The following is a 55,854-nucleotide window of genomic DNA, read 5'->3' as shown; positions in this document are numbered from 1 at the left end:
GACTGAAGCGGTTATACATTTCCGCAGAGATAATCCCCACCAGGATACCCACGAACTGGTTGTTGATTTTGCCAAACGCAGCAGGAACCTGATCGACCGGAATTTTCTGAATCATCGACACTGCCGCAGGCGAACACAGCGTGGTGACCACCAGGAAGCCGACAAAGCCAGTCAGTGCAGCCGCACCGTCTTTATCTTTCGACATGCCATAAGCCACACCGATGGCGAACAGCACGGACATATTTTCAATAATTGCCGATCCGGACTTGATCAGCAATGCCGCCAGAGCATTGCCAGCACCCCAAGCATCCGGGTCGAGCCAGTAGCCCACCCCCATCAGGATGGCGGCAGCAGGTAGCGTTGCTACCGGCACCATTAGCGCCCTGCCTACTTTTTGTAAATAACTAAGCATATTATCCTTTCCCCCTATGAGACCCGTTAAGGCGCCAGTAACCGTTTTGTATTATTATCACGGTTAGTTGGTTTCTGAATGACAGACAAAACCACGTGATGGAGTGTAAAAAAAAATTAATTCGCTTCGCAAATTAAAACCGCTGTTTATGTGACTTTTATCACCAAAATCTCTCCTTCCTTACACCTTTGTATGGCATCTCCCGCAAACTTATTTTATGATCCGAAAAATCAACACGGATTTATCCCTCGCGGATAACAGCCCAGACCGTTACGCTTATAAGCAGCAACATGGGCATCGTGAACCCCTTTCAAACTCTGCTTACAGTGAGGTGATACATGAGACTGATTCCTCTGGCTACTCCGACCCAGGTCGGCAAATGGGCCGCCCGCCACATCGTTAACCGCATCAATGCGTTCAAACCAACCGCCGAGCGTCCATTTGTGCTGGGTCTGCCAACCGGTGGCACGCCGCTGGAAGCCTACAAGCATTTAATCGATATGCATAAAGCAGGCCAGGTCAGTTTTAAACACGTGGTCACCTTTAACATGGATGAGTATGTTGGCCTGCCGAAAGAACATCCGGAAAGTTACCACAGTTTCATGTACCGTAACTTTTTTGATCATGTTGATATTCAAAGCGAAAATATCAATCTTCTTAATGGTAATGCCCCGGATATTGACGCAGAATGCCGTCAATATGAAGAGAAAATCCGCTCATACGGCAAGATTAACCTGTTTATGGGCGGCGTGGGTAACGATGGTCACATCGCTTTTAACGAACCGGCCTCTTCTCTGGCATCCCGTACCCGTATTAAAACCTTGACTCACGATACCCGCGTGGCTAACTCTCGCTTCTTCGACGGCGATGTTGATCAGGTGCCTAAGTACGCGCTGACCGTGGGTGTGGGAACGCTGCTGGATGCAGAAGAAGTGATGATTCTGGTGACCGGCCATGTGAAAGCTCAGGCACTGCAGGCTGCTGTGGAAGGGAACGTCAACCATATGTGGACCATCAGCTGTCTGCAGCTGCATGCCAAATCCGTGGTGGTCTGTGACGAACCAGCGACCATGGAACTGAAAGTGAAAACCGTAAAGTATTTCCGCGAAATGGAAGCGGAAAATATGAAAAATCTGTAAGTTATCAGCACATGGTTAACCGCCACGAGGCGGATAATGCCGGGAGAATATTATGTACGCTTTAACGAATGGCCGTATCTTTACCGGTCACGAAATCCTTGATAATCATGCTGTTGTAATTGCTGATGGCCTGATTGAGCGCGTTTGTGCACTGGATGAACTTTCTGCCGGCGTGGCAACGCGCGATGTCAATGGCGCACTGATTGCTCCCGGTTTTATCGACCTGCAGCTTAACGGCTGCGGTGGTGTGCAGTTCAACGACGACTTAGCAGCAATCAGCGTTGAAACCCTGAATATCATGCAGAAAGCCAATGAGAAATCTGGCTGTACCAGCTTTCTGCCAACGCTGATCACCAGTACCGATGAGATGATGAAACGCGCGGTTGAAGTGATGCGCGCTTATCTGGCGCAGAACGCCAACAAGGCGCTCGGTCTGCATCTGGAAGGTCCGTGGTTAAGCCCGCGTAAACCGGGCACCCACAATCCGGCGCTGATCCGTACCCCTACTAAAGAGTTAGTCGACTTCCTGTGTGAAAATGCCGATGTTATCGGCCAAATCACTCTGGCACCGGAACAGGTCGACAGCGATGTTATCCGCCGTCTGAGCAAGGCTGGGATCGTCATCTCCGCCGGGCACTCGCATGCCACCCATGATGAAGCCCGTCGCGGTATTTCAGCTGGTGTCAGCTTTGCCACTCATTTATATAACGCGATGCCAACCATTACCGGGCGTGAACCGGGTCTGATCGGCGCGCTGTTTGACTCACCAGACGTCTGGTGCGGCATCATTGCCGATGGTTTACATGTCCACTACGCTAATATCCGTAATGCCAAACGCATCAAGGGCGACAAGCTTATCCTGGTTACCGATGCCACCGCGCCAGCGGGTGCGACCATTGATCGGTTCATTTTCGCAGGAAAAACAATATACTATCGTGATGGACTCTGCGTTGATGAGAACGGCACTCTCAGCGGTTCGGCCCTGACTATGATCGAAGCTGTGGCGAACAGCGTCGAACATGCAGGCATCGCGCTGGATGAGACGCTGCGCATGGCAACGCTGTACCCAGCCCGCGCGATGGGTATTGAGGACAAATTAGGTTCGGTGGAAGTTGGAAAAGTTGCAAACCTGACCGTTTTCACCCGTGACTATAAAATAATCAAGACCATCGTTAATGGTAACGAGGTCTAAAGCGAGTAGAGACTGAATGACCACTGGCGGCCAGGCACAAATTGGAAATGTTGATTTAGTTAAGCAACTTAACAGCGCAGCCGTTTACCGGCTGATCGACCAGCAGGGTCCGATTTCGCGTATTCAGATTGCCGAACACAGCCAGCTTGCACCCGCCAGCGTCACCAAGATTACCCGCCAGCTGATTGAACGCGGGCTGATCAAAGAAGTGGATCAGCAGGCCTCCACCGGTGGCCGCCGCGCTATCTCAATCGTCACCGAAACTCGCGGTTTCAATACTATCGGTGTCCGCCTCGGCCGCAGCGATGCCACCCTCACCCTGTTCGATCTCAGCGGCAAGTCTCTGGCGCAGGAAGATTATTCGCTGCCGGAGCAGACGCAGGAAACGCTGGAAAACGCCCTCTTCAGTGCCATTGAAAAATTTTGTGAACAGCATCAGCGTAAACTGCGTGAGTTGATTGCCATTTCCGTGATCCTGCCAGGTCTGGTGGATCCGAATAATGGGGTGATCCGCTATATGCCTCACATCCATGTTCATCACTGGCCGCTGGTCGCCAATCTTCAGCAACGTTTCAATGTCACCAGTTTTGTAGGTCATGATATCCGCAGTCTGGCGCTGGCAGAGCACTACTTTGGTGCATCCCGCGACTGTGCAGACTCTATTCTGGTGCGAGTGCACCGTGGCACCGGGGCCGGAATTATTGCCAACGGCCATATCTTCCTCGGCAGCAATGGCAACGTGGGCGAGATCGGCCATATCCAGGTTGACCCGTTGGGTGAGCGCTGCCACTGTGGTAATTTCGGTTGCCTGGAGACTATTGCGGCAAATACGGCGATTGAAAATCGCGTGCGCCATTTGCTGACGCAGGGCTACCCCAGCTCGCTGACCATGGATGATTGCCAGATGCCGCAGATTTGCAAAGCCGCGAACCGTGGTGATGCGCTGGCGGCAGAAGTGATTGAACATGTTGGCCGTCATCTGGGTAAAGCTATCGCCATTGCCATCAACCTGTTTAATCCTCAGAAAGTGGTGATCGCCGGAGAAATTATTGAAGCGGATAAAGTCCTGCTGCCAGCGATTGAAGGCTGTATCAACACTCAGGTCCTGAAGGCCTTCCGCAAAAATCTGCCGGTAGTGCGTTCAGAAATCGATCATCGTTCCGCCATTGGCGCTTTCGCGCTGGCGAAACGGGCCATGCTTAACGGCATTCTGTTACAACATTTACTGGAAGGTTAATGAGCGCCCTGACCCTGAAAGACAGTGAAAAAGTCACCCTGAAAAACGTCATTTGCGACATTGACGGTGTGCTGATGCATGACAACACCGCTGTACCAGGGGCTAATGAATTCCTGCAGCGTATTCTCGAAAAAGGGATGCCGCTGGTCGTGCTGACCAACTACCCTTCGCAGACCGCACTCGATCTCTCCAACCGTTTTGCCTCTGCGGGTATCGACCTGCCGGACAGCGTCTTTTATACCTCAGCCATGGCAACGGCTGATTTCCTGCGCCGTCAGGAAGGTAAGAAGGCCTATGTGATAGGCGAAGGTGCGCTAATCCACGAGCTGTATAAAGCCGGATTCACCATCACTGATATCAATCCGGATTTCGTTATTGTCGGTGAAACCCGCTCCTTTAACTGGGACATGATGCATAAGGCCGCCTACTTTGTTGCCAACGGCGCACGCTTTATTGCCACCAATCCGGATACCCATGCCCGCGGCTTTGTGCCCGCCTGTGGCGCGCTTTGCGCCGGGATTGAGAAAATCTCCGGCCGTCAGCCTTTCTACGTGGGAAAACCCAGCCCGTGGATTATCCGTGCGGCCCTGAATAAAATGCAGGCGCACTCAGAGGAAACAGTGATCGTGGGCGATAACCTGCGTACTGATATCCTGGCAGGCTTCCAGGCCGGTCTGGAGACGATTCTGGTGCTGTCCGGCGTCTCAACGCTGAGCGATGTCGATGCGATGCCTTTCCGCCCAAGCTGGGTTTTCCCCTCGGTTGCCGATATCGATATTTTCTGACAATCAGCCCGGCCAGCGCGCCGGGCTTTGCTGCTCACCCGCCTGATGCTTTTTTATCCACTTTAACGAAAAAATTAAGGTTTATGCAATTTAAGCCGCCATTCATTGCATATCCGTTAATATTTCAGCTTGGTCAACAGACTATTTTTCAGAGAAAAGCTAAATTGCTTGCATCACCATAGCGAGATATTGCATTTTCTTATGCATCGGGCGAAACGTTCGCCATTCACATTCACGTAATTACCATCATCACCGTCTGGGATGTCGTTAGGGAGTTAGCTATGTGTTCTATTTTTGGCGTGTTGGATCTCAAAAGCGATCCAGTTGAACTGCGTAAGAAAGCTCTGGAGCTTTCCCGTCTTATGCGTCACCGTGGCCCGGACTGGTCCGGCGTCTACGCCGATGACCACGCGATTCTGGCTCACGAACGTCTGTCAATTGTCGACGTCAATAACGGCGCACAGCCGCTGTATAACGCCGCCCATACGCATGTTCTGGCAGTGAACGGTGAAATCTACAACCATCGGGCGCTTCGTGCCGAGCTGGGTGACCGCTACGAATTCCAGACCGAATCCGACTGTGAAGTGATTCTGGCGCTGTATCAGGAAAAAGGCGTCGACTTCCTCGACGATCTGCAGGGCATGTTTGCCTTTATCCTGTATGACTCAGTGAAAAACACTTACCTGATCGGCCGTGACCATATCGGCATCATCCCGCTGTACATGGGCAATGACGAGCACGGCAACCTGTTTGTGGCTTCAGAAATGAAGGCGCTGGTGCCGGTGTGTAAAACCCTGAAAGAGTTCCCGCCGGGAAGCTACATGTCCAGCACCGACGGTGAGATCCGCCGTTACTGGCAGCGCGACTGGTTCAGCTATGAAGCGGTTGAGTACAACAAAACCGACGCTGGGGCATTAAAAGACGCGCTGGAAGAGTCCGTGAAAAGCCATCTGATGTCAGACGTGCCTTACGGCGTACTGCTCTCCGGCGGTCTGGACTCCTCTATTATTTCGGCAGTGACCAAGAAGTTTGCCGCCAAACGGGTGGAAGATCAGGATAAGAGCGAGGCCTGGTGGCCTCAACTGCACTCCTTCGCCGTCGGGCTGGCAGGCTCGCCGGATTTGAAAGCAGCAAAATCCGTTGCTGACCATCTGGGAACAGTGCATCACGAGATCCACTTCACCGTGCAGGAAGGCCTGGATGCGATCCGCGATGTAATCTATCACATTGAAACATATGACGTGACTACCATTCGCGCTTCCACGCCGATGTATCTGATGTCACGTAAGATCAAAGCGATGGGCATCAAAATGGTGCTGTCTGGCGAAGGTGCTGACGAAGTGTTCGGTGGCTACCTGTACTTCCATAAGGCACCCAACGCCAAAGAGTTCCACGAGGAGAACGTTCGTAAGCTGTTGGCCCTGCACATGTTCGACTGTGCGCGTGCCAACAAAGCGATGTCTGCCTGGGGTGTGGAAGCTCGCGTCCCGTTCCTGGACAAAAAGTTCCTCGACGTGGCGATGCGCATCAACCCGGAAGACAAAATGTGTGGCGCGAATGGCAAAATGGAAAAACACATCCTGCGTGAGTGCTTCTCCTCTTACCTTCCGGAAAGTGTCGCATGGCGTCAGAAAGAGCAGTTCTCTGACGGCGTGGGCTACAGCTGGATCGATACGCTTAAAGAAACCGCAGCGAAGCAGATCAGTGACCAGCAGTTGCAGACCGCGCATTTCCGCTTCCCGTACAACACGCCATCCTCCAAAGAAGGCTACCTGTACCGCGAGATCTTTGAAGAGCTGTTCCCGTTGGCCAGCGCGGCAGAATGCGTACCTGGCGGCCCTTCCGTTGCCTGTTCCTCTGCTAAGGCGATTGAATGGGACGAAGCGTTCAAAACCATGGACGATCCATCAGGACGCGCCGTGGGTGTCCATCAGTCAGCCTATAAATAACCTGAGGCTAATCTGAGACAAACGGGCCTTCAGCGGCCCGTTTTTTTTAAAGTAATATGCGGTTTATGTTCAATATTTGTTGATTTAATCGCCAGGCTGGTTACAAGCCAGTCAAACGAAACAGTTCAGCCAAAAAACGGGAAAAAACTTGTTGACGCTTTTAGGTCAACTCCGCATAATGCGCCCCGCAACGCCGATGAAGGTAACGCGAAAAAAGATGGCTACGTAGCTCAGCTGGTTAGAGCACAGCACTCATAATGCTGGGGTCACAGGTTCGATTCCCGTCGTAGCCACCATCTTTTTTGCGGGAGTGGCGAAATTGGTAGACGCACCAGATTTAGGTTCTGGCGCCGCAAGGTGTGCGAGTTCAAGTCTCGCCTCCCGCACCATTTCCATAAACGGTTTTGCACGGATGGGGTATCGCCAAGCGGTAAGGCACCGGTTTTTGATACCGGCATTCCCTGGTTCGAATCCAGGTACCCCAGCCAATTTTTCTTCTCAGGAAGAAATGTAGTACAGTAAGACGCAGTAAAATTAGGCTACTTAGCTCAGCTGGTTAGAGCACAGCACTCATAATGCTGGGGTCACAGGTTCGATTCCCGTAGTAGCCACCAATTTTATTGGGGTGTCGCCAAGCGGTAAGGCACTGGTTTCTGATACCAGCATTCCGGGGTTCGAATCCCTGCACCCCAGCCAATAAGTAAAAAAGCCCGCTAACGCGGGCTTTTTTACGTCTCAATTCTGGCAATATCCCGCGTACCACATCAATGATACAGCCCGGACAAATTCGCCTTCACAGTGCCGGGTGGAAGTTACTCCCTCCGGCCATACAGAAGTCTTTTAAAGTCCCAGCGCGTAGCGCAGAGCCTGCCGTTTCAATACACCCGATCGCTCTGCAACCATCAGCCCAAGATTGCGCACAATGCGTAATGGGGCTGCTGGCGTGCTGAATGCGAAGTAGAACAGATCCATTCCGCTCTGCATCAGTAAATTGTCCTTCCGGCGTTTACGCTGGTAGCGCAGTAGCACGCTTTCTGAGGCCCAGTCCTCAGCGCGATTGCGCGAAGCGGTTAGCGTATCAATTAAAGCATCCACGTCACGGTATCCCAGATTAACCCCCTGCCCCGCCAGCGGATTGATGGTGTGCGCGGCATCCCCGACCAAAGCCAGCCCCGGAAGCACATAGCGGGTAGCATGGCGACGAACCAGCGGGAAAGAGCCAGCCGCAACCGGCGCTACTTTTCCTAATCGCGCCGGGAAGTGCGTTTTAATCTCCTGTTCCAGCTGGGTCATCGACATCGCCTGCAGTTGGCGAATGCGGGCCGGGCTGTCGTACCACACCAGCGAAGCCCAGCGATCAAACAGTGGCAGGAAAGCGCGGGGGCCTTCTGGCGTAAACTGCTGCCAGGTACAATCCCCGGCATCCTGTTCGCAACAAACGCTGATCAACATACAGGACTGGGCATAATTCCAGCCGTGGATGCCAATGCCTGACAGCTGGCGTACCTGAGAGTTGGCACCATCGGCTCCGACAACTAACCGCGTCCCGATCGTCTCGCCGTTTTCCAGCGTCAGCTGCCAGCCACCGTTGCATTGCTGCAGATCTTTCAGTCGTACGGGGGAAATCAGCTTCACCTCCTGCTGCTGCAAGCGCTGCCACAGAGCCAGCTGCAGCACACTGTTTTCCACCATATAGCCCAGCTCGGGTAGCCCCAGCGACTGCGCATCGAAGCCCACCTGCGCGGTCTGCCACTCCCAGGTCACCAGTTTGCGGTAAGGCGTGCAGCGCATCGCCTGCACCCGCGGCCAGACTTCCAACTGCTTCAGCAACTCCACCGAGGCGGCACCAATGGCTGAAATCCTCACGTCGGGCGCGCTTTCTGCATCAAAATTTGCCGGTTCCTGCTGTTCAAGCACCACCACGCTAAACCCCTGTCCGGCCAGACCACTGGCCAGCGCTGCGCCCACCATTCCGCCGCCTACCACGGCAACATCCCAAATCTGCGTTGTCTCTGTCATCATTTTCAATCCCATAGACATCCATGCCCCTTACGCCTACACCTGCAAGGGCTTATTCTGTTACCCTAGTGTACCGGATTTTCGCGAGCATGATTAATGGCAACCAGATGACTAAAAAACTGCATATTAAAACCTGGGGCTGTCAGATGAACGAGTACGATTCATCCAAAATGGCCGACCTGTTAAACAGCACCCATGGCTATACCCTTACTGATGTGGCGGAAGAAGCTGACGTTCTGCTGCTCAATACCTGCTCGATCCGCGAGAAAGCGCAGGAAAAGGTTTTCCATCAGCTCGGCCGCTGGAAGCTGATTAAACGCGCCAGACCAGATGTGATTATCGGTGTGGGCGGCTGTGTGGCCTCGCAGGAAGGCGAGCTTATCCGCCAGCGCGCTCAGTGCGTCGATATCGTCTTTGGTCCTCAGACGCTGCATCGTCTGCCAGAGATGATAAACACCGTGCGCGGCTCGAAAAGCCCGGTGGTGGACGTCAGCTTCCCGGAAATTGAGAAATTTGATCGTCTGCCAGAGCCGAAAGCAGATGGCCCGTCGGCTTTCGTTTCGATCATGGAAGGCTGTAACAAATACTGTACCTTCTGCGTGGTGCCTTACACCCGTGGCGAGGAAGTGAGCCGTCCGTGCGACGATATTCTGTTTGAAATTGCCCAGCTGGCAGCGCAGGGCGTGCGTGAAGTGAATCTGCTGGGGCAGAACGTCAATGCTTACCGTGGCGAAGACTTTGAAGGTGAAATCTGCTCCTTTGCCGACCTGCTGCGCCTGGTGGCAGCCATTGACGGCATTGATCGTATCCGCTTCACCACCAGCCATCCGATTGAGTTCACCGAAGACATTATTGATGTCTATCGCGACACGCCGGAGCTGGTCAGCTTCCTGCATCTGCCGATACAGAGCGGTGCCGACCGGATTCTGACGCTGATGAAGCGTACCCACACCGCGCTGGAATACAAAGCGATCATCCGTAAGCTGATTGCTGCCCGTCCGGACATCCAGATCAGCTCAGACTTTATTGTTGGCTTCCCTGGCGAAACACAGCAGGACTTTGAGCAGACGATGAAGCTGATTGGCGAAGTGAATTTCGATACCAGCTTCAGCTTTATCTACTCCCCCCGTCCGGGAACGCCAGCGGCCGACCTGCCGGATGACGTGACGGACGAAGAGAAGAAACAGCGCCTGTATATCCTCCAGGATCGCATCAACCAGCAGGCGATGGCATGGAGCCGCCGTATGCTGGGTACCGTACAGCGTATTCTGGTGGAGGGCACTTCACGGAAAAATGTGATGGAGCTGTCTGGCCGTACCGAAAATAACCGTGTGGTTAACTTCGAAGGCACGCCTGAGATGATTGGAAAATTTGTCGATGTGGAAATCGTTGACGTCTACACCAACTCCCTGCGCGGCATCCTCGTTCGTACTGAAGATCAGATGGGCCTGCGCAGTCAGGAAACCCCTGCCTCGGTTATTGCGCGCACACGCAAAGAAAACGAGCTGGGCGTGGGCACTTTCCAGCCCTGAACCCCGACCTTTTGCGGCGAGCCTCGCAGGTTCGCCGCTGCAAATCATCCGCTTGCCCTTGCTTTGTCCGTACCGCGCCCAAATATCCGTTTCAGCGCTTGCGGATTGGCGCGCTGACATAAATAATTCCTTTATGGCTCCGCGCGTTACTGGCGACGTAAGCCGATGATAAGCCATCCTCAACCTGGCCCTGAGCGACCCAAAGGATTAGTTTGAATATTGAAACACGCGAAATCACGTTAGACCCTGCTGACAACCACCGTCTGCTGAGCCTTTGCGGCCCGTTTGACGACAATATCAAGCAGCTGGAACGCCGGTTAGGCATTGAAATCAACCGCCGCGATAACGCCTTCAAACTGGTGGGCAAAGCGCTGGTGGTGGATGCTGCCGCCCGCATCCTGCGCGACCTGTATGTGGATACCGCGCCAGTGCGTGGTCATATTCCGGATATCGATCCGGAGCAGATTCATCTGGCAATCAAAGAGAGCCGCGTGCTGGAGCAATCGGCGGACAGCGTGCCGGAATACGGCAAAGCCGTGAACATCAAAACCAAGCGCGGCGTGATCAAACCACGCACGCCCAATCAGGCGCAGTATGTCGCTAACATCCTCGACCACGACATCACTTTCGGTATCGGGCCTGCGGGGACAGGTAAAACCTACCTCGCCGTAGCAGCGGCGGTGGATGCCCTGGAGCGTCAGGAAGTCCGGCGTATTCTGCTGACCCGGCCTGCAGTCGAGGCCGGTGAAAAGCTGGGCTTCCTGCCGGGCGATCTCAGCCAGAAAGTGGACCCGTATCTGCGTCCGCTCTACGATGCCCTGTTTGAAATGCTGGGCTTTGAGCGGGTTGAAAAACTGATTGAACGTAACGTGATCGAAGTGGCCCCGCTCGCCTATATGCGCGGCCGTACGCTGAACGATGCGTTTATTATTCTGGATGAAAGCCAGAACACCACCATTGAACAGATGAAGATGTTCCTGACCCGTATTGGCTTTAACTCCAAAGCGGTGATCACCGGGGACGTCACGCAGATTGACCTGCCGCGCAACCTGAAATCGGGGCTGCGCCACGCGATCGAAGTGCTGTCTGAAGTGGATGAGATCAGCTTTAACTTCTTCCACAGTGAAGACGTGGTGCGTCACCCGGTGGTGGCCCGCGTAGTTATCGCCTATGAAGCCTGGGAAGCCGCCGACCAAAAACGTCGCGATGCTCAGGCAGAAGAACGGAAACGTGAAGCACTGGCGATACAGCTGGCGGCCTCACAGGAGCCTAAATGAGTACCGTGATTTTAGATTTACAGCTGGCGTGCGAACAGCCGGAAGGGCTGCCGACAGAATCTGATTTTCGTTGCTGGCTGGAAGCGGTGCTGCCGCAGTTTCAGGAAGAGAGTGAAGTGACAATTCGCGTGGTGGATGAGGCGGAAAGCCGCGAGCTGAACCACACTTATCGCGGTAAAGATAAACCCACCAACGTGCTCTCTTTCCCGTTCGAAGCCCCGCCGGGCATCGAGCTGCCGCTGCTTGGCGACCTGATCATCTGCCGCCAGGTGGTGGAGCAGGAAGCCGGGGAACAGGAGAAGCCGCTGCTGGCTCACTGGGCCCATATGGTGGTACATGGCAGCCTGCATTTGCTGGGTTATGACCACATTGAAGATGACGAAGCCGAAGAGATGGAGTCAATTGAGACCGAGATAATGCTTGCTCTTGGTTATGACGATCCGTACATTTCGGAGAAAGAATTACCGTAGTCAATATCGTCCCCTTCTGCCTGAGGGCAGAAGGGGCCCCCCCCTCACACAACATGAGTGACAAAACCAAAACGCCATGAGCGATGACCATTCACAGAACAATGACAGTCCCAGTAGTAAAAAGGGATTTTTTACCCTTATCCTCAACCAGCTGTTTCACGGTGAGCCTAAAAACCGCGACGACCTGCTGGAGCTAATCCGCGATTCCGAGCAGAAAGACCTGATCGATCCGGATACCCGCGACATGCTCGAAGGCGTGATGGATATTGCCGAACAGCGCGTGCGTGACATCATGATCCCCCGCTCGCAGATGATTACCCTGAAGCGGAACCAGACGCTGGAAGAGTGCCTGGAGACCATCATTGAGTCCGCCCACTCCCGCTTCCCGGTGATCAGCGAAGATAAGGACCATGTTGAAGGCATTCTGATGGCGAAAGACCTGCTGCCGTTTATGAGCAGCCAGTCCACTCCGTTCAGTATTGAAAAAGTGCTGCGCCCTGCCGTGGTGGTGCCGGAAAGCAAGCGCGTCGACCGGATGCTGAAAGAGTTCCGCTCGCAGCGCTACCATATGGCGATTGTGATCGATGAGTTCGGCGGCGTCTCCGGCCTGGTGACCATTGAAGATATTCTTGAACTGATCGTCGGTGAAATCGAAGACGAGTACGATGACGAAGAAGATCGCGATGTCCGTCAGTTGAGCCGTCACACCTATACCATCCGCGCGCTGACTCCGATTGAAGACTTTAATGAAGTGTTTGAAACCAGCTTCAGTGATGAAGAGGTGGACACCATTGGCGGTCTGGTGATGCAGGCATTTGGTCATCTGCCAGCACGCGGCGAAAGCATTGAAATCGACGGTTACCAGTTTAAGGTCGCAATGGCCGACAGCCGTCGTATCATTCAGGTTCATGTCAGGATCCCGGAAAACTCGCCGCAACCGATTTTGGAAGAATAATTCTCAATGGCTATTGCCTCAGTGTACCAGCGTCAGCGGGTTCGCCTGCTTTTAGCGCTGCTGACGGGTGCCTCTGGCACCCTTGCGTTCTCTCCGTATGACTTCTGGCCGGCCGCGCTGATTTCGCTGGCCGGTCTGCTGGCTTTAACCCTCGACCGCTCCACCCGTCAGGCAACGGCCATCGGCTTTGTCTGGGGCTTTGGCCTGTTCGGCAGCGGGATAAACTGGGTCTATGTCAGCATCGCCACCTTTGGCGGCATGCCCGGCCCGGTTAACGTCTTCCTGGTGGTGCTGCTGGCGGCATATCTGTCGCTGTTCACCATGCTGTTTGCTGCCCTGCTCAACCGGATGTTCCCGAAAAAATCCCTGCTGCGCCTGACGGTAGCCGCGCCGGTACTGTGGCAAATAACCGAGTTTCTGCGCGGCTGGATCCTGACCGGCTTCCCGTGGCTACAGTTTGGCTACAGCCAGATTGATGGTCCGCTGAAAGGGCTGGGACCGCTGACCGGTGTGGAAGGGATAACCTTTGTCCTGATGATTGTCGCCGGGCTGGCAGTCTTTGCGGCGGTGCATCGCAACTGGATGGCTGCTATTGCCGCGCTGGCTCTGCTGCTGCTGCCATGGCCGCTGCGTCAGATCAGCTGGTATCAGGCGATGCCGGAACGTGAAGTTGACGTTGCGCTGGTGCAGGGCAACATTCCACAGTTGCTGAAGTGGGACCCCAACCAGCTGATTAGCACGCTGCGGACTTATACCTCACTCAGCCGCCCCTATGTTGGCAAAGCCCCGCTGATTATCTGGCCGGAGTCCGCAATCCCGGACCTCGAAAGCAATCAGCAGCCGTTCCTTAAGTCGATGGATGAAGAACTGCGCGCCAACGGCAGCAGCCTGATCACCGGGATTGTCGACTCCCGGCTGGAGAATAACCGCTATCACGATTACAACTCGATCATCGTGCTGGGCGGCGACAGGCCATACGATTACAACAGCACCAACCGCTACCAGAAAAACCATCTGGTGCCGTTCGGCGAGTTTGTGCCGCTGGAAACCCTGCTTCGTCCGTTAGCGCCGTTCTTCGATCTGCCAATGTCCTCGTTCAGCCGCGGTGCCTACATCCAGCCGCAGTTGAAAGTGGCCGGATACAATCTGACTGCCGCGATCTGCTATGAGATCGTGCTGGGGCAGCAGGTCAGGGATAATTTCCGCCCAGATACCGACTTCCTGCTGACCATCTCTAATGACGCCTGGTTCGGTCACTCTATCGGCCCGTGGCAGCACTTCCAGATGGCGCGAATGCGTGCTCTTGAACTGGGCCGTCCGCTGCTGCGCGATACAAACAACGGTGTGACTGCCGTGGTGAACGCTGATGGCAATGCAGAAGAGATGATCCCGCAGTTCAAAGCCGACGTACTGGCAACCAAAATCACCCCGACTCAGGGACTGACGCCGTATGCCCGTTTTGGCAACTGGACGGTATGGATAATCACGCTGCTGTTTGGTCTGGCAGCGGTCATCACCGGCTGGCGTAATCGCCGCTAATCCTTTCCTGAAAGCGCTGAACTCTGTTCGGCGTTTTTTTTGGAACCTCCCACCTCCCCGCACCACTAAGCACATCCTGCTGAGAAATGTTTTAACAAAAACATTTTGGCACGATGATTGCAAAATATTACGGCGAGAACCGCTGAACAGTTTGCAGTTAGCCATACAGAACCGGCGTACGCACCATCAGGGCTCATGAAATGCCCCAGGGCGGAGCATTGCTCAAAACATTGCCTCGATTTGGTGCGGCATACTTCGCAAAAAAGAAACTTTTTTGTTTCATTGCATTAACATTCAGCTATGTTAGGGCTTTTCAGGTGCGGTTACGCCCTGGGATTAAAAAGAAAAGCAGCAGGAAATAAACATAACATCACAATCGGCGCACTTTTAAGGCGTCACACTTTGAAGGAGTTGGAGATGAAATTACGGAAACTGGGGCTGTGCCTGGCACTGGCTGGCCTTGCATCCGGACTCGCCCATGCAGAAGATGCACCGCAAACGTCCACGCTGGATAAAATTGCTAAAAACGGCGTCATCGTCGTTGGTCACCGCGAATCTTCTGTTCCTTTCTCTTACTACGATAATCAGCAAAAAGTTGTTGGCTATTCTCAGGATTATTCCAACGCCATTGTGGCGGCAATTAAAGCCAAGCTGAATAAGCCGGATCTGCAGGTAAAAATGCTGCCGATCACCTCGCAGAACCGTATTCCGCTGCTGCAAAACGGCACCTACGATTTTGAGTGTGGCTCCACCACCAATAACGCCGAGCGCCAGCAGCAGGCTGCGTTCTCCGATACTATCTTTGTGATCGGCACCCGTTTACTGGTTAAAAAAGGTAGCCCGATCAAAGACTTCCCGGACCTGAAAGGGAAAACCGTGGTGGTCACCTCCGGTACCACTTCTGAAATTCTGCTTAACAAGCTGAATGACGAGAAGAAAATGGGTATGCGCATCATCAGCGCCAAAGATCACGGGGACTCTTTCCGCACGCTGGAAAGCGGCCGTGCCGTGGCCTTTATGATGGATGATGCCCTGCTGGCTGGTGAACGTGCAAAAGCCAAAAAACCGGATAACTGGGTCATCGTCGGTACGCCACAGTCGAAAGAAGCCTATGGCTGTATGCTACGCAAAGGTGACACTACCTTTAAACAGCTGATGGATGACACCATCGCCAAAGAGCAGACCTCGGGCGAAGCAGGCAAATGGTTTGATAAGTGGTTCAGCCAGCCTATTCCACCAAAAAACCTCAACATGAATTTCGCCCTGTCTGACGATATGAAAGCCACTTTCAAAACGCCAAACGACAAGGCACTGAACTAATAACGAAAATAAGGGCGGCAAGCCGCTGCCCTATGATTGTTGAAAACAGGCTCGGACAGACAACAGCCTGAAACTGCCGCCGCAAAGTGGCAGGCATTCAGGCAAAGGTGCGAAGTGGTCGTTCCCCATGACGCACAGCAAGAAGCCTCTCATCAATCTTCAGGGTAGCTTCGCTACCCTTTTTTTCTACTGGAGTTATTTATGTCAATCGATTGGAACTGGGGAATATTCCTGCAACAGGCCCCTTTCGGTAATACCACCTATCTGGGATGGCTGTGGGCCGGCTTTAAAGTCACCATTGCCGTGTCGATCTGCGCCTGGATTATCGCTTTCTTTGTCGGTTCGCTGTTTGGTATCCTGCGCACCGTGCCCAACCGCCTGCTCTCTGCCATCGGCACCTGTTACGTCGAACTGTTCCGTAACGTACCGCTGATCGTGCAGTTCTTTATCTGGTACCTGGTGGTGCCGGAGCTGCTGCCGGAATCCATCGGCACCTGGTTTAAATCCGAGCTGGATCCGAATATTCAGTTCTTTACCTGCTCGGTGATCTGTCTGGGGCTGTTTACCGCTGCCCGCGTCTGTGAGCAGGTGCGGGCTGCGATCCAGTCGCTGCCACGCGGGCAGAAAAACGCCGGGCTGGCGATGGGCCTGACGCTGCCGCAGACTTACCGTTACGTTTTGCTGCCCAATGCCTATCGGGTGATTGTGCCACCGATGACCTCGGAAATGCTTAACCTGGTGAAAAACTCCGCTATCGCCTCCACTATCGGGCTGGTCGATATGGCGGCGCAGGCGGGCAAGCTGCTGGACTACTCCGCACACGCCTATGAATCATTTACCGCTATTACCGTTGCCTATATTGGCATCAACGTGGTGGTGATGCTGCTGATGAGCCTGGTGGAACGTAAAGTTCGCCTGCCCGGCGGCATGGGAGGCAAATAATGTACGATTTTGACTGGAGCACTATTGTTCCAAACCTGCCTTACCTGTTGAACGGTATGGTGATCACGCTGAAAATCACCATTACGGCGGTGGTCTTCGGGATTATCTGGGGCACGCTGCTGGCGGTGATGCGCCTGTCCAGCTTCAAGCCGATCAGTTGGTTCGCCAAGCTGTACGTCAACCTGTTCCGCTCCGTGCCGCTGGTGATGGTGCTTTTGTGGTTCTATCTGGTGGTGCCGAGCTTCCTGCAGCAGGTGCTTGGCCTGTCGCCTAAAACCGATATCCGTCTGATCTCCGCGATGGTGGCGTTCTCGCTGTTTGAAGCCGCCTACTATTCGGAAATTATTCGCGCCGGGATCCTGAGTATTGCCCGTGGTCAGGGGAATGCCGCGCTGGCGCTGGGAATGACACACTGGCAATCCATGCAGCTGATTATCCTGCCGCAGGCGTTCCGCGCCATGGTGCCACTGCTGCTCACCCAGGGCATCGTTCTGTTTCAGGATACCTCACTGGTTTACGTACTCAGTCTTGCCGACTTCTTCCGTACCGCCGACACCATCGGCATTAACAACGGAACCGAGATTGAAATGGTACTGTTCGCCGGTGCCGTCTATTTCGTTATCAGCCTTAGCGCTTCACTGTTGGTCAGCTATTTAAAGAAAAAAAGGACAGTTTAAATGATTACCCTGAAAAACGTTTCGAAGTGGTATGGTCACTTTCAGGTACTGACCGACTGCTCTACTGAAGTTAAAAAAGGCGAAGTAGTGGTAGTTTGCGGCCCGTCAGGCTCCGGCAAATCGACCCTGATTAAAACGGTGAACGGTCTGGAGCCGATCCAGCAGGGCATCATTGAGGTCAACGGCACAGGCGTAAATGACAAACGTACTAACCTCGCCCAGTTGCGCTCCAAAGTCGGCATGGTGTTCCAGCATTTTGAACTGTTCCCTCATCTGACCATCGCCGAGAACCTGACAATTGCTCAGGTAAAAGTGCTCAAACGCAACAAAGAAGAAGCGCGGCAGAAAGGGCTGAAGCTGCTGGAGCGTGTCGGCCTCTCTGCCCACGCCGACAAGCATCCTGGCCAGCTTTCCGGCGGCCAGCAGCAGCGCGTGGCCATCGCCCGTGCGCTGTGCATGGACCCTATCGCCATGCTGTTTGATGAACCCACTTCGGCACTGGATCCGGAAATGATCAACGAAGTGCTGGATGTCATGGTCGAACTGGCAAATGAAGGCATGACCATGATGGTGGTGACCCACGAAATGGGCTTCGCCCGCAAGGTGGCGAACCGGGTGATCTTTATGGATGAAGGCAAGATTGTGGAAGATTCGCCGAAAGATGACTTCTTCAATAATCCTCAGTCAGATCGCGCGAAAGACTTCCTCGCCAAAATCCTGCATTAATTTTCTGTCAGCCCGAATTAAGCCTTACATGGCAATTCGGGCAATTGACTTAAAGATCTGAAGCAACAAGAATACAGGCTGGGAATAAAGCGTCTCGCGCCATGGACGGTGCTTTTTGCGTCTTTATGAGCAGCCAGTGTTCCCCGCGCCTGCGCTGTTTTACCCTGATTTACCCTCAACCTATGGTTCAAACGGCTGCCGCTGGAACTGATCGTTACCGCATTCCGGGCAGCGCGTCAGCGTCTCAGGCGTGTAGATTGCCCGGGTAAACTGGCATTTTTCACACACCAGATTACCCAGCCCCACCACTTCTCCACTCTGATAAACCCCGTGATGGTTCAGATCCTGAAACACTTCGCGCCACTCCAGCTGGCTCTTATCGGTAATATCCGCCAGTTCCTTCCATACGCTTTCGCGGATAATACGCATAAACACGCTGTCACTCTTCTCATCCTGAGTTTCCGTATAGCTGCGGGCAAACTCCTCCAGATCCCGCCGGACCGCCCTGGTCACATCATCAATCTGACTGCGGGTCAGCTCGCCCCGATTATTCATTCGCTGCCGGGCACTCTCCACCAGAGCATCAATATCATGATCGCCCTTATTAATCCTCTCGGTCAGGGAGGAAAGCAGTTCGCGGTAATACTGAGCAACCTTGTTCATTTTTTCTCCTTCATCTGCCAGCTGTTTACGCTATTAATTCTAGCGGCATTACCAATATTACGCGGAGATGACTGCGAAATTTGCCTGCCGTCTTCCAGCTTGCAGAGAAATGCCCCTTGTCTGGCCGGATACTGTTGTTGCGCCGGGGCCGAATCAGCTATGCTATGCGGATCTGAACGAACTCATAAAGTTTACAAAGGACCACTGGCTGCCATGCAAGAGCAATACCGCCCGGAAGAGATAGAATCCCATGTACAAAAACACTGGGATGAGAAGCAAACGTTCAAAGTGACCGAAGAGGAAGGTAAAGAGAAGTATTACTGCCTCTCCATGCTACCCTATCCTTCTGGCCGCCTACATATGGGCCACGTTCGTAACTACACCATCGGTGATGTAATCTCCCGCTACCAGCGTATGCTGGGCAAAAACGTGCTGCAGCCCATTGGCTGGGATGCGTTTGGCCTGCCAGCAGAAGGCGCTGCGGTGAAAAACAACACGGCTCCCGCACCGTGGACCTACGACAACATCGACTACATGAAGAACCAGCTCAAATTGCTGGGCTTTGGCTATGACTGGAGCCGTGAACTGGCGACCTGCCAGCCGGAATACTATCGCTGGGAACAGTGGTTCTTCACCAAACTGTATGAAAAAGGTCTGGTCTATAAAAAGACTTCTGCTGTTAACTGGTGCCCACACGACCTGACCGTTCTGGCAAATGAGCAGGTGATCGACGGCTGCTGCTGGCGCTGCGATACCAAAGTTGAGCGCAAAGAGATCCCACAGTGGTTCGTGAAAATTACCGATTATGCGGATGAGTTGCTAAACGACCTGGACAAGCTGGAAAGCTGGCCGGAGCAGGTGAAAACCATGCAGCGCAACTGGATCGGCCGCTCTGAAGGTGTGGAAATCACCTTTGACGTTGCCGACAGCAGTGAAAAACTCAGCGTTTACACCACCCGCCCGGACACCTTTATGGGCGTGAGCTACCTGGGCGTCGCTGCCGGTCACCCTCTGGCAGCACAGGCTGCTGCGAGCAATCCGGCACTGGCCGACTTTATCAATGAGTGCCGTAACACCAAAGTTGCCGAAGCTGAAATGGCGACGATGGAGAAAAAAGGCATGGCAACCGGCCTGTTCGCCATCCACCCACTGAGCGGTGAAAAACTGCCGGTGTGGGTCGCTAACTTTGTGCTGATGGAATACGGCACCGGTGCCGTGATGGCTGTACCTGGCCATGACCAGCGTGACTGGGAATTTGCCACCAAATACGATCTGCTGGTGAAACCAGTGATCCTCAATGCCGATGGCAGCGAGCCGGACCTGAGCGCTTCAGCGATGACCGAAAAAGGCACGCTGTTCAACTCTGGCGAGTATAACGGCCTGTCATATGAAGAAGGCTTTAACGCCATCGCCGATCAACTGGCCGCGAAAGGTGTCGGTGAGCGTAAGGTTAACTACCGCCTGCGCGACTGGGGTGTCTCCCGCCAACGCTACTGGGGCGCACCAATCCCAATGGTGACCCTGTTCGATGGCACCGTAATGCCAACACCAGAAGACCAACTACCGGTGATCCTGCCGGAAGATGTGGTGATGGACGGTATCACCAGCCCGATCAAAGCCGATCCTGAGTGGGCAAAAACCACCGTTAACGGCCAGCCTGCGCTGCGCGAAACCGATACCTTTGACACCTTTATGGAGTCCTCCTGGTACTACGCACGCTACACCTGCCCGGACTACGACAAAGGCATGCTGGACCCGGCTGCGGCCAACTACTGGCTGCCTGTCGATCAGTATGTTGGCGGTATCGAACACGCCATCATGCACCTGCTGTACTTCCGCTTCTACCACAAACTGCTGCGTGATGCTGGCCTGGTGAACTCTGACGAGCCAGCCAAACGCCTGCTGTGCCAGGGTATGGTCCTGGCTGATGCGTTCTACTATCTGGGCACCAGCGGTGAACGTAACTGGGTTTCTCCGGTTGATGTAACCGTTGAGCGCGACGAGAAAGGCCGCATAACCAAAGCCACCGACGAAGCGGGCCACGAGCTGGTCTACGCGGGCATGAGCAAAATGTCGAAGTCGAAAAACAACGGCATCGACCCGCAGGTCATGGTTGAGCGTTACGGCGCGGATACCGTCCGTCTGTTTATGATGTTCGCTTCCCCGGCTGAAATGACGCTGGAGTGGCAGGAATCCGGTGTGGAAGGCGCAAACCGCTTCCTGAAGCGCGTCTGGAAACTGGTTTACGAGCACACTGAAAAAGGCGCCACCGCGCCCCTGGATGTCGCTTCACTGAACGAAGACCAGAAAGCGCTGCGTCGCGACCTGCACAAAACCATCGCCAAAGTGGCCGATGACATTGGCCGCCGACAGACTTTCAACACCGCCATTGCGGCAATCATGGAGCTGATGAACAAGCTGGCCCGTGCGCCACAGGAAAGTGAGCAGGATCGTGCGCTGATGCAGGAAGCGCTGCTGGCCGTGGTTCGCATGCTATACCCGTTCACCCCGCACGCCAGCTTCACACTGTGGCAGGCGCTGGGCGGCATTGGCGACGCGGATAACGCGCCGTGGCCAGTGGCTGACGAAGACGCGATGGTGGAAGATTCTGTGCTGGTCGTCGTGCAGGTTAATGGTAAAGTACGTGGCAAAATTACCGTTCCGGCAGACAGCACGCAGGAGCAGGTTCAGGCTCGTGCCGCGCAGGAGCATCTGGTCGCCAAATATCTTGCTGGCGTCACCATTCGTAAAGTGATTTACGTACCGGGCAAGCTGCTTAACCTGGTCGTGGGTTGATGTCAGGAGGAATCGTGCGACATCCGATAATGTCAGTGTTGCTGGGCCTGGCGGTGTTGATCACCGCGGGCTGCGGCTTTCACCTGCGCGGGACCACTTCGGTCCCGCCGGAAATGAAAACCCTGATTGTTGATACAGGGGATCCGTATGGACCAATGGCTCGTGCGGTGCGTGAAGAACTGCGTCTGAACAACGTGACGGTGCTGGAAAAACCGGGCCTACGTAAAGATGTGCCTTCTCTGCGTCTGGGTGCGGAAACTCAGAGCCAGGATACGGCGACGATTTTCCAGGACGGTAAAACGGCGGAGTACTCGCTGATGATGACCGTCAGCGCACAGATACTGGTACCTAATAAAGGCATCTACCCGATCAGCGCCACCGTTTATCGTTCTTTCTTCGATAACCCGCTGGCCGCGCTGGCAAAAGACTCCGAGCAGAGCATTATCGTCAGTGAAATGCGTACCCAGGCTGCCCAGCAGCTGGTGCGTAAGCTGCTGACCGTGCATATTGCGGAGAACGATGCATCAGTGAATACGCTGGGGTCCACACCTTCGGCTGTTGACCAGACCACACCGCGTTCCGCCCTGCCTGACAACTCCTACGCCAGATGATCAGGATCTATCCTGAGCAACTCAGCGCGCAGCTCCATGAGGGGCTGCGCACTTGTTATATCCTTACCGGAAACGAACCTTTGCTGCTGCAGGAGTCGCAGGATGCCGTGCGCGCTGCAGCCCAGCAGCAGGGGTTTACTGAACATTTCAGCATCGTGCTCGACACGCATACCGACTGGGACGCCATCTTTTCTACCTGTCAGGCACTCAGCCTGTTTGCCAGCCGCCAGACGCTGATGCTGACGCTGCCGGAAAACGGCCCCAATGCCGCTATGGCTGAACAGTTGGTGATGCTTTCCACCCTGCTGCATGCCGATATCCTGCTGCTGCTGCGGGCAAGCAAGCTGACCAAAGCGCAGGAAAACAGCGCCTGGTTTAAAGCGCTGAGCGCCCATGCCGTGGTGGTTCCCTGCCAGACGCCGGAACAGGCCCAGCTACCGCGCTGGGTTGCCGCCCGTGCGAAAAACATGAAGCTGTCGCTGGACGATGCGGCGATCCAGCTGCTTTGCTACTGCTATGAAGGAAATCTGCTGGCGCTGTCCCAGGCTCTGGAGCGCCTGTCGCTGCTCTGGCCGGACGGCAAACTGACGCTGCCGAGGGTTCAACAGGCAGTGAACGATGCCGCGCACTTCACACCTTTCCACTGGGTGGATGCGTTGCTGGCCGGGAAAAGTAAGCGGGCGCAACATATTCTGCGCCAGATGCAGGCCGAAGACAGCGAGCCGGTGATCCTGCTGCGCACGGTGCAGCGTGAGCTGATGATGCTGTTAACTTTGCAGCGCCAGATGAGCAACACGCCGCTGCGGACTCTATTCGACCAGCATCGCGTATGGCAGAACCGCCGGCCATTGTTCAGTGAAGCCCTGCAGCGTTTGTCTGCCAGGCAGCTGGCCCAGGCGATCCACCTGCTGATGCGCATCGAACTGACGCTGAAACAGGATTATGGCCAGAGCGTCTGGTCAGAACTGGAAACGTTGTCGCTGCTGCTGTGCAGCAAATCATTTCCTGAGCACTTCTGCGATGTCTGAGCACAAAAGTCTCCAGGCGCTGTTTGGCGGCACTTTTGATCCCATCCATTATGGTCATCTGCAACCTGCCGAAGCGCTGGCGAAGCTGGCCGGGCTGCAGAAAATCACCCTGATGCCCAATAATGTGCCCCCACACCGTCCACAGCCTGAAGCCTCAGCGGCTCAGCGGATTAAGATGGTTGAGCTGGCAATAGCGGGTAACCCGTTGTTCAATATCGACCTGCGGGAAATGAAGCGCGACACGCCTTCGTACACTTTTGAGACGCTGGAAGCACTGCGTGCGGAACGCGGCAAACAACAGCCGCTGGCGTTTATCATCGGGCAGGATTCCTTGCTAACCTTACATAAATGGCACCGCTGGCAGGAACTGCTGACGCTGTGTCATCTGCTGGTGTGCAAACGTCCGGGTTATGACAGCAAACTGGAAACCCCGGAGCTGCAGCGCTGGCTGGAGGAGCATCAGGCTGACACTGCGGAAATCCTGCACCGGCAAGCAGCTGGCGGGATCTTTATGGCCGACACGCCGCTGGTTTCCATCTCCGCCACCGAAATTCGTGAACGTCGCCATCGCGGTGACGCCTGCGAAGACCTCCTGCCTGCTGCCGTTCTGGCCTATATCGACGATCAGGGTTTATATCGAAACGCCGATCCACGTGGTATACTGCGCCGCTAAATTTTCCGGGCCTTCCCGGAGAAACCGTATTTTAGGTTATCGCCCGCCACGGATGACGATAATCCATCCGACTTAAACCCAAGGGGGAACCTTTTGCAAGGTCAAGCACTCCAAGACTTCGTCATTGATAAAATCGACGATCTGAAAGGCCAGGATATTGTTTCTGTTAACGTTCAGGGCAAATCCAGCATCACCGACTGCATGATTATCTGCACCGGTACCTCAACGCGCCACGTGGCATCTATCGCCGATCACGTGGTGCAGGAATCCCGCGCGGCGGGAATGAAACCGCTGGGCGTCGATGGCAAAGCCACGGCGGACTGGGTGGTGGTCGATCTCGGTGACGTGATTGTGCATGTGATGCAGGAAGAGAGCCGTCAGCTCTACGAACTCGAAAAACTCTGGAGTTAATGCGTGAAGTTGCAGCTGGTCGCCGTCGGCACCAAAATGCCAGATTGGGTGCAAACCGGATTTCTGGAATACCTGCGTCGTTTCCCTAAAGATATGCCGTTTGAGCTGACCGAAGTCCCGGCAGGCAAGCGTGGGAAAAATGCCGACATCAAACGCATCCTGGAAAAAGAGGGTGAACTGATGCTGGCTGCAGTGGGCAAAGGCAACCGCATTGTGACCCTGGATATTCCGGGGCAGCCGTGGGAAACTCCACAGCTGGCCACGCAGCTTGAACGCTGGAAACAGGATGGCCGCGATGTCAGCCTGCTGATCGGTGGGCCGGAAGGCCTTTCACCAGCCTGTAAAGCAGCGGCAGAGCAAAGCTGGTCACTCTCGGCGCTGACCCTGCCCCATCCGCTGGTTCGCGTGCTGGTCGCCGAGAGTTTGTATCGGGCATGGAGCATTACGGCGAACCATCCCTATCATCGCGAATAACCAAGATTAACCGGACACACTAAAGCAGCGGATGAAATTACAACGCAACTCCTTTCGTGACTATACCGCCGAGCAGACGCTGTTTGTTCGCCGGGCACTGATCGCTTTTATTGGCATCGTCCTGCTTTCCGGTATCCTGGTGGTGAACCTGTATCACCTGCAAATCATCCGTTATAACGACTACAGCACCCGCTCCAACGAAAACCGCATCAAACTGGTGCCGGTGGCCCCCAGCCGCGGCATTATTTTCGACCGCAATGGCGTCCCTCTGGCGCTGAACCGCACCATTTACCAGATTGAGCTGGTGCCGGAGAAGGTCGAGAATCTGGAAAAAACCCTGCTGGCACTGCGCCCGATCGTCGACCTGACCGACGAAGATTTGGTGGCCTTTGAAAAAGAGCGCAAGCGCTCACGCCGCTTCACCTCAATTCCGGTGAAGACCGGCCTGAATGATGTGCAGGTCGCCCGCTTTGCCGTCAATCAGTACGCTTTCCCGGGTGTGGAAGTAAAAGGCTATCAGCGCCGCTACTATCCCTATAATTCCGCACTGACCCACGTGCTGGGTTATGTCTCCAAAATTAACGATCGAGACGTTGACCGGCTGGATAAAGAGGGCAAATGGCCGAATTATGCCGCCACACACGATATCGGCAAGCTGGGGATCGAGCGCTATTACGAAGATATGCTGCACGGCAAAACCGGTTATGAAGAGGTTGAGGTGAACAACCGTGGCCGGGTAATCCGCCAGTTGCACGAGCAGACACCGCAGGCCGGTCAGGACATCTATCTCACCATCGATCTGAAACTGCAGCAGTATATTGAAACACTTCTGGCAGGCAGTCGTGCCGCCGTGGTGGTGACAGACCCGCGCAACGGCGATATCCTGGCGATGGTCTCGATGCCGAGCTATGACCCGAACCTGTTTGTCGACGGGATCAGCAGCAAAGACTACAACATGCTGCTTAACGATCCGAACCGTCCGCTGATTAACCGGGCCACTCAGGGCGCCTATCCCCCTGCCTCGACCGTGAAGCCTTACATTGCAGTTTCAGCTCTCTCTGCAGGCGTAATCAATCGTAACACCAGCCTGTTCGATCCGGGTTGGTGGCAGCTGCCCGGTTCGGAAAAACGCTTCCGCGACTGGAAACACTGGGGCCATGGGCGGCTGAACGTGACCAAATCACTGGAAGAGTCAGCGGATACCTTTTTCTATCAGGTCGCTTATGACATGGGCATCGATCGCCTGTCAGAATGGATGAACAAATTTGGTTACGGGCATCTGACCGGGATCGACCTGGTGGAAGAAACGCCGGGCAACATGCCAACCCGCGACTGGAAAATGAAGCGCTTTAAAAAGCCGTGGTACCAGGGCGATACCATCCCGGTGGGGATTGGTCAGGGCTACTGGACGGCAACGCCGGTACAGATGAACAAGGCAATGATGATCCTGATTAACGACGGGGTGATCAAAACGCCGCACCTGATGTCTTCGAGCGTGGTCGATAACGTTAAGGTGCCCTATCGCCAGCCCGAGACGCCGCCCGTGGCGGATATCCATAACGGTAACTGGGAAATTGCCAAAGACGGCATGTACGGTGTGGCTAACCGGCCAAACGGTACGGCGCGTAAAAGCTTTGCCGATGCACCTTACAAAATTGCGGCCAAATCCGGGACGGCTCAGGTATTTGGCCTGAAGGCTAACGAGACTTATAACGCACATAAAGTGTCAGAACTGCTGCGAGACCATAAGCTGATGACTGCTTTTGCTCCTTACGACAATCCCCGCGTGGCGGTGACCATGATCCTGGAGAACGGCGGTGCTGGTCCGGCGGTGGGTACCATCATGCGTCAAATCCTCGACCATATTATGCTCGGGGATAACAATACCAACCTGCCGGATGCGTCACCGCTGCCGTCCGGCTATGAAGGTGAATAACCATGAATGACAGTCATCAGAAACGCACTATCTGGACACGCATTCACGTTGATCCAACCTTCTTTATCCTGATCGCCGCCCTGCTGGTGTACAGCGCTCTTGTTATCTGGAGCGCCAGCGGTCAGGATCCGGGCATGATGGAGCGTAAGCTCGGACAGATTGCGATGGGCGTGGTGATAATGCTGGTGATGGCGCAGATCCCGCCCAGGGTGTACGAGGGCTGGGCACCCTATCTTTATATTCTCTGCGTGATATTGCTGATCGCCGTGGATGCCTTCGGCCATATCAGTAAAGGTGCACAGCGCTGGCTGGATCTGGGCGTGGTGCGTTTTCAGCCTTCGGAGATCGCCAAGATTGCCGTGCCGCTGATGGTCGCCCGCTTTATTAACCGCGACGTCTGCCCGCCAACGCTGAAAAATACCGCCATCGCGCTGGTGCTGATCTTTATGCCGACGCTGCTGGTGGCGGCACAGCCTGACCTGGGCACCGCGATCCTGATTGCCTCTTCCGGGCTGTTTGTTCTGTTCCTGTCGGGCATGAGCTGGAAGCTGATCCTCGTGGCGGTGCTGATGGTAGCGGCCTTTGTTCCGGTACTGTGGTTCTTCCTGATGCATGACTATCAGCGCGACCGCGTGATGATGCTGCTCGACCCGGAGAGTGACCCGCTGGGGGCCGGTTATCACATTATTCAGTCGAAAATCGCCATCGGTTCTGGCGGCCTGCGTGGCAAAGGGTGGCTGCACGGTACCCAGTCGCAGCTGGAGTTCCTGCCCGAGCGCCATACCGACTTTATCTTTGCGGTTCTGGCAGAAGAATTAGGATTAGTCGGCGTGCTGATCCTGCTGGTACTCTACGTGCTGGTGATTATGCGTGGTCTGGTGATGGCCGCCCGTGCGCAGACAACCTTTGGCCGCGTGATGGCCGGAGGGCTGATGCTGATCTTCTTTGTCTATGTTTTTGTTAACATTGGGATGGTGAGCGGCATTCTGCCTGTGGTCGGGGTTCCGCTGCCGCTGGTCAGTTACGGCGGTTCCGCTCTGATTGTTCTGATGGCCGGATTTGGCATAATCATGTCGATCCACACCCACCGAAAACTGTTGTCGAAAAGCGTTTAAGAGGCTTGAACATGCGTAAGGACTGGCTCTGGATTGGCCTGGCTGCAACTCTGCTGGCGGCCTGTAGTACCACTGAACAGCAGGCTCCTGCCCCACAACAGCCGGTCTATAACGGCCCGGTAGTGGAGATTGGCGGCGTGGACCCCATCTATGAACCGTTGAATCCCAATGCCAATCAGGACTACACGATGAACGGTAAAAAATACCGCATCGTGAAAGATCCTTCCAACTTCAGTGAAACCGGTCTGGCGACCTGGTACGGCGATGAAGCCAGCGGCAACCGCACGGCCAGCGGTGAGCAGTTCGATCCGGAAGGCCTGACGGCAGCTCATCCGACACTTCCCATTCCCAGCTATGTTCGCGTCACTAACCTGGCCAATGGCCGTCAGCTGGTGGTTCGCGTTAACGATCGCGGTCCTTACACGCCGGGGCGGATTATCGACCTGTCGAAAGCAGCGGGCGACCGCCTGAACATCTCCAACAATACTCGCGTAAAAGTGGACTTTATCAGCGTCGCACCAGATGGCACGCTGTCAGGCCCGGGCACTATTGGTACCCGCGTTGCCAAACAAAGCTATGCGCTGCCAGCCCGCCCGGATATTGGCGGCGGTATGGTGGTGATGGGCGCAGGTGCCGGGGCAGGATCCATGCCTCAACAGAGCCAGCCCATACAGCCTGTTCAACCAGTTGCCGGCCAGCAACAGCAACCGGAATCCCGCCCGGTGGACACCAGCAGCCTGAACAGTGACGACAACATGGGGGCACCGGTCCGAAGCAGTGGCTTTTTAGGAGCGCCTCAGCCGCTGCGTAACGGCGTGCTGGAAGGCAGCGAGCCTGTTGCGGCTCCAGCTTCTGCTCCTGATGCGGTGGCCGCTCCTGCGGCCGTTGCCGCGCCAGCCGCTGCAGCTTCAGCTCCCCGTGCGGCAGCTGGAACAACTTACGTCGTTCAGGTTGGCGCCGTCAGCGATCCAGCCCGCGCTCACCAGCTGATGACATCGCTGAGCAAAAAATTCGGCGTGCCCGGTGCCGTAGACAATCACGGCAACGTTTATCGTATTCAGTTGGGCCGCTTCAGCTCGCGTCAGCAGGCCAGTTCCCTGCAGCAGCGGCTGTCTGCTGAAGCCGGTCAATCCTCATTTATCACCGTCGCACCTGACAAAATGTAATGCTGCTCCGGCAGATCGTCTGCGGGTAACAGAGTGAAAACCTGTTAACCCGCACAGATAAAGACGGATGCCGGGCAGGACTGCTTTTGCTATAGTGAGTCACTTTTTTTAACTTAGCCACGGATGTTGTAGTCCTGAACATGAACAATCTGACCTCTACCCAACGACTCAAACGCCTGACGGCAGGTTCGCTGATTGCCCTCAGCCTCGCCTCTTTCGCCCACGCTGACGATGTGAACATTAAAACAATGATCCCCGGCGTGCCTGATATTGATGCTGAAGCCTATGTGCTGATGGACGCCAACTCCGGCAAGGTGCTGGCAGAAAAAAATGCCGATGCGCGCCGCGACCCGGCCAGTCTGACCAAAATGATGACCAGCTATGTCATCGGTCAGGCCGTTAAGGCAGGTAAAATTCATCAGGATGACGTGGTTACCGTGGGCAAAGATGCCTGGGCAACCGGCAACCCGGTGTTCAAAGGCTCTTCCCTGATGTTCCTGAAGCCTGGCGACCGCGTCCCGGTTTCCCAACTGACACGCGGTATCGTGCTGCAGTCCGGTAACGACGCCTGTGTGGCAATGGCCGACTATGTTGCCGGAAGCCAGGACGCTTTCGTCGGTCTGATGAACAACTACGTTAAGGCGCTCGGCCTGCAGAACACTCACTTCCAGACCGTTCACGGCCTGGATGCAGAAGGCCAGTACAGTTCCGCCCGTGATATGGCTCTGATTGGTCAGGCGCTGATCCGCGACGTTCCGGAAGAGTATGCCGTCTATAAAGAGAAAGAGTTCACCTTTAATAACATCCGCCAGATGAACCGTAACGGCCTGCTGTGGGATACCAGCCTGCAGGTTGATGGCATCAAAACCGGTCACACTGAAGCGGCAGGCTATAACCTGGTGGCTTCCGCGACCGAAGGCCAGATGCGTCTGATCTCTGCGGTGATGGGTGGTCACACCTATAAAGGCCGTGAAACTGAGAGCAAAAAGCTGCTGACCTGGGGCTTCCGCTTCTTCGAAACCGTGGCACCGCTGAAGGCTGGTAAAGAGTTCGCCTCAGAGCCAGTGTGGTTCGGTAACAGCGATCGCGTTCAGCTGGGCGTGGAAAAAGACGTTTATCTGACCATTCCACGTGGCCGGATGAAAGATCTGAAGGCCAGCTATACGCTGACCAACACCGAGCTGCACGCCCCGCTGACCAAAAACCAGGTAGTGGGCACCATCAACTTCCAGCTGGATGGTAAAACCATCGAGCAGCACCCGCTGGTGGTGCTGAACGATATGCCGGAAGGCGGCTTTATCGGTCGTATCGTCGATTATATCAAGCTGATGTTCCACCACTGGTTTGGTTAACAGCCTCTCCCCCGCATGATGCGACAACAAGAGGGCGGGATTTATTCCGCCCTTCATGCTGCGGTTTCTGCAACCACTGTTAACCCCTCTTGATTTCGGCGTGAATGCCCCCCATATTTGATTTATATCCAGGCTCCCGCTGCGGCGGGAGCCTTTGTTTTGGCGTTACCGGAGCTCCTATGAAAACCAATCTTAAAGAACTGCTCGAATTCCCTACTCCATTCACTTACAAAGTGATGGGACTGGCACAGCCAGAGCTGGTTGATCAGGTGGTTGAAGTTGTTCAGCGCCATGCCCCGGGTGACTACTCTCCGGACGTGAAGCCAAGCAGCAAAGGCAACTACCACTCGGTCTCCATCACCATCACGGCAACCCATATTGAGCAGGTGGAAACCCTGTACGAAGAGCTGGGCAAAATAGAAATCGTCCGGATGGTTCTGTAAGTCCCTCCCCTGGCCGGGAGCAGCTGGTTGTTGCTTCTGGTCAGCGTTATACTCCCCCCTTCTTTCATCAGCGGACTTCGCGTTTTGAACCAGGATACCTTACTGATCCGTCAGCTGGGCTTACAGCCGTGGACTACCGTCTCTCAGGCGATGCATGACTTTACCGATCGACGTGACGACACCACGCCGGATGAGATCTGGCTGGTGGAGCATCAGCCCGTGTTCACTCAGGGACAGGCGGGAAAAGCGGAACACCTGTTGATGCCGGGTAACATCCCGGTGATGCAGAGCGACCGTGGCGGTCAGGTGACCTATCACGGGCCAGGCCAGCAGGTGATGTATGTGATGATCAACCTTAAACGCCGCAAAGTGGGCGTCCGCCAGCTGGTCACTGCCATCGAACAGACGGTGGTCGATACGCTCGCGCATTTTGGCGTTGAAGCTGCAGCCAGAGCGGATGCGCCTGGCGTTTACGTCAGCAATAAAAAGATCTGCTCGCTGGGGCTGAGGATCCGTCAGGGCTGCTCGTTTCATGGCCTGGCGCTGAATATCAACATGGACCTGGCCCCCTTCCTGCGCATCAACCCCTGCGGTTATGCCGGGCTGGAGATGACCCAACTCAGCGCCCTGAAACCCGGCACCACCCTTTCCGACGTGCAGCCCCTGCTGATTGAAAACTTCGCCCGACTGCTGGCAATCCCTGAAGTTGCCTGGCTGGCAGACAATGAGCTGCCATAAAGGTAACCGTGCGTGCGGATTTACAATTCCGTCACAATTTCTCTCGCTGGCTGGCTGCAAGTCGCCAGCCGGAATGATATAATTTTTGCGCTTTTCTCAAATAAAGTTGAATACCATTATCACTCTTTGAGTTTTTGCGGCTGTCAGAGCGCATGCCAACCTGGAACTTGCAAGACTATGAGTAAACCCATTCAGATGGAACGCGGCGTTAAATACCGCGACGCAGACAAAATGGCCCTGATCCCGGTGAAAACCGTGGTCACTGAGCGCACGGAGATTTTACGTAAGCCGGAGTGGATGAAAATCAAGCTGCCAGCCGACTCCAGCCGCATCCAGGGCATTAAAGCCGCCATGCGCAAAAACGGCCTGCACTCCGTCTGTGAAGAGGCCTCCTGCCCTAACCTTGCAGAGTGTTTCAACCATGGTACGGCAACCTTTATGATCCTCGGGGCCATCTGCACCCGTCGCTGCCCGTTCTGCGATGTGGCCCACGGCCGTCCCGTCGCGCCAGATGCTAACGAGCCGGGGAAACTGGCCCAGACCATTGCAGATATGGCTCTGCGTTACGTGGTGATCACCTCGGTTGATCGCGATGACCTGCGTGATGGCGGCGCACAGCACTTTGCTGACTGTATTACCGCAATCCGCGAGAAAAGCCCGAGCATTAAGATTGAAACGCTGGTGCCGGACTTCCGTGGCCGTATGGATCGCGCGCTGGAGATCCTTAATGCCACGCCGCCAGACGTGTTCAACCACAACCTGGAAAACGTGCCGCGTGTTTACCGTCAGGTACGTCCGGGCGCTAACTACGAATGGTCGCTGAAGCTGCTGGAGCGCTTTAAAGAAGCGCATCCGGAGATCCCAACCAAGTCAGGTCTGATGGTGGGACTGGGCGAGACCAATGCGGAAATCGTTGAAGTGATGCGTGACCTGCGCCGCCATGGCGTGACCATGCTGACGCTGGGACAGTATCTGCAACCAAGCCGTCACCACCTGCCGGTTCAGCGCTACGTAAGCCCGGCGGAGTTTGATGAGATGAAAGAAGCAGCGATGGGGATGGGCTTCACGCATGCGGCCTGTGGCCCGTTCGTGCGCTCTTCCTATCATGCGGATATGCAGGCGAAAGGCCTGGAAGTGAAGTAAATCTCTTTTGCCATGCGGGGCGAATTTGGTTCGCCTGGCCGTTATATTTTTTTACAAACATACAACGAAAACAAAAAACGGATGACTCAGTCATCCGTTTTTTTATCTCGTCCGCAAGAGATTACTCTTTGTGAGCAACCTGCTCTGCAGGCTTCTCTTCTGCGGCCGGCGCTTTTTTAGCGGAAGTGTCGTCGTCACTCATGGCTTTTTTGAAGCCTTTAATCGCAGACCCCAGATCGCCACCGAGAGAACGTAACTTATTGGTTCCGAACAGTAACACGATCAGAGCACCGATGATCAGCAGCTTGGCAATACTGATACCTTCCATACACACCTTCTTTTTAAAATCTGACCTGATTTACGGTCAATAACAATAAAGTGTATTAACGCGCACATCACCGGTCAATACAACCGCAATCTGTAACAGAGTAATATCTGCACAGCTGCATCAGGGATAATATCAGATAAATCGGCTCAGGAAAGCCTGGAATCGGGGATGTTGTGGATTTACCAGCACCTCTTCCGGCGGTCCCTGCTCCACCACCACTCCGCCATCCATAAAGACCACCCGATCCGCGGCTTCGCGGGCAAAGCCAATTTCATGCGTCACCACCACCATCGTCAGCCCCCGATCGGCAAGGGTGCGCATGGTAGCCAGTACTTCCCCCACCAGCTCCGGATCCAGCGCCGAAGTTGGTTCGTCGAACAACATCAGCTTAGGCCGGATCGCCAGCGCGCGGGCAATCGCCACTCGCTGCTGCTGCCCGCCAGAAAGATGACGCGGCCAGGCATCCGCTTTATCACTCAACCCGACCGTAGCCAGCAGCTCGGTAGCGTGGCGTGTGGCCTCTTCCCGTGACTGCTTGTGCACGCCAATCGGCGCTTCGATGATATTCTGCAACACCGTCATATGCGGATAGAGGTTGAACTGCTGAAACACCATGCCAATCTCCTGGCGCTGACGGGCAATTTTCCGCGCCGACAGGCGGTGCAATATCCCTTTCTTCAGCTCATAGCCAACCTGATGGTCACCGACCATAATTGACCCGGCGTTCATATCTTCCAGATGGTTAATGCAGCGCAGGAAGGTGGATTTCCCGGAGCCGGACGGCCCGAGGATCACCACTACTTCACCAGGCATCACGTCCATATCGATGCCTTTCAGCACCTCATTATCGCCATAACTTTTCTGCACATTACGCGCGCGAACCAGCGGCTGAATTTCGCTCATACATCCTCCTTACGGACCAAAGGACGGTTGACCATCGGAGTGGCTTTGCGGTCCGATGCAGGCTGGCGACGCTTCGCCACTGTCACAGTACGGCGTACACCTCTGGAGTAGTAACGTTCAATCGCGGACTGACCGACATTGAGAATTGAAGTGATAAGCAAATACCAGATCACCGCTACCATCAGCATCGGGATCACTTCAAAGGTTCGGTTATACACCGACTGTACCGAATAGAGCAGATCGCCCATGGCGATAACACTCACCAGCGAGGTTGCCTTGATCATACTGATCAGCTGGTTGCCGGTTGGCGGGATAATCGAACGCATCGCCTGCGGAATAATAATACGGCGCAATGCGCGTGCGCGGCTCATCCCGAATGCCTGAGTCGTTTCCACCTGACCGTTATCCACCGACTGCAAACCACCACGAATGATTTCCGCCATGTAGGCCGCTTCATTCAATGCCAGACCCGCGATGGCAGCGGTCAACGGGGTGATAAGGTCGTTGGTGTTCCAGCTTGCGAATACCGGGCCGCCCAGCGGAATACCAAGGGTGATTTTTGGGAACAACGTTGACATGTTGTACCAGAATATCAGTTGCACCAGCAGCGGAGTGCCACGGAAGAACCAGATATACAGACCAGATAAACCACTCAGCAGACGATTATCCGACAGGCGGCAAACCGCCAGCAGCAAGCCCAGCAGGGTGCCGAGGATCATCGAGACCACGGTCAGCCCCAGCGTGACCTGCAGCCCCTTCATCACCGAAGCCTCGGTAAACCACTTCAGCACCACGCTCCACTCGAAATTGGGGTTGGTGGCTACCAGCCAGGCAAAGTTGGCGACAATCACCAGCACCACAATCCAGCAAACCAGGCGTCCATAGCGTGGTGCGCTGCGGGCGAAAGCCACATCGCGCTGTTGCACGTCTGCCCTTTCCCTGGCTCGTGAATCGGTGGTGCCTTTGATCATTTCGCTACCCCTTTCGCCAGGTTAACCCCCGGCTGCTTGATCATGTTGCCATCCAGTTTCCACTTCTTCATTATCGCCGCGTAAGTCCCGTTGGCGAACAGCTCTTTGTAACCGTCGAGTACCACTTTGCCCAGCTCAGAATCTTTCGGCACCACAGTGCCCTGGAAGATATCGCCAAAGCCGTTTTTCTTACCCTGACCGGTCAGTTCCAGCTGACCGTGCGCCTGGTCGACGAAATAGACCAGTGGTGCCTGAGAAGAGAAGAAGGCATCAGAGCGTTTGGAGCGTACTGCCAGGATAGAAGAGGGCTGGTCGGTGAAGGACTGCACCGTCACGGCTGGTTTACCGGCGGCGGTACAGACTTCTGACTGCTTGCGGATCACCTGCTCGGCAGAACCGGCAGCCATCACGGCAATACGTTTGCCGCAGGTATCATCCAGGCCGTTGATACTGGACGGGTTGCCTTTCTGCACGGCAAATACCACGAACTCCTGCACGAAATCGATAAAGTCGTTTTTCTCCTGGCGGTCCGGATAATCGCCAATCGGGCCGATGGCCAGCTGGTAACGACCCGATTTGATCCCGGCCAGCACGCCTGACAGGCCACTGACCGTTGCATGTTCAATTTTGATCCCCAGCATCTGCGCCAGTGCCTCGGTAAGATCGGCAGAAGCACCGGTCATGGAAGTCGGGCCTTCAACGATCTCGTACGGAGGGAAAGAACCGTTGTTTACCGAGATCATTTTACCAGCTTGTTTGATATCAGCGGGTAAACGATCGTGCAACGCCTGATCCATTTTCTGTGCCGGAATGGCATCTGCGGCCTGAGCCAGGCCCGCGGTTAAGCCCAGAGCCAGAGTGATGGCAGTGGCAATCTTCTTCATCAGTAAACTCCCCGTTATTTTATTTATTGTTAAGTTCTGGACGAGCAAAACGACGGTTTTCCAGCACCGGCAGGACGTTGCGGGCATGAGCAATGCGGGCAGGATCCAAATCAGCAAACACCAGCGCCGGAGCTTCGGCGGCTTTGACAATCGCCACGCCCAGCGGGTCAACAACCAGACTGTTACCGATATTGCGCGGGCCGCACTCGCCCACCGCCACCAGATAACAGGTGTTTTCTAACGCACGGGCGGTAACCAGCACCTCCCAGTGCATCTCCTTCAGCGGGCCTTTCACCCAGGCTGCAGGCAGCACCAGCACGTCAGCACCATCCAGCACCAGGCGGCGGGCCTGTTCCGGGAAACGCACGTCATAGCAGGTCATCAGACCCACTTTCATCCCGGCAACATCGACCAGCGGCGGAACTTCATTGCCTGGCGTAACGTTGCGTGATTCCTGCATGGCGAAGGCATCATAGAGATGGAGTTTGTCATAGCGGGCAACGATTTCGCCGTTGCGAATGGCAATCAGCACGTTCAGCGCCCGGCCATCACCGTTCGGCACGTGTACGGTCATCATGGTGGTCAGATTATTGCCACGGCTGGCCGCGTAAACCTCAGTCAGGAACGGGCCATCCAGCGGCTGAGCAGCTTTCAGCACCAGATCCGGATCGGCGATATCACGAGCCAGCACGCCTTCCGGCAGGACCAGTAAATCAGCACCGCCAGCTTCGGCCTGAGCCATCAGGCCGGTAATGGTTTCGGCATTTTCCTGCCACTCGCGGCTGACCGCGAACTGTCCTAATGCAACTTTCATCGTTATGCTCCTGTGGTCACGGCGGGGAACAGCTCTTCCGGCGTGAGGCGGTCTGAGCTAATACCCTGCTCAAAAAGCTCGCTGGCAAAATCACCAATCATCTTCTTGTTAGCTGTAAAACCGTTGGCGTTCCAGTCGGCAGGTAAATCCTGCGCGGTGCGTCGCAGATCGTCGAGCAACCACGGGGTGGTATCGGCGTATTTTTCGCGTTTGTCATTCCACAGCTTCGCAGACTGTTCAATCAGTTCGCTGACCTGCTGCGGGATGTCCGGATGGGCTTCGGCAATTTCGGGTTTAAAGGCCAGCAGATGGTGACCGGGGATGTAGCCCACGCGGCTAAAGTATTCCAGCTCGGCCTGGCGGAAATCGGTTTGCAACTGACGCAGACCGGATCCCTTCAGGAAGAAGCCCTGCGGCATGAATGGCGTAAATACCGCATCCAGCTCGCCCGCTCTGAGCAGGTCGATCAGCGGATGCTCGCCCGGTGCAGCTTCAATGCGTCCGGGACGACCAAAACCGTTCAGGCGATCGACAATCGGATGCTCCGGCGTCAGGCGCCCAGCAAACCAGTAAGCATCATCAATGCCCACACCGGCTTCACGCAACAGCGCACGGGTCCAGGTATTCCCGGAGTCCTGCCAGCCGGTCACGCCGATTTTTTTCCCTTTCAGCTGGTCCAGAGTAACGATCGGGTTATCTTCGGTGGTGATGATGCAGCGCTGACGGAAACCGCGCATCAGGAAGTGAGGCAGCGCCAGCAGCGAGTTATCGCCCTTCGCCCTCAGTTGAGCATAGCGGCTGAAGGAGATTTCAGCCGCGTCATAGTCGCTGCTGGTTGCCAGATCGCCCACCAGCGTTCCCACGCGATGCACCTCCAGCTTAAAGCCTTGTGGCTTGATATCGCCCAGTGCCAGCGGCGTGAAATAATCCCAGTCTCGTACCGCCAGTCTGATCGTAACCATCTGCTCTCTCTCTCGTTGCCTGAAAGCGCCAGAACAGAGCGCTTAAATAGTGTTCAAATAATGCTTGAATTCGATACTAGATCGATAATAATATCTGTACAATATTTTCTTTGTTACTGAACAAATGGATTTCTTATGACCTCAACGCTGGACCTGAACTGGTTTGCTGAACGCCTGACGGATGCCTCGGTAAAAGGGATTGCGGGCGTAACAGCGGGACTGATCCGCGAGGGTCAGATTCCGATCGGCACTCATCTGCCGTCGGTGCGGGATCTGGCTGAAGCATTAGGGGTCAGTCCAGCGACGGTCTCAGCGGCATGGGGCCAGCTTAAGCGGCAAAAAGTGATCGCCGGGAAGGGGCGTAGCGGAGTATGGGTTTGCGGCGATAACGTGACGTCGAGACCTGTGCGTTTCGAGAAGATTGGCAATTATGGCGACAATATCCGCGCCGATCTCGCCATGGCCTCACCGGATCCGGCCCTGCTTCCCGATCTGAAACAGGCGATGCTACAGGGGATCCAGTGCCCGCAACTCAACAGCTACCAGCGCGATCCCATCGCCCAGCCGCTGCTGACAGCCATCCGGTCTGGCTGGCCCTATCAGGCCGAGGCGTGGCTGGCGACAGACGGCGGATTTGATGCGATGAACTGCATCATTCAAACGCTGTTTTCGCCGGGGGAAAAGGTCATCATTGAAGATCCCACCGCCACCCGCCTGCTCGATATGCTGGATAATATTGGCGCAGAGGTGATGCCGCTGGCCTGCGATGAACACGGGCCATTACCCGGCGCGCTGGCCATGCTGTTGAACAAAGGGGCCACGGCAATGATCTATCAGCCCAGAACACACTCCGCTACCGGCCATACCGTCAGTGAAGCACGCAGTGAAGAGCTGGCTAAAGTGCTGATGGGCACCAGCACGATGATTATTGAGGATGACGGGATTGGTGAGCTTTCGGCTTATCCGGTATGGAGCCTGGGGCGCTATTTTCCGGAGCGCACGCTGTACGTACGCTCCTATTCCAAAGCCTATGGCCCCGATTTGCGGTTGGCGGTGTTATCCGGCCCGCGCGAGCCGCTGAAGCGCATTCAGTCATGGCGAAACTTTGGTGCCAGCTGGACCAGCCGTATTCTGCAGCAGGCCGTAGCGTGGATGTTGCAGGATGAGAGCACTCAGTTGCAGATTCAGCAGGCGAAAGCGATCTACAGCGGACGCCGCCGTCAGCTGCTGGCCGCGCTGGCTGCCAGAGGGCTGACGCTGCCGGATCGTGACGGGCTGAGTATTTTTATCCCGGTGCAGTCCGAACAGTTCGCCATGATTACCCTGGCTGCCAGAGGCATTGCCGTGTTGCCCGGCGAACGCTGCCGCAGCGGCGGAGTCCAGTTTATCCGTGTGAGCATTGCGATGATCCAGTCTGACAGCATCAACAGCATTGCCGATGCGCTGGTGCTGGCCTGCGGTCAGGACATTAATGCTATTGGTTCAGATCTTTAATCAGATAGCGTGGAGAGTCGCTGTAGCCTTCGCGGGCATAAAACGCATTGGCTTTGATCCGACGTTCGTGGCAGTGCACCTCAACCCGATCACAACCGCGCTCGCGGGCCAGCTCTTCGGCATGCTGCAGCAACTGCTGCCCTGCCCCTTTGCTGCGTTCACCTTCAGCTATGCAGAAATAGCTGACGCGGGCAAAATCACCGGCCAGCGCCAGCTGAGGGATAAAATGCAGCGACAGGAAACCCAACACGTTACTGCCGTGCTCGGCGATCAGCAGCTGTTCAGTCTGGTCATCAATCAGCTGTGCCAGACGACGGTCAATAAAATCCCCGGTATTTTCATAGCCCAGTTCGGTTAACAGGGCGCTCAGGGCAAAACTGTCTTTTGGCCGCGCCATTCGGATCTTCATCGCTGTTCCTCCAGGTTTGAGCCTGATTCACTGGTTCTTCATCGCTTATGTTTATAGCCTGCCTGCCAGGATTAGCAACCCCCGGCACAACAGGGATTTGTTACAGAGACGGGGCAATTATTCTGAAGTGGGACGAGGGATCGGGATTCTGTAGTGGTCGGGCTGCTGATTAATGTTTCCTTAATAATGTTTCGCCACACTATGAGTTAACTGCTCAAAGAGATGACAAACATGAACCTGATCCCCAAATCCCTGAGCGAAGGCGTCGCCGTTGCCATCAGCCTGATCGCCATTGTTTTCTGGCTTGAGCAATTTTTTTCCCGTTAATTCTTCTCTGCCTCCCGTACCGCACCTGGCCGGATGCGGGGCAAAAAAAAACCCGCCATCCGGCGGGTTTTTAGAATTCTGTCTGATAACTTAAATAGCGGCAACGTTAGCAGCAGATGGGCCTTTGGCGCCGTTGGTGATTTCGAACTCTACACGCTGACCTTCAGCCAGAGTTTTGAAACCGTTGCTCTGGATGGCAGAGAAGTGTACGAACACATCTTTGCTACCATCTTCAGGAGTAATGAAACCGAATCCTTTGGACTCATTAAACCACTTAACGCTACCTTTAATCTTAGACATCTATATTACCTTTACATGAAAAATGGACACTAAACTGTGTCGCCTGTTAGTACAGCAATTGCAGAGGCTTTTGTCCAGTAGACAATAAAGAAAAAGTGATAAATATCGCCTTTTTCGCAGATACGTCATCATTCCGGCCGTTTACCGCAATTAAAACTGCCAGCGGAACCAGGCGAAGTAAACGTTTCCGTTGTTGTAAGTGCCTGGAATATAAGTCATCTGGAAAGTCGCTTTACTGTAACCGATTGAAGCTAAAGGCAGTAGAGCGGGCACAGGAATATACTTCCAGTTATCACGCGCCGTCACGCCAGCGGTGTAGCCCAGACCGAGGCGGAAGTTCTGGTCATTCAGCGGACGCCAGATCTTTTCCCAGCCATACCCCATAAAGGGTTCCCACTTGTTATAAGAATCTTTAAACGCCATGGCATACAGGCCATTCCAGTTGCCTTTGTCGTCAAAGCGTGACATCCCAAACCCGGCACCCCACGGTCGCTCGTTGTAGTGATCGGTCTTTTCTTTATCGTAGGTCCAGCGGTTATGCCATGTGATCGCAGGAACGTACAGGTCGTAACCCTGCGGCTCGTTCCATGTCGTGCTGACTTTGTCACTGAAGTCTTGCCAGGTGGAGGATATAGCCGAGCCAAGTGTCCCAGCCTGCGCCGCCGGTGTTGAGACAAGTCCGCCGGACATTGCCACCATAACAAGAGAAATTCTGTATAGCTTCACGATAATTACACCTGGTGTTGAAAATAATGCGCACATTTTTCGCATTAAGAAGGTTCAGAGTGTCTTTTTTGTCTGGCACACATTATAAGCATTCTGATTAAACAATTCATGAATGCAATGTGACTGAAATTCAAGGACTGTGTTTATTAAACTTTACGGCCAACACCCTGATTCTGACGCAAAAACATAACATACAGAATCAGTAAATCGCGCCAGGACAACTCTTAAGTCATGAAGAATGCGCTAACAACGCCTTAAATGACGAACAGTAAAATGATCTGAGTCATTATTTCGAGCGTATCAGACAATTTCTAGCCTGAAAGCAAAATAAATCCAATAAAACAAACAGTGTTTATCGTAAAGCACAGGCAACATCCGGGGTTAATTTGGCTTATGTCTTTGCAATCAGGTTATTAGAAGTGAATGTCACTTTATGAAATTGATAAATATTATTTATCGATCATTGGTTAAATTTTGGTAAGATTAATCCTACTTAACAATGATAAGGAAGAGGTACCTGCGTGAGAATACGATGCTGGAGATGCGGGCACGCAAGGATTATTTTTACATCCAGCGGCGACCGGTTCGGTCACCACCACGGCGCTGTTTGCGCTAACTGTAATAACCCAATAACGCTGAAAGATTGCTTATTTAATACGCGATTATCAACCGCAACTGAGGAAGAAAGTCCCCCTCAGCCCTCGCCGGAACCTGAAGAGGTAAAAGCCTTTAAAACCGCCACTGGCGTGCACTTCAAGCGGTGACAGCGCATCCATCCGCGCCGCCACCCGGCCATTCAGAACAGAACCTTAAAGACACCCGTAATCGTCAGCAGCCCGACAATGAAAATGATCGCAATAATCCAGAGAATAATCTTCATTCCATTTTCCTTAATCAGAGTAAAAATTCACTACGATGTAGTCACTTGAGTATAGAAGAGAATCTCTTCCTCTGCCTGCAACCAGCAATCTGGCAACGACGGAACACCCTGCTGCATTAATCCACTCAACCGATCACATCTTAAGATTATGCTGACCGGAGTCCCTGATAGTGAATTCTGTTAACTCTTCCCGCAGTAGCCTGCAAATTTATCACGATGCCGTCGCCGAACAACCACGAAGTACTGAAGATTCCGAAAAAAGTTCAGTTCACAGCGAACGAAGCCAGACCAGCCTGCCCGGCGAGAGCGGTGGGATCCACCATGTTGCCGGAGCCAGCTATCACACCGCCAACGAAGCCGCGCTCCACCACAAACTGGCAGTCCTCTTTGGCCGCCATATTGACGGTGAGAACGCCGCCGATTTTCATCGCCTGATCGAAGATCGTACTCGCCAGCTGCACGCTATGAACGAAACGCCAGAGTCTGTGGAAGCGGTTCTGACCAAAGGCAGCCGACTCGACAGCGTGGCTCAGGCTGCCCGCGGCGCGGTACGGGCCATCCCCTTTGCCGTTGCTTCGGTAGCTTTTGACACCTTTCCCCAGCTCAGCGCCTTCGCTGAAGGGGCCGCTCAGCTTGGTCTGCATGCGGGGTTGCAGTCAGGTATTGCCGATACCTTTGGCGGCGCCCTGCTGGATAAAGCCACTGCCAATACTCAATGGCTGACAGCGGAACCGTCACAACTAGAGCCGGTCATGCATCAGGTCAGCGAACAGAAAAAACCGTCGACGGGCAGGCTGGCAGGAGAAAACGCCGCGGCTATTCAGAGCTACAGCGCGAGGAATTTACTGCGTCTGGGAACATCAGCGGCGGTAACAGCAAAATTTGGTCCGGCCACGGCGGCCAGAGTGGACACCTGGCTGACTGCCGGAGGAGGAGTTGTCGCAGGGGGCCTGATGTCCGGAGCTACACATGCGGTAGACAGCAAGCAGGGCCGTGTTGGGGCAGAATACCTGCTGGGTCGCACTGACTGGAAAGAACAGTATACCGCGCTTAAAAATACCAACGCCTTCACCGCTCCGCTGGCCGGTGCCGGTAAGCGGCTGGCTAAACTGCCGCTGGATGTGGCTACGGATGGCTTAAGAGCCGGACGGGAAGTCTTAAGCGCGGCAGGCATGTCGAAAAATGGACTGCTGTCCGGAGGATTTGCCGCCACGTTATCTGCCCGTAGCGCCGTCAGCCAGGCCATGAAAAGCAAAGGTTTTAATGCGGCCTCGCAGGCTGCAATGAGCCACCTGACTAACTTTGCCCTCTCCGCGCCGGTCTTTGCCTCCGTTCCGGCCGCCGAAATCCTTGCCCCGGAAATATCAGACAAACTGACGCAAAAATTACAGGAAAGTATCCCCAAAGCGGTGCAGTGGGGAGCGGACCAGTTGCAGGCCCGCCTGAGTTCGCATGGCCCAGGCCGTCCGCTGAGTAACAGTTGATAGCGATCACGATCTGCGGTTTCTTTACAGATAATTCTTAGGTTGGCGCTAGACTGATAGGGTTATTCGCTATGGACTCACTTGCTATGACGCCACCCTGAAGGTTAACAAGGAGATCTTATGAGCACAGTCAACAGCAGTATGGGCAGATACAGCCTGAAAGCAAAAAATGCGGGCGACCATATCAAAGGGTCGATCGCCATCAATGATGAAGGCGGTTCGCAGCTGACGTTACAAGAGTTTAATGAACATTACCTCGACGATGTGATCAACAACGTAGTTTACCCGGTCACCGGAGGAAATCGCGCCATCACTAAAGCTTTTCGTGATGAGATGATAAAGGCGGGATTTGAACAACCGCATTAAACGGCTTTGCCGGGCAGGGCCCTCTTTGTGGCCCTGCTCTCAGGCTGGCTGAGCCTCGTCCGCGGGCAGTAACAGAAATTGCTGCAGCTTTCCAGCCTGATCGGCAAAGCGTTCAAATAATTCCGCTCACCGTTGATCCGCCGGTCACCCACCATCACAAAGGCATAATCGCCATCAATAGCGCTGCAAACGGCAACCGGCTCAGTGATACCCGATGAAGCCAGCAGCAGCCCGTTCACCGCGGCCATTTCGCCGCAGTTACCGGCACGAAAGCGGGCAGCGCGGTCGGGCTGACTGTCTGCCGTACTGCCAACCGCACGCCCGGCAACGGTACGTTTTACCGAGCCACCATGGGTATGGCGGCTGGCTGAGGCACCGGGCAAATTAAAAGGCTTATTTTTCGTCCTGATAGTTAAACGGATTCCGCTGGGTGGCCGTTTGCCGCAGGAAGTTCCAGCCGGGGCATTATGTCGCTGGATTTTGCCACTGGTAGCAGTACGCTTCCGGCATAAAAAAACACCCTGTCAGCTTACCGCTCACAGGGTGTGATAACTTGTCCAGCGCGATCGTCAACCTTCCCGTTCACGCTTTTCTCAGGGAATACCAGTTGGAGTTCCTCTGACTTATTTACTGCTCTCGCTACCACTCTGGGCACTGGCTCCGCCACCCTGCAGGGCAGAGAGAATGGCACCAAGGCCTAGCATCTGCAATGCACCACCCAGCTTACCGGCGATGCCGCTGCTGTCCTGGCTGCTGCCTTCCTGAGTGTCGCTGTTACTTTGCGCGGCTGTCGGTGAAGAGCCGGTGCCGGTACCAGACTGGCCGGAAGCATCAGAGCTGTCAGAAGACTGTCCGAGCATCTTTTTAATCAGATCCATCAGTTGGGTCATGATATCGCCACTGCCGGAAGCCTGCTGGCTGCCTGAGCTGCCGTTTCCGCTGCCATTGCTGGCATCGGTGCCGGATTTGTCACTGCCCTCAGCCCCTTTGCCCTGCAGCAGCTGCACGATGGCGTTCAGCAGTTGGGTAAGGCTGTTAGTGACGCTGTTCTGATCGCTATTTTCCCCCTGACCGCCTTCGCTACCGCTGCTGTTTTTCACCGCATCGTTAGTGGCCTGGCCGCCAAACTGCACGCCCTGGCCGCCAACTTTGCTCAGCGCGCTGCTCAGGCCATTCCCGCCCTGCGATCCGCTATTACGCGAACCATTAATGCCGATATCCTGGCGTCCCTTGCCGGAGAGATCGGCACCCGGCATCTCCATACCGCCTGCTTTACCCCCACCCAATGCGCCGCCTGCTCCGCCGCCTATTTTCATGCCACTCATAGGTACCTCCATTAATTGAAATGTGTACTTCTGCGAGTCAGCCCACCCTGATTGGAGCCATGGTGCCCCAGGCTTTTTCTCACTTCATAGGTGGAAGATGGTGGTGAAGGGTTCCCTGTTAAGATTGGAAAGGCTCATTTCCGGCAATCTAAATTACATATTCTTAACGATTAGCAATCTAAATAATGCACTTGTTTACACATATTAATCAGTCATCTGGCCCATTTTTGTAGGGATTTCCCTACCTTTCGGCACGGAGATCCCCACAACAACTTCAGATGAAACTGATAGCCGCGCAAGGCCAGGCTAGTAAATAGTAAGTGAAAATTGAGTGTTACCACCGGGCGATTGGGTCCCGGATTCTGTTGTATTTCGTCTCTTATTTCACATCAGGTTGCCAACTGAATTTGTAATAAATTCGTCTGAGGGAAGACAGGAGAAAATATGTTTACGGGCAGTGATAACAAGACAGATCTGGCAAGAGCAGACATTCACGCTAACCTGCATCCGATGGTTAATACACTCGCACCGCTGAAGGTCGACCTTTTGCTGGAGGGCGAAACGGGCACCGGCAAAGATACTCTGACAAGACGGATTTATCAGCTATCCGGTGCAAAGGGACCGCTGGTTCCCGTTAACTGTGCCGCCATCCCGGAAAACCTGGCCGAAAGCGAGCTGTTCGGCGTGATGGCCGGTGCCTATACCGGTGCCAGCCATTCCCGCGCCGGGTATATCGAGACCGCAGACAAAGGGATCCTGTTTCTGGATGAAATCGACAGCATGCCGCTGATCCTGCAGGCTAAATTACTGCGGGTGCTGGAAACCCGCGTGATTCACAGGCTGGGTTCAACACAGCCGATTACGCTGGACTTGAGGGTCATTGCCGCATCGCAGACCCCGCTGGTCGACCTGGTCGAAGAAGGACGTTTTCGTCGCGATCTCTACTTCCGCCTGTCGACCATTAAAATTGAAACACCGACGGTGCGTTCCCATGCCGAACTGATTATTCCCCTGTTCCGCCGGTTTACTCAGGAAGCGGCAATGCGCCTTAAACAATCCATTCCACCCCGATCGCTGGCGCTGGACGAGGCCCTGCTGCTGCACAGCTGGCCGGGAAATATCCGCGAGCTGAAAGCCGCAGCCGAACGCCATGTTTTGCGACTGCCGCCGCTGTGTGATTTTTCTCCCTGCGATGGCGAAGCTACCCTGCTGAAAGATCGCCTGCGCAGAATCGAACGCAGCCTGATTAAAGAGTGCCTGAACCGGCACGGCCATAAAATTGATGATGTGGTGCACGAATTAGGTATTCCGCGCCGGACGCTCTATCACCGGATTAAATTACTGAATATCGTTGCCTGAGCAGGCAATTGCGCTCGAATATTTTTTTTATTACATTCATCCCGACAAAAATAAAATAAAAAAATTTGGAACCCTTTTTATTCCGCTCCTACTTAATAAACGAATACGCTGATGTTCAAACTCACTTTTAATCAGGAGTCACACTATGTCTGCAATCTCTAGTGGTATCTCAACTGCAGCTGCTGCAGCAACCAAAACAGAAAGCGCAACTGACGGTGCAAGCTTCATGTCGCAGATGCAGGACGTACAGGGCCAGATGCAGCAGGATATGGTTGATAAAGCCAAGCTGGATGCACAGAACAACAAAATGAACGGTATTGCAGACAGCGCCAGCAAGGCCGGCTCTGCTGCTGCTCAGGTGAAGATCCAGTACTAGTCTGGCTTCATAGTGCGGCCCGGGCCCCGGTCCGCACTGCTCTTCCACTCGCTTGTATGAGTCCACCGCCATGAAAATAGCTTCTTCACAGGCAGGGTTAACCCACGCCGATATGGCAGAGAAACCCTCCTTAGCGCAACCCGATCAGACCGATGTCGATTTTTTCTCCGCACAGTTAAAAGAAGAACCTCAGGTGGAAAAAGTCTCCGCACCGGCCAACGTGACTAATTTTCTCTCCGGACTGGCCAATACTATGAATAATAATGAGCGGGAAAGAAAGCAGACCTATCAGGATTTGCAGAAGGCCTCCCGCTCGTCCAACTTATTAGAATTCAGCCAGGCCAACGCCGCGCTGTCAAACTATTACATTGAAAATTTAATGAATGCCAAGATTGTCGCCAAAGGCGTGCAGAGCATTGATAAACTGACCAACCTACAGTAGCTATTGCGATGAAAACCCTCCTGCTGAAATGGCTGGCGACGCTGTCGCTGGTGCTGCTGCTGACCGGCTGCGGCGACAAAACCGTGCTGTACAGCGGACTGGCTGAAAACGACGCCAATGACATCATCGCTGAGCTGAATCAGCACCAGATCGCCGCGGATAAAGTGATAGATAAAGCGGGGATTTCAGTGTCTGTGGACGCCAAATATATCGAACGAAGCGTAAAAATCCTCGACTCTGCCGGGCTGCCCCGCAAAGCGCGTACCAATCTGGGCGAGGTTTTCCAGAAAAGCGGTGTGATCTCCAGCCCGATGGAAGAACGGGCACGCTACATCTATGCCCTGTCGCAGGAAGTGGAATCCACTCTGGCGCAGATTGATGGCGTGGTGGTGGCCAGGGTCCACGTGGTGCTGCCAGAACGGCTGGCACCTGGAGAACCAATCCAGCCCGCTTCTGCTTCGGTGTTTATCAAATACCATAATAACCTCGACCCGGACAGCATCGAGCCGCGTATCCGCCAGATGGTGGCAACCAGTATTCCCGGTCTGGCGGGGAAAAGTGACAAGGATCTGGCCATTGTTTTTGTGCCTGCTCAGACCTATGAAGATCGGGTCGAAGTGGTTCAGATGGGGCCGTTCCAGCTCTCCACGGATGAATACTTTACGGTGAAATGGATCTTCTCCCTGTTGGCTATTGTGCTGCTGGCCGCCTTCGCCCTGCTGCTGTTCCGGCCGGGCCGCAAAAATAAAGGAAAGCCTGCCAATGAGCTGGGGTGAGGAGCAGGCTCAGGCGTGGCTGCACTGGTGGCATCAGGGTTACTGGCAACTGGCGGATGAAAGCTGGGCCGATAACGGTTTTTACGCCCTGCCCGCCGATCAGCAACAGGCGCTGGCCTGGCAGCACCCGCAGGCCGTGGCGGCCAGCTTTGGCATCCGTGCCGCCCTGCCGCCAGAGCCGCAGTCCCGCCTGCTGACGCTGATTGAGCTACCCGGGGAAGCCTGGCAGCGGCTGCTGGCCCTGCTGGCCGGTATCTGTGCACCACAGGCTGAACCGCCAGGGCTAAGCAGCGCCAACCTGATCTGGTGTCGCCGCCTGGCACGGGCGCTGCGCTGTGAAAGCTGGCTTCCGGCTGGCTACTTTCAGCCCTATACCTCCGGCAGCCTGATCCTGCTGCGCAGCCTGCATCCGGACAGCTGGCCTCGCCTGCGTTTATTGTTCCCTCGCGACTGGGTCAACCAGGTGGAAGAGTATCCCTCAGCGAAGCTGCCCGCATCGCGGCTGGCTGCGTTGTTGGACGCCGCAATCTGGCAAAGCCAGCAACCTGAGAGTGTGCCGAATGTGGATCCACAAGAAAATAACCCTGCTTAACCCGCAACACTTGTCGGGCACGTTGCTTACACGTGAGCTTCTGGCTGAACATCAGCAGGCGCTGACGATATTACAAAGCGCGGAACAGCAGGCGCAGGCCTGCCTGGACGCTGCCCACAGGCAGGCTGAACAGCTGCTGAACGATGCCCGCGAGCGCAGCGCGCAACAACTGGCGGAACAGATTGCTGAGCAGCAGCAGACGTTTCTGGCCGGTGCTGAGCAACTGTTCGCCGACTGGCAACAACAGCAACAGCAGTGGCAGGCAGCTCTGTTACCCCGCGCCGAAGCCCTGCTGACACAGGCGATGAGCCAGTTGCTGGCTGAACAGCCAACGGAAGCCCGCCTGCAGGCGATGCTGCAACAGCTGTTAAAAGCGCAGGGTCGGCAGGCCGCCGCCACGCTGTTCTGTTCTCCTGAACAACAGACAGCCGTGCAGGAGTGGCTGATACAGCATCCACAGCTGGCATGGCAGATCAGCAGTGATGCCACCCTGCCTGCCGACAGCCTGTTGCTGACCACTGAACAGGGTGAACTGCATCTTAGCTGGTCACAACTCTGCGCAGCGTTGCTTCCCGTTAGCTAACCTTCGTGCCCACAAGCTTAGCTCTCCGCTCCAGATTTTTCGCCGAATAAGTTACCTCCCCACAACATTTTTCCCCCCCCACCTGGAACCTGTCGGCCTGACATACCACTTAATGTCAGACCCCCACAGGAGACCGACAAGATGAGCAACGACGACTCTATCCAGCGTCGCTTAACCAATCAGGTGGTTCACGCGCAGAAAGACATGTACCAGTTTGCGCAGAATAGCCAGGACCAGCCTTTTAACGTTAGCGATATGTACGCATTCCAGAATGAGATGCTCGACCTTTCTAATGCCAACTGGGCCAGCTCACAGTACACCCAGTACAAACACGGCATTCGCAAGGCGATCATTGATGCCATCAACTGATGTTGCTGCCCTGACAGAGCAATGTCTTGACCAGTCAGATGGCGAACTGGCGCTGTGGATTGACGACATGCCCGTCAGGCTGCAGCGCCTGCCCGGCGGCTGGTTCTGGCTTGCTGAATTAACTCTGCCCGTGCCGGTTGATGGCCGGGTAATGCAGGCGGCACTCAGGCTGACCCGCCCTGCCCTGGCACACTTTACCGATCGGACTGCCGCCCTCTGCTTTAACCCGCAGACGGAGGTGTTGTGCCTGATCATCCGCCTGAAAAATGACCAGACCGACTATGCAGTTGCGCTGCTGGAAAGCCTCTGTAACCAGTGCGAAGTCTGGCAGGATTCCCTGCTGAGCCTGCTCACGCGGCAAGGCGTTACGATGTCCGTATAATAAGGAGAGAAGCGTGTCTCAACCGCTGTCTGCTTTTTTACCGTTCCGTCCGCTGCTTCTGGCACTGACGATCGGGTTATCAGTGTCACACGGCTATGCCAGCACCCCGGATGAGTGGAAAGACGGCGCTTATGCCTATTCCGCTGATAACACCCCGTTAAGCGTGATCCTGCAGGATTTTGCCAGCAGCCACGGTGTTGATGCCAACGTCAGCGGCCTGCCGGATACCTTTGTAACCGCCCGTCTGCGCTCAGACAATGCCGAAGCCTTCCTGAACCGGCTGGCGCTGGAGTACCGCTTTCAGTGGTTCGTTTATAACAACACGCTCTATGTCAGCCCCCAGTCTGAACAGACATCACGGCGTCTGAAAATCAGCCCTGATGCCGCGCCGGATATCAAACAGGCTCTGCAGGGAGTTGGCCTGTTGGAACCCCGCTTCGGCTGGGGCGAACTGCCTGACGAAGGCGTGGTACTGGTGACCGGGCCGCCGAAGTATGTCGATCTTATTGCTGAGTTCAGTAAAAAGTCGGAGCCGGAAACCAGCGAAGATAAGCAGATGATGGCCTTCCCCCTGAAGTATGCCGACGTAGCGGATCGCACCATCAAATACCGCGATCAGACACTGGTCGTGCCCGGCGTGGCCACCATGCTGAATGAACTGCTGGGACAAAACAGCAACGGCTCGGCCAATGGCACCACCACCACGCAGAATGGCCGTGGCGACAGCAACAGCCCGTATCAGGCGATGCAGAGTGAAAGCCGCAGCATTATGGAGCAGATGATTGGTCGTAATACCCGGCTGGGACGCAGCAACGCGCAGGACCAGAGTCAGGGGAAAGCCTTACAGGGCAAAGTTTCCGCCGACGTGAGAAATAACACCCTGCTGGTCCGCGATAATAAAAAGCTGCGCTCTGAGTATCAGGAGCTGGTGAAAATGATCGACGTGCCGCAGAAGCTGATCGAGATTGACGCGGTGATCGTCGATATCGATCGCAACGAGCTGGCACGGCTCTCCACTAACTGGTCAGGACAATTTGGCAACGTCACCGCCGGAGCCTCTATGCTCAGCGGCACCAGCACGCTTTTTGTCACGGACTTTAACCGCTTCTTCGCTGATATCCAGGCGCTGGAAGGCGAAGGCACAGCCTCAATTATTGCCAATCCGTCGGTACTGACGCTGGAGAACCAGCCTGCGGTGATCGACTTCAGCAATACCGCCTTTATTACCGCTATCGGCGAGCGCGTGGCCGATATCCGCGAAATCACCGCTGGCACCAGCCTGCGCGTGACGCCCCGTTCCATCGGAGAGAATCCGGGAAAAGCGGCGGTGCAGCTGGTGGTGGATGTGGAAGATGGCAAGCTGGATAAAAACGAGGACGGCAGCGCACAGGGCACCGAAAACGGCGTGATCAGCACCCAGGCACTGGTGCAGGAAAAACGTTCGCTGGTCATGGGAGGCTTCCACACCAAACAAAGTGGCGATGATGAGCAGCGCGTACCGATCCTCGGTAAAATTCCGCTAATTGGCAAACTGTTCACCTCGAATAATCACACCACTTCCCAGCGTGAGAGGCTGTTTATCATCACCCCGCATCTGATTGGCGATCAGGTGGATCCTTCCCGCTATGTGGATGCGGATAATCGCGATCAGGTCAACGATACGCTGCGCGATATCAACCGCCGCCATCAGTTTGGCGATATGAAGCGCACCATTGAGAGTGGGATGCAGGATCTGGCGGAAAACCGTCTGCCGGGAGGCTTGCAGGCCACGCAGACTGGCCTGACATTGAGTTCGCTGTGTAATATTCCGCTGACCTTCCGCACCAGTGCGCGGCATCAGTGGTACGGCAACAGCTCAATGCAGATCGCCGTGGGCGTGATCACCAACACCAGCGGTAAAGAAGCCCGCTTTGATGAAGCTGCCTGCCGCAGCGACCGTACGCTGGCCGTCTCGGCGTGGCCACATACACGCCTGAAGCCGGGAGAATCGACCGAGGTGTACGTTGCGTATGACACGCAGATCCCGGCACGTCCTGCCCGCGTTTCGCTGCTGAAGTCACCGGATGGCTATGTACCGGCAGCACCTGTCGCTGCAGGCACCCGATCGTCAACCCGTATGCTGTCGCGTTAAGGGAGTGAGAAAGATGAAGAAGCCACTTTTAGTGCTGGCGCTGGCACTGCTGTTAACCGCCTGTGCGAAGCCGAAGTTTGCCGGATGCAATGATGTCTCCTGCCGCCCGGTCTCCGACGATCATGCGATGACCATCTGGTGGCAGCCGGACATGCGTAACGGCCCGTTCGACTATTCGCAAGCCTCGGTGAACGAATGATTTGGGTGGACAATATGGCGGCCTTCCTGGCCGCCTGGCAAAAGAGTGAAGCCTGCGGCTGGGCATCACAACCCGGCAGCGAGCTGTTTTACCTTCCCGAACCTTCCCCCACGCTGACGTTACGCATTTTGCCTGGCTCACTGCGGGATACGCTGCTGCGTCAGGTGCTGACGTGGCGTTTTCAGCACCCCGATCGCTACGACGGTTGTTACATCAGCATGGATGCTGATGGCGCGCTGAGCATGATGCTCCAGCCTTCCCCGGAAGACGATCCCCACGACGCTATCAACACGCTGTATTCGCTGGCGGATCTGAACTGACCGCCTTTTACTCAGAGCGTGGCGATTACTACTCCTTTTCTTAACCTCCCTCTGCTGATTCCCCTTTTATTCCGAAAAAATTATTGCACATCAGTGAAATTGATGAAGATCAATTCGAAATGAATTGCTATCTGTCGGGTAATTGTATATTTACAAAACAAGCAAAAAACCTTAATTTTACCGAGATGACTGCTTTGCCTGTTCACGGGTGAGCTATCCAGGATACTCAACCCCAATCAATGTTAAGGAAAACATTCATGTCTACAAAATCGTTTCGATTTCAACATATTGGTTTTTTGCCCATTGAGGGTATCGGCGCTTTACATGCATCTTTTACACTGCTTTTGAACGTTACTGAAGAGGATGTAAAAGAAGGGAAAAAATTATTTATGGCAGCATCAATGTTATGTAACGCTGCCAAAGCAAACGGTTCCGGCCAGGTTATTCCATGGTGTTCCGTACAAAACAACATCGATAATAAGAAATATGCACTGGATGCTAAAAGAAAGTCCTTTGCTCTCACTCTTGATGAAATATTGATCGGCAGTACAGAATTCACTATCCCCTATAAGAAAAACATGTCTCCAGTTTTAACGATAAAAGCAGGGTACTTTTTAGATACAGGATATACAGGTTCGATACCCCCTACGCCTGCTGAAGTCACCAACCGCATTTCACTACAAAGATTTAAGTAGGTTTAATATGAAAATACTATCAATTTCGATAAAAGTTTTAGCTTTAATATTTTGCATCAGCACTTATGTTCACTCTGCTCCAGAATCGAACAATAGCAATAATTCTGTTGAGGTAACTCCCACACAAGAGGTAGCTAATTTAATTAAAAAAATGGCAATAGCAGAATCAGACAAGAAAAAAGTAATTCTTTCGAAAATAAACTTAATTCGCATAAAAAATCCAGATAACACTAACATTCTGTTAATGTACATAAGTGGCCTTATTAGTGAAAAACGCTACAATGAAGGAGTTGAATACCTCAAGCTTCTCTATAAAAAAAGACCAGTTCGTACTTATTTGCTTACTCAATGTATGTTGCAAGAAAGAACAGGAAGAAGAGATGATAATTGTTACAAGCAGGTCATTCAACTTTCTGAAGAAAATAAAATAATTGATTCAGATTATATAACCGCACTTTTCTTCACTGATGAAGGGAAATTCATCAAAACAAAAGATGAAGTTATTAAAGAAAATAAGTTTAAAGAAAGTGATTTTTTCGCATTTTCTTTAGGTAGAGAAAAAATGCTCCATGAATTTTTCCCATAGTTTATAACCGGGGGGTTACCCCCCCACGGTAGCTTTGTCGCTATGCGAATTAATAACCTGCAAGGCACCGATCAGCTCTGATAAAGCATCACTCCTCAATATCCAGCACCTCATCGATCTGCTGATCTTCGATCTCTTTCAGCAGGCGATACACCTGGGCCACGGCCTTCAGCGTTTCGCGCGGGATATAGTCGCCCTCCTCCACGGTACGGAACAGCGTTCGGGTCAGCCAGACGAAGCGGATCACCGGCATATTTCGGGTTTTGGCTTCTTCAATAATATCCTGCGCTTCATAACCCCCGGCTTTAAACAACAGGCGCGGCAGCGGTGTTTCTCCTGCGCGATAATAAAGGCCGACGGCGAAATGGGTCGGGTTAATCAGCACCATATCGGCATCTTCCACTGCCACCTCACGTCGCGGCTTCGGCGCTTCGTTAAGGATCTGCTGCGACATCGATTTGCGGTGCCCTTTCATATGCGGGTCACCTTCGCTCTGCTTGAATTCGTTGCGGATATCTTCATGGCTCATCCGCTGTTGTTTAAGGAAGAAATACTTCTGCAGTCCGAAGTCCAGCACGCTCATCACCAACAGCAACGCCAGCGTTTCACGCACGATCTTCTTGAAAAGTGCCAACACCGACAGCCAGAAACCGTTCAGATCATCGCCATAAGCCAGCTGTGCCAGCGGCCCCAAATCCGGTTTAATTGCCAGATAGAAAATCACCCCAATCGCAATGGCCTTCAGCACGCTGGTCAGCAGCGTGGTCAGCTGTTTGGCAGAAAACATATTCTTCAGATGGCCAACCGGGTTGATCGCATCAAACTTCGGCTCCAGCGCCTCGGTGGCAAACAGCGGGCCGAACTGGATCCAGCCGCCGAGGATCCTCAGCAGAAAAATCAGCGCACAGACGATGCCGCAGAACCAGAGCAGTACCATCAGACCGTCCATTGCCACTTCCTGCATCGCGTGACCAAAGGGATCGTGGAGTCGCCCGAGCGGCAACATCACCATCGCCTCAAGACGCTGCATCCCACCCCCGACCAGCGCAAAAATCGTCTCCATCACTCCGATGCAAATCAGCAGCTTCGGGATATCCGGCGTCTGCCCTACCTGCCCCTTCTTTCGCGACTCCTTCAGCTTATGGGGCGTGGCATTTTCCGTTTTTTCTGCCATTACTTCCCTCCTTTGCCCAGCATATCGGCAAGATGGGGGATCAGATCTTTTAGCTCGAACAGCCGTTCACCACCGACGTAGTTCAGGATCGGCAGATACAGCACGAAGAAAAGCATTCCCAGCAGGCATTTGGCAGGCATCGCCAGCACCGTGGCCTGCAGCTGAGGGCTGTAAATACTGAGGATGCCAACGCTGAAATCCACCAGCAACAGCAGTGCCACCAGCGGCCCGGCGTACAACACCATATGTATAAACACGCTGCCCAGCATATCCAGATAGACTTTAAATCCGGCCTCGCCCGGGAACGGCAGCCACTGCATCGCGGGCCAGAGCCGGTAGCTGTCCCAGACAATCTGGGTCAGCGTCGACAGCCCCAGCCCCACCACCAGCAGCAGAATGATCGACTGCTGCATCAGAAAACCGAGCGGCGTGGCATCCGGCCCCAATTGCGGGTTGAGCTGGCCGCCCATCAGCGCCCCGCGCTGGTTATCAAACAGCGCGCCCACCGACTCAAACATCCAGAACGGCATCGCCATCAGCAGGCCAATCATCACGCCGATAATCACCTCTTTCAGCGCCAGCGCCGCCAGCAAAAACAGCGACGGATCTTCAATCGCCAGCTGCTGCTGGATCATTGGAGTCGGAAACAGCGCCAGCGCCAGCACTATCGCCGAGCGCAGGCCGCCTTTAATGGCATTGAAGGAGAAAACCGGCGACAGCAGCAGGCAGGGGAAAATGCGCGCCATCGCCAGGGTGACGGCAAGGATAAAATGATAGCCATCGAAGAGGACGTTGTTCCACATATCAGTACTTCACGTTCGGCATCATGGCAAAGGCGCTCTGCGCCAGCTCGATCAGCTCCACGCCGATCCAGCGCCCGGTTAATGCCAGCGCCACTCCCACAGCCACCAGTTTGATGGCGAATGGCAGCGTCTGATCCTGCAACTGCATCACCGCCTGCAGAAGCGAGACGATAA

Annotated in this window: 61 protein-coding genes and 5 tRNA genes (2 of these 66 cut by a window edge); 48 read left to right on the top strand and 18 right to left on the bottom strand. The window is 54.5% G+C overall.

Translation table 11 applies throughout. The features are described 5' to 3' along the window. A protein-coding gene (gene nagE / locus AC3Y5R_RS08575) for an N-acetylglucosamine-specific PTS transporter subunit IIBC (RefSeq protein ID WP_158780563.1) crosses the window boundary here: on the bottom strand, positions 1-412 show its 5' portion. 1,616 nt of this gene lie to the left of the window's left edge; the window shows 412 of its 2,028 coding nt (coding positions 1-412); it begins with the start codon at positions 410-412; its stop codon lies beyond the left edge, outside the window. Positions 413-750: 338 nt separating this feature from the next. Here nagE and nagB point away from each other — a divergent pair, with 338 nt between their 5' ends. The 10 genes from nagB to AC3Y5R_RS08525 all read left to right on the top strand — a co-directional run bounded on the left by nagB (position 751) and on the right by AC3Y5R_RS08525 (position 7,410). Beyond that, entirely contained in the window at positions 751-1,551 is an 801-nt protein-coding gene (gene nagB, locus AC3Y5R_RS08570) for a glucosamine-6-phosphate deaminase (RefSeq protein WP_489920977.1), read from the top strand. A gap of 52 nt (positions 1,552-1,603) precedes the next feature. Continuing rightward, positions 1,604-2,743 (top strand): N-acetylglucosamine-6-phosphate deacetylase, encoded by a 1,140-nt coding sequence (nagA, locus tag AC3Y5R_RS08565; protein ID WP_489920976.1) that lies wholly within the window; start codon positions 1,604-1,606, stop codon positions 2,741-2,743. 16 nt (positions 2,744-2,759) lie between these two features. Continuing rightward, a complete protein-coding gene (nagC, locus tag AC3Y5R_RS08560; protein WP_489920975.1) occupies positions 2,760-3,980 on the top strand; it encodes a DNA-binding transcriptional regulator NagC in 1,221 nt (406 codons plus the stop codon). Next, complete coding sequence (locus tag AC3Y5R_RS08555; protein ID WP_489920974.1) at positions 3,980-4,765, top strand: HAD-IIA family hydrolase; 786 nt, start codon at positions 3,980-3,982, stop codon at positions 4,763-4,765. Before nagC ends, AC3Y5R_RS08555 begins: the two co-directional genes overlap by 1 nt. Before the next feature lie 281 nt (positions 4,766-5,046). Beyond that, complete coding sequence (gene asnB, locus AC3Y5R_RS08550; protein ID WP_489920973.1) at positions 5,047-6,714, top strand: asparagine synthase B; 1,668 nt, start codon at positions 5,047-5,049, stop codon at positions 6,712-6,714. A 219-nt stretch (positions 6,715-6,933) separates the two neighbouring features. Beyond that, positions 6,934-7,010 (top strand) — tRNA-Met (locus tag AC3Y5R_RS08545). Positions 7,011-7,018: 8 nt separating this feature from the next. Next, positions 7,019-7,103, top strand: a tRNA-Leu gene (locus tag AC3Y5R_RS08540). Between the two features lie 24 nt (positions 7,104-7,127). Continuing rightward, positions 7,128-7,202: transfer RNA gene (locus AC3Y5R_RS08535), tRNA-Gln, on the top strand. A gap of 49 nt (positions 7,203-7,251) precedes the next feature. Further along, positions 7,252-7,328 (top strand) — tRNA-Met (locus tag AC3Y5R_RS08530). Between the two features lie 7 nt (positions 7,329-7,335). Further along, a tRNA-Gln gene (locus AC3Y5R_RS08525) sits at positions 7,336-7,410 on the top strand. A 144-nt stretch (positions 7,411-7,554) separates the two neighbouring features. Here the strand turns inward: AC3Y5R_RS08525 and ubiF are convergent. Next, positions 7,555-8,733 carry a 3-demethoxyubiquinol 3-hydroxylase gene (gene ubiF / locus AC3Y5R_RS08520; RefSeq protein ID WP_489921017.1) on the bottom strand — a complete coding sequence of 393 codons (1,179 nt, stop codon included), beginning with the start codon at positions 8,731-8,733 and terminating at the stop codon, positions 7,555-7,557. Positions 8,734-8,840: 107 nt separating this feature from the next. On the opposite strand from ubiF, the gene miaB reads away from it, so the two are divergent. From miaB to AC3Y5R_RS08475, 9 genes are all read left to right on the top strand, one after another. Further along, on the top strand, positions 8,841-10,265 hold the full coding sequence (gene miaB / locus AC3Y5R_RS08515) for a tRNA (N6-isopentenyl adenosine(37)-C2)-methylthiotransferase MiaB (RefSeq protein WP_489920972.1): 1,425 nt from the start codon (positions 8,841-8,843) through the stop codon (positions 10,263-10,265). A 212-nt stretch (positions 10,266-10,477) separates the two neighbouring features. Continuing rightward, complete coding sequence (locus AC3Y5R_RS08510; RefSeq protein ID WP_489920971.1) at positions 10,478-11,542, top strand: PhoH family protein; 1,065 nt, start codon at positions 10,478-10,480, stop codon at positions 11,540-11,542. Next, a complete protein-coding gene (ybeY, locus tag AC3Y5R_RS08505; protein ID WP_489920970.1) occupies positions 11,539-12,012 on the top strand; it encodes an rRNA maturation RNase YbeY in 474 nt (157 codons plus the stop codon). The genes AC3Y5R_RS08510 and ybeY overlap by 4 nt, the downstream gene beginning before the upstream one ends. 76 nt (positions 12,013-12,088) lie before the next feature. Next, the gene (gene corC / locus AC3Y5R_RS08500) at positions 12,089-12,967 is read left to right on the top strand and encodes a CNNM family magnesium/cobalt transport protein CorC (protein ID WP_158780572.1); all 879 of its coding nucleotides are present in this window, start codon (positions 12,089-12,091) and stop codon (positions 12,965-12,967) included. Between the two features lie 6 nt (positions 12,968-12,973). Next, positions 12,974-14,506: an apolipoprotein N-acyltransferase gene (lnt, locus tag AC3Y5R_RS08495; protein WP_489920969.1), complete on the top strand. Its 1,533-nt coding sequence runs from the start codon at positions 12,974-12,976 to the stop codon at positions 14,504-14,506. 417 nt (positions 14,507-14,923) lie between these two features. After that, on the top strand, positions 14,924-15,826 hold the full coding sequence (locus AC3Y5R_RS08490) for an amino acid ABC transporter substrate-binding protein (protein ID WP_489920968.1): 903 nt from the start codon (positions 14,924-14,926) through the stop codon (positions 15,824-15,826). A 201-nt stretch (positions 15,827-16,027) separates the two neighbouring features. After that, on the top strand, positions 16,028-16,768 hold the full coding sequence (locus AC3Y5R_RS08485; protein ID WP_158780575.1) for an amino acid ABC transporter permease: 741 nt from the start codon (positions 16,028-16,030) through the stop codon (positions 16,766-16,768). After that, complete coding sequence (gene gltK, locus AC3Y5R_RS08480) at positions 16,768-17,445, top strand: glutamate/aspartate ABC transporter permease GltK (RefSeq protein WP_489920967.1); 678 nt, start codon at positions 16,768-16,770, stop codon at positions 17,443-17,445. The genes AC3Y5R_RS08485 and gltK overlap by 1 nt, the downstream gene beginning before the upstream one ends. Further along, positions 17,446-18,171 (top strand): amino acid ABC transporter ATP-binding protein, encoded by a 726-nt coding sequence (locus AC3Y5R_RS08475; RefSeq protein ID WP_489920966.1) that lies wholly within the window; start codon positions 17,446-17,448, stop codon positions 18,169-18,171. Between the two features lie 180 nt (positions 18,172-18,351). On the opposite strand, the gene AC3Y5R_RS08470 is transcribed toward AC3Y5R_RS08475, so the two are convergent. Further along, positions 18,352-18,834, bottom strand: a complete 483-nt coding sequence (locus AC3Y5R_RS08470; protein WP_158780578.1) for a zinc ribbon-containing protein — start codon at positions 18,832-18,834, stop codon at positions 18,352-18,354. A gap of 213 nt (positions 18,835-19,047) precedes the next feature. Between AC3Y5R_RS08470 and leuS the strand changes: the two genes are divergently transcribed. The 13 genes from leuS (at position 19,048) to lipA (ending at position 32,720) form a co-directional block, all read left to right on the top strand. After that, complete coding sequence (gene leuS / locus AC3Y5R_RS08465) at positions 19,048-21,630, top strand: leucine--tRNA ligase (protein ID WP_489920965.1); 2,583 nt, start codon at positions 19,048-19,050, stop codon at positions 21,628-21,630. 14 nt (positions 21,631-21,644) lie between these two features. Beyond that, complete coding sequence (gene lptE / locus AC3Y5R_RS08460) at positions 21,645-22,241, top strand: LPS assembly lipoprotein LptE (RefSeq protein ID WP_489920964.1); 597 nt, start codon at positions 21,645-21,647, stop codon at positions 22,239-22,241. Beyond that, positions 22,238-23,269, top strand: coding sequence for a DNA polymerase III subunit delta (holA, locus tag AC3Y5R_RS08455; RefSeq protein WP_489920963.1), 1,032 nt, complete (start codon positions 22,238-22,240; stop codon positions 23,267-23,269). Before lptE ends, holA begins: the two co-directional genes overlap by 4 nt. After that, positions 23,262-23,942 carry a nicotinate-nucleotide adenylyltransferase gene (nadD, locus tag AC3Y5R_RS08450; protein ID WP_489920962.1) on the top strand — a complete coding sequence of 227 codons (681 nt, stop codon included), beginning with the start codon at positions 23,262-23,264 and terminating at the stop codon, positions 23,940-23,942. The genes holA and nadD overlap by 8 nt, the downstream gene beginning before the upstream one ends. A gap of 93 nt (positions 23,943-24,035) precedes the next feature. Beyond that, positions 24,036-24,353 carry a ribosome silencing factor gene (gene rsfS, locus AC3Y5R_RS08445; protein WP_158783717.1) on the top strand — a complete coding sequence of 106 codons (318 nt, stop codon included), beginning with the start codon at positions 24,036-24,038 and terminating at the stop codon, positions 24,351-24,353. A gap of 3 nt (positions 24,354-24,356) precedes the next feature. Beyond that, positions 24,357-24,827 (top strand): 23S rRNA (pseudouridine(1915)-N(3))-methyltransferase RlmH, encoded by a 471-nt coding sequence (rlmH, locus tag AC3Y5R_RS08440; protein ID WP_158783718.1) that lies wholly within the window; start codon positions 24,357-24,359, stop codon positions 24,825-24,827. Positions 24,828-24,858: 31 nt separating this feature from the next. Beyond that, complete coding sequence (gene mrdA, locus AC3Y5R_RS08435) at positions 24,859-26,763, top strand: peptidoglycan DD-transpeptidase MrdA (RefSeq protein ID WP_489920961.1); 1,905 nt, start codon at positions 24,859-24,861, stop codon at positions 26,761-26,763. Positions 26,764-26,765: 2 nt separating this feature from the next. Continuing rightward, positions 26,766-27,878 (top strand): peptidoglycan glycosyltransferase MrdB, encoded by a 1,113-nt coding sequence (gene mrdB / locus AC3Y5R_RS08430; protein ID WP_158783720.1) that lies wholly within the window; start codon positions 26,766-26,768, stop codon positions 27,876-27,878. A gap of 11 nt (positions 27,879-27,889) precedes the next feature. Next, complete coding sequence (rlpA, locus tag AC3Y5R_RS08425) at positions 27,890-29,044, top strand: endolytic peptidoglycan transglycosylase RlpA (protein ID WP_489920960.1); 1,155 nt, start codon at positions 27,890-27,892, stop codon at positions 29,042-29,044. Between the two features lie 140 nt (positions 29,045-29,184). After that, positions 29,185-30,396, top strand: coding sequence for a D-alanyl-D-alanine carboxypeptidase DacA (dacA, locus tag AC3Y5R_RS08420; protein WP_489920959.1), 1,212 nt, complete (start codon positions 29,185-29,187; stop codon positions 30,394-30,396). Between the two features lie 179 nt (positions 30,397-30,575). Then, positions 30,576-30,839 carry a DUF493 family protein YbeD gene (ybeD, locus tag AC3Y5R_RS08415; RefSeq protein ID WP_158783723.1) on the top strand — a complete coding sequence of 88 codons (264 nt, stop codon included), beginning with the start codon at positions 30,576-30,578 and terminating at the stop codon, positions 30,837-30,839. Between the two features lie 84 nt (positions 30,840-30,923). Continuing rightward, positions 30,924-31,577: a lipoyl(octanoyl) transferase LipB gene (lipB, locus tag AC3Y5R_RS08410; protein ID WP_489920958.1), complete on the top strand. Its 654-nt coding sequence runs from the start codon at positions 30,924-30,926 to the stop codon at positions 31,575-31,577. Positions 31,578-31,754: 177 nt separating this feature from the next. Next, positions 31,755-32,720, top strand: coding sequence for a lipoyl synthase (lipA, locus tag AC3Y5R_RS08405; RefSeq protein WP_489920957.1), 966 nt, complete (start codon positions 31,755-31,757; stop codon positions 32,718-32,720). Positions 32,721-32,841: 121 nt separating this feature from the next. Here lipA and tatE read toward each other — a convergent pair whose 3' ends face one another. The 6 genes from tatE to AC3Y5R_RS08375 all read right to left on the bottom strand — a co-directional run bounded on the left by tatE (position 32,842) and on the right by AC3Y5R_RS08375 (position 37,582). Further along, positions 32,842-33,048 (bottom strand): twin-arginine translocase subunit TatE, encoded by a 207-nt coding sequence (gene tatE, locus AC3Y5R_RS08400; protein ID WP_158783726.1) that lies wholly within the window; start codon positions 33,046-33,048, stop codon positions 32,842-32,844. 132 nt (positions 33,049-33,180) lie between these two features. Then, positions 33,181-33,951 (bottom strand): amino acid ABC transporter ATP-binding protein, encoded by a 771-nt coding sequence (locus tag AC3Y5R_RS08395; protein ID WP_489920956.1) that lies wholly within the window; start codon positions 33,949-33,951, stop codon positions 33,181-33,183. Continuing rightward, the gene (locus AC3Y5R_RS08390) at positions 33,948-34,922 is read right to left on the bottom strand and encodes an amino acid ABC transporter permease (protein ID WP_489920955.1); all 975 of its coding nucleotides are present in this window, start codon (positions 34,920-34,922) and stop codon (positions 33,948-33,950) included. Before AC3Y5R_RS08390 ends, AC3Y5R_RS08395 begins: the two co-directional genes overlap by 4 nt. After that, positions 34,919-35,806: an ABC transporter substrate-binding protein gene (locus AC3Y5R_RS08385; protein WP_489920954.1), complete on the bottom strand. Its 888-nt coding sequence runs from the start codon at positions 35,804-35,806 to the stop codon at positions 34,919-34,921. Before AC3Y5R_RS08385 ends, AC3Y5R_RS08390 begins: the two co-directional genes overlap by 4 nt. A gap of 19 nt (positions 35,807-35,825) precedes the next feature. Then, the gene (locus AC3Y5R_RS08380; RefSeq protein WP_489920953.1) at positions 35,826-36,620 is read right to left on the bottom strand and encodes a deaminated glutathione amidase; all 795 of its coding nucleotides are present in this window, start codon (positions 36,618-36,620) and stop codon (positions 35,826-35,828) included. A 2-nt stretch (positions 36,621-36,622) separates the two neighbouring features. Continuing rightward, positions 36,623-37,582 (bottom strand): substrate-binding domain-containing protein, encoded by a 960-nt coding sequence (locus AC3Y5R_RS08375; RefSeq protein ID WP_489920952.1) that lies wholly within the window; start codon positions 37,580-37,582, stop codon positions 36,623-36,625. Positions 37,583-37,717: 135 nt separating this feature from the next. Between AC3Y5R_RS08375 and AC3Y5R_RS08370 the strand changes: the two genes are divergently transcribed. Next, positions 37,718-39,076 (top strand): aminotransferase class I/II-fold pyridoxal phosphate-dependent enzyme, encoded by a 1,359-nt coding sequence (locus tag AC3Y5R_RS08370; RefSeq protein WP_489920951.1) that lies wholly within the window; start codon positions 37,718-37,720, stop codon positions 39,074-39,076. Here the strand turns inward: AC3Y5R_RS08370 and AC3Y5R_RS08365 are convergent. From AC3Y5R_RS08365 to AC3Y5R_RS08350, 4 genes are all read right to left on the bottom strand, one after another. Next, complete coding sequence (locus tag AC3Y5R_RS08365; protein WP_489920950.1) at positions 39,057-39,485, bottom strand: GNAT family N-acetyltransferase; 429 nt, start codon at positions 39,483-39,485, stop codon at positions 39,057-39,059. The genes AC3Y5R_RS08370 and AC3Y5R_RS08365 overlap by 20 nt on opposite strands. A 417-nt stretch (positions 39,486-39,902) precedes the next feature. Then, positions 39,903-40,112 (bottom strand): transcription antiterminator/RNA stability regulator CspE, encoded by a 210-nt coding sequence (cspE, locus tag AC3Y5R_RS08360; protein ID WP_004156612.1) that lies wholly within the window; start codon positions 40,110-40,112, stop codon positions 39,903-39,905. 150 nt (positions 40,113-40,262) lie between these two features. Continuing rightward, positions 40,263-40,802, bottom strand: a complete 540-nt coding sequence (gene pagP, locus AC3Y5R_RS08355; protein ID WP_489921016.1) for a lipid IV(A) palmitoyltransferase PagP — start codon at positions 40,800-40,802, stop codon at positions 40,263-40,265. Between the two features lie 832 nt (positions 40,803-41,634). Further along, positions 41,635-41,718 (bottom strand): small membrane protein YohP, encoded by an 84-nt coding sequence (locus AC3Y5R_RS08350; RefSeq protein ID WP_456297742.1) that lies wholly within the window; start codon positions 41,716-41,718, stop codon positions 41,635-41,637. A gap of 170 nt (positions 41,719-41,888) precedes the next feature. Between AC3Y5R_RS08350 and AC3Y5R_RS08345 the strand changes: the two genes are divergently transcribed. After that, positions 41,889-43,202 carry a hypothetical protein gene (locus tag AC3Y5R_RS08345; protein WP_489920949.1) on the top strand — a complete coding sequence of 438 codons (1,314 nt, stop codon included), beginning with the start codon at positions 41,889-41,891 and terminating at the stop codon, positions 43,200-43,202. Between the two features lie 120 nt (positions 43,203-43,322). Then, positions 43,323-43,568, top strand: a complete 246-nt coding sequence (locus AC3Y5R_RS08340; RefSeq protein ID WP_158783735.1) for a hypothetical protein — start codon at positions 43,323-43,325, stop codon at positions 43,566-43,568. Here AC3Y5R_RS08340 and AC3Y5R_RS08335 read toward each other — a convergent pair. After that, positions 43,565-43,951, bottom strand: a complete 387-nt coding sequence (locus AC3Y5R_RS08335) for a hypothetical protein (RefSeq protein ID WP_489920948.1) — start codon at positions 43,949-43,951, stop codon at positions 43,565-43,567. The genes AC3Y5R_RS08340 and AC3Y5R_RS08335 overlap by 4 nt on opposite strands. 240 nt (positions 43,952-44,191) lie before the next feature. Beyond that, the gene (locus tag AC3Y5R_RS08330) at positions 44,192-44,893 is read right to left on the bottom strand and encodes a hypothetical protein (RefSeq protein ID WP_489920947.1); all 702 of its coding nucleotides are present in this window, start codon (positions 44,891-44,893) and stop codon (positions 44,192-44,194) included. Positions 44,894-45,337: 444 nt separating this feature from the next. On the opposite strand from AC3Y5R_RS08330, the gene AC3Y5R_RS08325 reads away from it, so the two are divergent. The 13 genes from AC3Y5R_RS08325 (at position 45,338) to AC3Y5R_RS08265 (ending at position 53,703) form a co-directional block, all read left to right on the top strand. Next, positions 45,338-46,252 carry a sigma 54-interacting transcriptional regulator gene (locus AC3Y5R_RS08325; protein WP_489920946.1) on the top strand — a complete coding sequence of 305 codons (915 nt, stop codon included), beginning with the start codon at positions 45,338-45,340 and terminating at the stop codon, positions 46,250-46,252. Positions 46,253-46,397: 145 nt separating this feature from the next. Further along, a complete protein-coding gene (locus AC3Y5R_RS08320; RefSeq protein ID WP_158783738.1) occupies positions 46,398-46,628 on the top strand; it encodes a hypothetical protein in 231 nt (76 codons plus the stop codon). Between the two features lie 70 nt (positions 46,629-46,698). Beyond that, on the top strand, positions 46,699-47,070 hold the full coding sequence (locus tag AC3Y5R_RS08315) for an EscF/YscF/HrpA family type III secretion system needle major subunit (RefSeq protein ID WP_489920945.1): 372 nt from the start codon (positions 46,699-46,701) through the stop codon (positions 47,068-47,070). A gap of 8 nt (positions 47,071-47,078) precedes the next feature. Then, complete coding sequence (gene sctJ / locus AC3Y5R_RS08310; RefSeq protein ID WP_489920944.1) at positions 47,079-47,846, top strand: type III secretion system inner membrane ring lipoprotein SctJ; 768 nt, start codon at positions 47,079-47,081, stop codon at positions 47,844-47,846. Next, on the top strand, positions 47,833-48,438 hold the full coding sequence (locus tag AC3Y5R_RS08305) for a hypothetical protein (protein WP_489920943.1): 606 nt from the start codon (positions 47,833-47,835) through the stop codon (positions 48,436-48,438). The genes sctJ and AC3Y5R_RS08305 overlap by 14 nt, the downstream gene beginning before the upstream one ends. Then, positions 48,407-49,021 (top strand): type III secretion system stator protein SctL, encoded by a 615-nt coding sequence (gene sctL, locus AC3Y5R_RS08300; RefSeq protein WP_489920942.1) that lies wholly within the window; start codon positions 48,407-48,409, stop codon positions 49,019-49,021. Before AC3Y5R_RS08305 ends, sctL begins: the two co-directional genes overlap by 32 nt. A 141-nt stretch (positions 49,022-49,162) precedes the next feature. Then, positions 49,163-49,390 carry an HrpF protein gene (locus tag AC3Y5R_RS08295; RefSeq protein ID WP_158783742.1) on the top strand — a complete coding sequence of 76 codons (228 nt, stop codon included), beginning with the start codon at positions 49,163-49,165 and terminating at the stop codon, positions 49,388-49,390. Then, complete coding sequence (locus AC3Y5R_RS08290) at positions 49,377-49,772, top strand: type III secretion system chaperone family protein (RefSeq protein WP_489920941.1); 396 nt, start codon at positions 49,377-49,379, stop codon at positions 49,770-49,772. The genes AC3Y5R_RS08295 and AC3Y5R_RS08290 overlap by 14 nt, the downstream gene beginning before the upstream one ends. Before the next feature lie 13 nt (positions 49,773-49,785). Beyond that, positions 49,786-51,903 (top strand): type III secretion system outer membrane ring subunit SctC, encoded by a 2,118-nt coding sequence (gene sctC / locus AC3Y5R_RS08285; RefSeq protein WP_489920940.1) that lies wholly within the window; start codon positions 49,786-49,788, stop codon positions 51,901-51,903. A 13-nt stretch (positions 51,904-51,916) separates the two neighbouring features. Further along, on the top strand, positions 51,917-52,102 hold the full coding sequence (hrpT, locus tag AC3Y5R_RS08280) for an HrpT family type III secretion system protein (protein WP_489920939.1): 186 nt from the start codon (positions 51,917-51,919) through the stop codon (positions 52,100-52,102). After that, positions 52,099-52,422 (top strand): hypothetical protein, encoded by a 324-nt coding sequence (locus tag AC3Y5R_RS08275; protein WP_489920938.1) that lies wholly within the window; start codon positions 52,099-52,101, stop codon positions 52,420-52,422. Before hrpT ends, AC3Y5R_RS08275 begins: the two co-directional genes overlap by 4 nt. A gap of 257 nt (positions 52,423-52,679) precedes the next feature. Beyond that, on the top strand, positions 52,680-53,117 hold the full coding sequence (locus tag AC3Y5R_RS08270; RefSeq protein WP_489920937.1) for a hypothetical protein: 438 nt from the start codon (positions 52,680-52,682) through the stop codon (positions 53,115-53,117). 7 nt (positions 53,118-53,124) lie between these two features. Beyond that, positions 53,125-53,703 carry a hypothetical protein gene (locus AC3Y5R_RS08265; protein ID WP_489920936.1) on the top strand — a complete coding sequence of 193 codons (579 nt, stop codon included), beginning with the start codon at positions 53,125-53,127 and terminating at the stop codon, positions 53,701-53,703. 88 nt (positions 53,704-53,791) lie between these two features. On the opposite strand, the gene sctU is transcribed toward AC3Y5R_RS08265, so the two are convergent. The 3 genes in view from sctU to sctS are tightly spaced (at most 1 nt apart) and all read right to left on the bottom strand, a layout consistent with a single transcriptional unit that may run on beyond the window. Beyond that, the gene (gene sctU / locus AC3Y5R_RS08260; RefSeq protein WP_489920935.1) at positions 53,792-54,877 is read right to left on the bottom strand and encodes a type III secretion system export apparatus subunit SctU; all 1,086 of its coding nucleotides are present in this window, start codon (positions 54,875-54,877) and stop codon (positions 53,792-53,794) included. Next, complete coding sequence (gene sctT / locus AC3Y5R_RS08255) at positions 54,877-55,680, bottom strand: type III secretion system export apparatus subunit SctT (protein ID WP_489920934.1); 804 nt, start codon at positions 55,678-55,680, stop codon at positions 54,877-54,879. Before sctT ends, sctU begins: the two co-directional genes overlap by 1 nt. A gap of 1 nt (position 55,681) precedes the next feature. After that, on the bottom strand, positions 55,682-55,854 hold the 3' portion of the coding sequence (gene sctS / locus AC3Y5R_RS08250; protein ID WP_489920933.1) for a type III secretion system export apparatus subunit SctS. Its footprint extends 88 nt past the window's final position; the window shows 173 of its 261 coding nt (coding positions 89-261); its start codon lies off the right edge, out of view; it ends in the stop codon at positions 55,682-55,684.

The sequence above is a fragment of the Erwinia sp. 009765445 genome (assembly GCF_058137865.1).
Note: the sequence above shows the minus strand (reverse complement) of the source record. Positions and strands in the feature narration are given on the sequence as shown.

Bases quoted from the DNA above. Each gene is read 5' to 3' on its own strand.
- nagC (WP_489920975.1), top strand. From the start codon at position 2,760: ATGACCACTGGCGGCCAGGCACAAATTGGAAATGTTGATTTAGTTAAG.
- AC3Y5R_RS08350 (WP_456297742.1), bottom strand. From the start codon at position 41,718: ATGAAGATTATTCTCTGGATTATTGCGATCATTTTCATTGTCGGGCTG.
- AC3Y5R_RS08485 (WP_158780575.1), top strand. From the start codon at position 16,028: ATGTCAATCGATTGGAACTGGGGAATATTCCTGCAACAGGCCCCTTTC.
- sctU (WP_489920935.1), bottom strand. From the start codon at position 54,877: ATGGCAGAAAAAACGGAAAATGCCACGCCCCATAAGCTGAAGGAGTCG.
- AC3Y5R_RS08315 (WP_489920945.1), top strand. From the start codon at position 46,699: ATGAAAATAGCTTCTTCACAGGCAGGGTTAACCCACGCCGATATGGCA.
- pagP (WP_489921016.1), bottom strand. From the start codon at position 40,802: ATGTCCGGCGGACTTGTCTCAACACCGGCGGCGCAGGCTGGGACACTT.
- AC3Y5R_RS08375 (WP_489920952.1), bottom strand. From the start codon at position 37,582: ATGGTTACGATCAGACTGGCGGTACGAGACTGGGATTATTTCACGCCG.
- AC3Y5R_RS08555 (WP_489920974.1), top strand. From the start codon at position 3,980: ATGAGCGCCCTGACCCTGAAAGACAGTGAAAAAGTCACCCTGAAAAAC.
- leuS (WP_489920965.1), top strand. From the start codon at position 19,048: ATGCAAGAGCAATACCGCCCGGAAGAGATAGAATCCCATGTACAAAAA.
- AC3Y5R_RS08370 (WP_489920951.1), top strand. From the start codon at position 37,718: ATGACCTCAACGCTGGACCTGAACTGGTTTGCTGAACGCCTGACGGAT.
- AC3Y5R_RS08365 (WP_489920950.1), bottom strand. From the start codon at position 39,485: ATGAAGATCCGAATGGCGCGGCCAAAAGACAGTTTTGCCCTGAGCGCC.
- AC3Y5R_RS08330 (WP_489920947.1), bottom strand. From the start codon at position 44,893: ATGAGTGGCATGAAAATAGGCGGCGGAGCAGGCGGCGCATTGGGTGGG.
- rlpA (WP_489920960.1), top strand. From the start codon at position 27,890: ATGCGTAAGGACTGGCTCTGGATTGGCCTGGCTGCAACTCTGCTGGCG.
- mrdA (WP_489920961.1), top strand. From the start codon at position 24,859: ATGAAATTACAACGCAACTCCTTTCGTGACTATACCGCCGAGCAGACG.
- hrpT (WP_489920939.1), top strand. From the start codon at position 51,917: ATGAAGAAGCCACTTTTAGTGCTGGCGCTGGCACTGCTGTTAACCGCC.
- ubiF (WP_489921017.1), bottom strand. From the start codon at position 8,733: ATGACAGAGACAACGCAGATTTGGGATGTTGCCGTGGTAGGCGGCGGA.
- tatE (WP_158783726.1), bottom strand. From the start codon at position 33,048: ATGGAAGGTATCAGTATTGCCAAGCTGCTGATCATCGGTGCTCTGATC.
- AC3Y5R_RS08305 (WP_489920943.1), top strand. From the start codon at position 47,833: ATGAGCTGGGGTGAGGAGCAGGCTCAGGCGTGGCTGCACTGGTGGCAT.
- AC3Y5R_RS08325 (WP_489920946.1), top strand. From the start codon at position 45,338: ATGTTTACGGGCAGTGATAACAAGACAGATCTGGCAAGAGCAGACATT.
- dacA (WP_489920959.1), top strand. From the start codon at position 29,185: ATGAACAATCTGACCTCTACCCAACGACTCAAACGCCTGACGGCAGGT.
- sctL (WP_489920942.1), top strand. From the start codon at position 48,407: ATGTGGATCCACAAGAAAATAACCCTGCTTAACCCGCAACACTTGTCG.
- corC (WP_158780572.1), top strand. From the start codon at position 12,089: ATGAGCGATGACCATTCACAGAACAATGACAGTCCCAGTAGTAAAAAG.
- lnt (WP_489920969.1), top strand. From the start codon at position 12,974: ATGGCTATTGCCTCAGTGTACCAGCGTCAGCGGGTTCGCCTGCTTTTA.
- miaB (WP_489920972.1), top strand. From the start codon at position 8,841: ATGACTAAAAAACTGCATATTAAAACCTGGGGCTGTCAGATGAACGAG.
- mrdB (WP_158783720.1), top strand. From the start codon at position 26,766: ATGAATGACAGTCATCAGAAACGCACTATCTGGACACGCATTCACGTT.
- AC3Y5R_RS08295 (WP_158783742.1), top strand. From the start codon at position 49,163: ATGAGCAACGACGACTCTATCCAGCGTCGCTTAACCAATCAGGTGGTT.
- nagB (WP_489920977.1), top strand. From the start codon at position 751: ATGAGACTGATTCCTCTGGCTACTCCGACCCAGGTCGGCAAATGGGCC.
- AC3Y5R_RS08475 (WP_489920966.1), top strand. From the start codon at position 17,446: ATGATTACCCTGAAAAACGTTTCGAAGTGGTATGGTCACTTTCAGGTA.
- nagA (WP_489920976.1), top strand. From the start codon at position 1,604: ATGTACGCTTTAACGAATGGCCGTATCTTTACCGGTCACGAAATCCTT.
- sctJ (WP_489920944.1), top strand. From the start codon at position 47,079: ATGAAAACCCTCCTGCTGAAATGGCTGGCGACGCTGTCGCTGGTGCTG.
- AC3Y5R_RS08270 (WP_489920937.1), top strand. From the start codon at position 52,680: ATGTCTACAAAATCGTTTCGATTTCAACATATTGGTTTTTTGCCCATT.
- AC3Y5R_RS08290 (WP_489920941.1), top strand. From the start codon at position 49,377: ATGCCATCAACTGATGTTGCTGCCCTGACAGAGCAATGTCTTGACCAG.
- asnB (WP_489920973.1), top strand. From the start codon at position 5,047: ATGTGTTCTATTTTTGGCGTGTTGGATCTCAAAAGCGATCCAGTTGAA.
- AC3Y5R_RS08275 (WP_489920938.1), top strand. From the start codon at position 52,099: ATGATTTGGGTGGACAATATGGCGGCCTTCCTGGCCGCCTGGCAAAAG.
- AC3Y5R_RS08340 (WP_158783735.1), top strand. From the start codon at position 43,323: ATGAGCACAGTCAACAGCAGTATGGGCAGATACAGCCTGAAAGCAAAA.
- AC3Y5R_RS08395 (WP_489920956.1), bottom strand. From the start codon at position 33,951: ATGAGCGAAATTCAGCCGCTGGTTCGCGCGCGTAATGTGCAGAAAAGT.
- cspE (WP_004156612.1), bottom strand. From the start codon at position 40,112: ATGTCTAAGATTAAAGGTAGCGTTAAGTGGTTTAATGAGTCCAAAGGA.
- AC3Y5R_RS08385 (WP_489920954.1), bottom strand. From the start codon at position 35,806: ATGAAGAAGATTGCCACTGCCATCACTCTGGCTCTGGGCTTAACCGCG.
- holA (WP_489920963.1), top strand. From the start codon at position 22,238: ATGATCAGGATCTATCCTGAGCAACTCAGCGCGCAGCTCCATGAGGGG.
- lipA (WP_489920957.1), top strand. From the start codon at position 31,755: ATGAGTAAACCCATTCAGATGGAACGCGGCGTTAAATACCGCGACGCA.
- AC3Y5R_RS08490 (WP_489920968.1), top strand. From the start codon at position 14,924: ATGAAATTACGGAAACTGGGGCTGTGCCTGGCACTGGCTGGCCTTGCA.
- AC3Y5R_RS08470 (WP_158780578.1), bottom strand. From the start codon at position 18,834: ATGAACAAGGTTGCTCAGTATTACCGCGAACTGCTTTCCTCCCTGACC.
- AC3Y5R_RS08380 (WP_489920953.1), bottom strand. From the start codon at position 36,620: ATGAAAGTTGCATTAGGACAGTTCGCGGTCAGCCGCGAGTGGCAGGAA.
- AC3Y5R_RS08320 (WP_158783738.1), top strand. From the start codon at position 46,398: ATGTCTGCAATCTCTAGTGGTATCTCAACTGCAGCTGCTGCAGCAACC.
- gltK (WP_489920967.1), top strand. From the start codon at position 16,768: ATGTACGATTTTGACTGGAGCACTATTGTTCCAAACCTGCCTTACCTG.
- ybeD (WP_158783723.1), top strand. From the start codon at position 30,576: ATGAAAACCAATCTTAAAGAACTGCTCGAATTCCCTACTCCATTCACT.
- AC3Y5R_RS08265 (WP_489920936.1), top strand. From the start codon at position 53,125: ATGAAAATACTATCAATTTCGATAAAAGTTTTAGCTTTAATATTTTGC.
- AC3Y5R_RS08390 (WP_489920955.1), bottom strand. From the start codon at position 34,922: ATGATCAAAGGCACCACCGATTCACGAGCCAGGGAAAGGGCAGACGTG.
- ybeY (WP_489920970.1), top strand. From the start codon at position 11,539: ATGAGTACCGTGATTTTAGATTTACAGCTGGCGTGCGAACAGCCGGAA.
- nadD (WP_489920962.1), top strand. From the start codon at position 23,262: ATGTCTGAGCACAAAAGTCTCCAGGCGCTGTTTGGCGGCACTTTTGAT.
- sctT (WP_489920934.1), bottom strand. From the start codon at position 55,680: ATGTGGAACAACGTCCTCTTCGATGGCTATCATTTTATCCTTGCCGTC.